The following is a 56,743-nucleotide window of genomic DNA, read 5'->3' as shown; positions in this document are numbered from 1 at the left end:
CTTGGTCGTCGACCTCGGGCTCACCGCCCTCGACGTGCAGCTTGTTGTTCGAGCCGAAGAGCGTCACCTGGTCCGACGAAGCGGCGGTGATGTCGTTGTTGTTGCCCTCGACGACGATGCTCTTCGTCGGACCGAGCGCGATTGCGCTCCCGGAGGAGGCGATCGACACGGCCTTGCATCCCTTCTTGAGCGTGTGCTCGACGCCATCGCCGCTCAGGACGGCCTGCGATCCGTCGCACTTGTTCTCGTAGGCGGGGATCGCGAGGCTGGTCGGGGTCTTCGTGGGCTGCGCGCTCTCCTTGCTGTCCGGGGCGGTTGCGTTCGCGCATCCGGTGAGCAGGACAGCCGCGGTCCCGGCGGTCAGGAGGGCGGAGAGGGTGCTGCGTCTGGTCATGATCGGGCCTTCGGGTCGGTGGCGCGGGGCCGGCATGGTGCCCGGCCCCGCGCCTGGTTGTCACGGGGTGGGGACGAGCCGGACGTCGACGCGGGCGGTCTTGGTGCCGGCGTCGTCAGCGTCCTGCGTGAAGACCATCGGGAACACCTGGTTGCCCAGGGTCCGCTGGATCTCCCACTTGCCGAGGGTGTCCGCCGTGACGGTCATCGCCTTGGTGGGGTACTCGGTACCGAACGGGTAGAGCGTGACCTCGGTGCCCGGCGTGGCGGTGCCGCGGAAGGTCTGCAGGGTGTTGGGGGGGAACGTGCCCTTGTCGCTGTGGCTCGTCACCGTCAGGTCTGCGGGCTGGCCGACCCATCCGTTCGCGGCGATGCTGATGTGCTCGATCTTGTTGACCTTGCCCGCGGCTTCGGGCTCCTGGCGAACGGCCACCTCGCGGTAGATCGTGTTCCCCAGGCCGCGGCGGATCTGCCACTCCCCGGTGGTCTCGTCGGCCGTGGTCGACATCGAGTACGAGGCGTAGCGCGGGTCGAAGCCGAACGGGTTGAGCACGACGGTCGCGCCGGGAGTGGCCTTGCCCGCGAAGACCTGGTCGCCCGGGTTGAAGAAGTCACCCGACGCGAAGTTCGTCAGCTGCAGGTCGCCCGGCTGGCCGAGATCGCGGTAGGGCTTGAGGCCGTAGTTCACGACCTCGTTCGTCACGCCGGTCTGGGCGGTCTGCTTGAACGAGAACATCGCGTACGGGGTGTCGCTCAGCCCGCGGTCGATGGCCCATTCGCCGAACTGGTCCACCCGGGCGGTCAGGTTGTAGCCCGCGTACTTCGGGTCGAAGCCGAAGGGGTTGAGCGTGATGGTCGCGCCGACCGTGCCGCGGCCGACGAAGTGCTGCTGGCCGGGCACGAAGGTGCCGTTCTTGACGTGCGAGGAGAGCTGCACGGACTCTGCGGTGACCGGCGCGGTCGAGGAGGCCGTGGTCTCGGTCGTCAGGGCGCCCTTCGACTTCGCGGTGGCGCGCAGCTCGATCTTCCCGGAGCCGAGGCCGGTGAGGTCACGACGGAACGACCCGTCCGCGCCGGTCACGATGAACGAGTCGACCTGCTTGCCGCCGGTGACGATGGCGACCTGCGCGCCCTGGGACGACTTGCCGGTGACGGTCATCTTGCCGCCGGTGAAGCTCGTCGGGGCGTTCAGGGAGATGGCCTCACCGAAGTCGGCGGTCGTCTGCGTGGTCTGGACGCCGTCGATGCCGGTCTGCTCGACGGTCAGGGTGTGCTGGCCGGGGCCGACCGGGTCGATCGGGAGCGACCACGCGCCGTTCTTCACATCGGTCGTCCCGAGCGTCTTCGAACCGTTCTTGACCGTGATCGTCGCGCCCTCAGCGCCCGTACCGGAAGCGACCGCCTTCTTCGTCACGTCCGGGTCGAACTGCACCGCGGCCGTCGGCTGCTCAACGGTGGACTTGCCCGGGTTGATCGTGCGCTCGGTGGTCGTGACGTTGTAGCCCTTCGAGGTGGTCGCGACGACGAGCTCGTACTCGCGATCCTCGAGGTCGTCGATGGCGATCGACCAACTGCCGTCGTCGCTGTCGGCTTTCGTGGAACCGAGGATCGTCCCGGGCTTGCCCTTCTCGTAGACGCGCAGCAGGGAGTTCTGCTGGGAGACACCGCGCATCACCAGGGTGCTGCCGGGAGCGAGATCGAAGTCCTCGTCCGGGGACGTGATGGTGGTGCCCAGGCCGTAGTCGACGGGAAGCTCGATCGAGCCGTTGTCCTGGCCGCGGACGACCTGGACGAACTCGAGCGTGTCGACCCCGGTCATGTTCGGCGGGTTCACCGTTGCGGTCCACTGATGGTCGGCGCCGACGGTCCCGACGCTGATCGTCTTCATGCCTCGACGGATCTCGACCTTCGCACCCGGTGTACCGGCGCCCTCGACCTGAACGGTCTTCTCAACGTCCTCGAGGTCGAAGGTCGCCTTCGCGGTGATGTCTTCGACCTTCAGCTCGACGTCCAGCGTGAAGGTTCCGAGTTCTACGCCACCCTTGTACGCGGTGATCTCGACTGGGTTCGAGCCGAGGTCGAGCTTGTCGAGGGTGTACTGGAAGGTACCCTCGGCGGTCGGCGCGACTGCCTTCGTGGTGGAGCCCCACTTGATCTGGACGAGGTTCGTGCCGTCCGGTACGAAACCCTCGAGGTTCGCGGTGCCCCTCTCGACGTCGACAGCGGTGGCGTTCGCGCTGAGGGTCAGCGGCAGGTTGACCTCGGTCCGCTTGCCCCGGTCGCCACTCCAGATCGTCGCCGTCTTCGCGGTGCCCGGCACCTGGTCCAGGTCGATGTTGCGCACCCAGCCGTCACCGCCGGCCTTGACGACCTGGTAGTCGTCGGTAGCGACGTCGGACTTCGACACGTGGATCTCGGCGTACGCACTCGTCTTGGCGGTCAGGGTCCGCTTGTTGCCGTTCTTGCCGAGGGAAACCTCGGTCAGGGCGGCGGTGTGGGTCGAGATCGACCAGCCGCTTCCGGAGCTGCCCTCGCGAACGCGGATGGTCGTCCCGCTCGTGTACTTCCGGTCTACCTGTAGGTCGTACCTGTAGCTCGATGCGTTGCCGACTGCATGCCAGGTGCTCCCGCCGTCGTCACTGACCTGGATCGACGAGGTCGAGTTGACCGTCTTGCCCGAGATCGAGAACGAGTCCCCGGCCTTGTCGTACGACGACGACGCGGCGAACGTCCGCGGGCGGGTCACCCTGACCGTCCTGTACGCGGAGGAGTTGTTCCAGTGCGTGACGTTGTCGAAGTGCCCGTTGTGCACGTACAGCGTGGTCGATTCACCTTCGGCGAGACCGAGCGTGCTCCAGGAGACGGTGAACGATGACTGGACGACTGCGTTGCCGCCACCAGTGATCAGCGGCGTGTATCCCACGCTGTCCTTCAGATAGTCCGATCCCGGTCGGTTGAACCCGGGGTGGGGGGATCGGTACGCGTACCCTCTGGTGTACCCAGCGCCTTCGATCGGGAGTCGGACGTCGATCTTCGCGTCGGAGGTGTCCGCGGAAGTGAACGACGCGGACTCCGGACCGGCCGGCTGCAGGAGGCTTCGAGCCTCGCCGTTCACCGACGCGATCTTGGATGGTTCTGTGGCTGCCGTTGCTGCTGGGCCGAAGCTCAGCCCCGTGGCGATGGTGGCCGCGGCGACGCCGGTCGCGGCCGCGGCTCGAAGGAATGACTTCATCTGGAGAGGTGTCTTTCGGGATCGGGCCGCACCACAGCGCGGCAACCTGCTGGTGTAAGAAATATCACATGCAAGCGCTGAGAACATCCCGGGTGCAATGCCTACCGCCGACCTTGCGCCCACTCGACGCAACTTCTCCGACCTGGACTTGACGCGCCCCCCGTCCGGAGTAAACTTGAGCCCAGCGGACGCAAGTCCGCGTAGGCTTCAGCAAGACCAGCACCCCGACCGAAGGAGCATCACCAATGGGACGTGCAGTAGGAATCGACCTCGGAACCACGAACTCCGTCGTCAGCGTGCTCGAGGGCGGCGAGCCCACCGTCATCGCCAACGCCGAGGGCCTCCGGACCACCCCGTCGATCGTCGCGTTCACGAAGGACGGTGAGGTGCTCGTCGGCGAGACCGCCAAGCGCCAGGCCGTGACGAACGTCGACCGCACCATCGCCTCCGTCAAGCGCCACATCGGCACCGACTGGAAGGTCGACATCGACGGCAAGAGCTACACGCCGCAGGAGATCTCAGCCCGCACCCTCGGCAAGCTCAAGCGCGACGCCGAGCAGTACCTCGGCGAGGACGTCACCGACGCGGTCATCACCGTCCCGGCGTACTTCAACGACGCCGAGCGCCAGGCCACGAAGGACGCCGGTGAGATCGCCGGCCTCAACGTCCTCCGCATCATCAACGAGCCGACCGCCGCCGCGCTGGCGTACGGCCTCGACAAGGGCAAGGAAGACGAGCTCATCCTGGTCTTCGACCTCGGCGGTGGCACGTTCGACGTCTCCCTGCTCGAGGTGGGCAAGGACGACGACTTCTCGACCATCCAGGTCCGTGCGACCTCCGGCGACAACCGCCTCGGCGGCGACGACTGGGACCAGCGCATCGTCGACCACCTGGTCAAGAAGTTCAAGGCCGACCACGGCGTCGACCTGTCCACGGACAAGATCGCGAAGCAGCGCCTGAAGGAAGCTGCCGAGCAGGCGAAGAAGGAGCTCTCGAGCCAGCTCAGCGCCAACATCCAGCTGCCCTACCTCACGCTCACCAGCGAAGGCCCGCTGAACCTCGACGAGACCATCTCGCGCGCGCAGTTCGAGCAGATGACCTCCGACCTGCTCGACCGCACCAAGAAGCCCTTCAACGACGTCATCAAGGAAGCGGGCGTGTCGGTCAACGACATCGCGCACGTCGTCCTCGTCGGCGGCTCGACCCGCATGCCCGCCGTGGCCGAGGTCGTCAAGTCGCTCACCGGCGGCAAGTCGCCGAACCAGGGCGTCAACCCGGACGAGGTCGTCGCCGTCGGCGCCGCGCTCCAGGCCGGCGTCCTCAAGGGCGAGCGCAAGGACGTCCTGCTCATCGACGTCACCCCGCTCTCGCTCGGCATCGAGACCAAGGGCGGCCTGATGACGAAGCTCATCGACCGCAACACCGCGATCCCGACCAAGCGCAGCGAGACCTTCACCACCGCCGACTCGAACCAGCCGTCGGTCGCGATCCAGGTCTTCCAGGGCGAGCGCGAGTTCACCCGCGACAACAAGCCGCTCGGCACCTTCGAGCTGACCGGCATCGCCCCGGCTCCGGCGGGCATCCCGCAGATCGAGGTCACGTTCGACATCGACGCCAATGGCATCGTGCACGTGTCCGCGAAGGACAAGGGCACCGGCAAGGAGCAGTCGATGGTCATCTCCGGTGGCTCGTCGCTGCCGAAGGAGGACATCGAGCGCATGGTCCGCGAAGCCGAGGAGCACGCGGCCGAGGACAAGGCCCGTCGTGAGGCCAGCGAGCGTCGCAACCAGGCCGAGCAGCTCGCCTACTCGATCGAGAAGCTCATCAAGGAGAACGACGAGAAGCTCCCCGCGGACGTCAAGTCCGAGGTGCAGGCCGACGTCGACGCGCTGAAGTCCGCCCTCGCGGGTGACGACGACGACGCGGTCAAGACCGCCTTCGACAAGCTCAACGAGTCGCAGGGCAAGCTCGGCCAGGCCATCTACGCCCAGGACCAGGCGGCCGACACCGCCGGTGCCCAGGGCGCCGGTGCGGGTGCCGAGGGTCAGGCCACCGGCGACGACGAGGACATCGTCGACGCCGAGGTCGTGGACGACGACGACAACGACAAGAAGTAGGGCGCATGACGAGCAGCAACGAGAACCCGCAGGACCCGGGTCGGCACGACGCCGACCTGCCCGGAGGCTCGGCTGACGGCACGCAGACCGGTCCCGGCTCGGCGGGCACCCCCGCCGGGCCGGCCGGCGCCGCCGGCACGGCTCCCGAGGGCAACCCCGCCGAGGGCTCCGAGGACGGCGCGACCGCCGACGTCGACGGCACCGAGGACCTCATCGAGGCCGAGGGCCCGGACGTCGAGGTGTCGACCGACGCCGCGGCCGGCGGTGACCTCAGCCCCGAGGACGAGGCCCTCCTCGCCGACGCCGCCAGCGGCATCGCCGAGGACCGGCTGTCCCCGTCGGACCGTGACCTGGTGGCGGAGATGCGCACCGACATGCTCCGCGCGCAGGCCGAGCTGGTGAACTTCCGGAAGCGTGTCGAACGCGACCGCGACGCCAACCGCGAGGTCGTCATCGCCGAGGTCGTCCGGGCACTGCTCCCGGCGCTCGACGACCTGAACCGGGCCGAGTCGCACGGCGACCTCGCCGAGGGCCCGATGCAGGTCATCGCACAGAAGCTCCGCGGCGGGTTCGACAAGTTCCACCTCGTGCGCATCGGCGAGAAGGGCGAGGTCTTCGACCCCAACGTCCACGAGGCCATCGTCCAGCTGCCCACGCCGGGTGCCACCGACCAGACCGTGGCGGACGTCGTGGAGCCGGGCTACAAGCTCGGCGACCGCGTGCTCCGTGCGGCCAAGGTCGCCGTGGCGGTCCCGGCCTGAGCGCCGACGACGGTGGACGGGAGGTGAGCCGTGGCCAGTCAGGACTGGTTCGACAAGGACTTCTACGCAGTGCTCGGGGTGTCGAAGGACGCCTCGGACGCTGACCTGAAGAAGACCTACCGGAAGCTCGCGCGGCAGTACCACCCGGACTCCAACCCGGGTGACGCTGCAGCCGAGTCGAAGTTCAAGGAGATCAGCGAGGCGTACTCGGTGCTCTCCGACAAGGAGCAGCGCCAGGAGTACGACCAGGTGCGCGCGATGGGCTCCGGCGCCCGCTTCACCGCAGGCGGCGCCGGGGGTCAGGGCGGCTTCGAGGACGTCTTCGGTGGCATGTTCGGCGGCGGCCAGGGCGGCGGGCAGCGTGTCCGCTTCGGCCAGGGCGGCGGCGGAGCAGGTGGGTTCGAGGACATCCTCGGCGGGATGTTCGGCGGAGGCGGCTTCGGCCAGAACTCCGGCGGATTCCGCGGCTTCGGCGGTCCGACGAAGGGGCGCGACGTCACCGCGACGACGACCCTCGACTTCGCGACCGCCATCGCCGGCGACACCGTCAAGCTCGCGCAGGGCAACGGCCGTCCGGTCAACGTGCGGATCCCCGCCGGTGTCGCGGACGGGCAGAAGATCCGCCTCCGCGGCCGGGGCGAACCGAGCCCGGACGGCGGTGAGGCGGGTGACCTCGTGGTCGCCGTCACCGTCCGGAAGCACCCGGTGTTCGAGCGCGACGGGCAGAACCTGCGGATCGACGTCCCCGTGACGTTCGTCGAGGCGGCGCTCGGTGCGACGATCCAGGTGCCCACCCTCGGCGGCGAGCCCGTCAAGCTCAAGGTCGCGCCCGGCACGCCGTCGGGTCGCGTCCTCCGCGTGAAGGGCCGGGGCGTCACGACCAAGAACGGGACGGGCGACCTGCTCGCCACCGTGCAGGTCGCGGTCCCGTCGCACCTCTCCGACAAGGCCCGCGAGGCGCTCGACGCCCTCGCCCAGGCCCTGCCGGACGAGGACCCCCGCGAGGACCTCCTCGCCAAGGCGCGCGGCTAGCGCCACGCACCACGGTGCGTGACCGCGTCACGCACCACCCGCGCACGACGCGCGTCGTGCACCACCCGCGCACGACGCGCGTCGTGCACCACCGGCCGGGAGGCGCGGTGCGGCTCCGTCACGGACCCGCACCGCGCCTCCCGGCCGCCCCACCCCACCTGCGCGACGGAAGGACGTCCCATGGCCGACATGGACGAGAACTCGCCCGTGTTCGCGATCGCGGTCGCGGCGGAGCTGGCGGAGATGCACCCGCAGACGCTCCGGCAGTACGACCGGCTCGGTCTCGTCGTGCCCGGGCGCACCCGTGGCGGGTCGCGGCGGTACTCGATGCGTGACATCACGCAGCTGCGGGAGATCGCCCGGCTCGGGTCCGAGGGGGTGTCGCTCGAGGGCATCCGTCGGGTGCTCGACCTCGAGAACGAGAACGCGCTGCTCCGGACGCGGGTCCGCGACCTCGAGCGTGCGCTCGCCGACCAGCTCATCAGCCGTCCCGGGGCCCGGGTCTTCGCAGCCACGGCGACCGGCGCTGCGGTGTCCCTCCGTGCCGGTGCGCGACCGCAGCGCAACAACGCCGTCGTGCTCTACCGCCCCCAGCGCTGAGCCGCGCGCTCCGGTCGGGCGCCCCACCGCCCGCGCCGGTGTCACCCGTGCCGCCGGTCGGACCGTGCCGCCGGTCGGACCGTGCCGCCGGTCCGGCTGTGTCAGGGGTACCCGTCGTCGAACAGGGCGTCGAACCCGCTCCCGGCCGAGCTGCACGTGGCGCCGTCGTCCGGGCGCTCCGCGTGCCCCGTCCCGCGGGCCGGCGGCGCCGGGCAGTGCCGGGCCCGCTGCTGCCGCAGGTGCCTGAGCACGGCACCGTGGCACGACGAACACACGCTCAGGCCTCGTTCCCGTCCGGATCCGGCAGCAGGTGCGCAGACCACGTCGCACGCTCCGCCAGCCGACCGTCCCGGACGTCGACGGCGACCCGCAGCGCGACCACACCGGTCCGGATGTCCTGCCACGGAAGCGCCGACTCCAGGGCGCGGTGGCGGAGCCGGAACGTCAGTCCGTCGAGCGACCCCCGGAGCGCGGCCGTGAGCATCGGGTTCCGGCACTCGTCGATGAACGTCCGGTAGATCGGCGTCGCCGCGTCTGCCGACGGCTGCAACGAGGGCGCCTCGAGGCAGTCGAGCAGCACGCCCAGCCGTCGGAACACCGCGCTGCGGCTGCGGTCCCCGAGCCGCGGGACGGTCACCCGCACGACACCGCCGAACAGCAGACCGAGGGCCTGGAGTGCCGGGACCACGTCCTCCCGCGCGGGCACGGCGACCCGCGTGTACCGGTTCGCCCGGAGCTCGACGAGTCCGAGGTGGGCCAGGTCGGCGAGTGCCTCGCGCACCGGCGTGCGGGAGCACCCGAGTCGTGCGGCCAGCTCCTCGTCGTCCAAGCGGTCGCCGGGGCACAGCGAGCCGCGCATGATCTCGCTCCGGAGGCGGTCCCGCGCGATGTCGCGCAGCAGTGTCCTGGTGTCGGAAGGCGGTGCGAACATCGGCCCCTCTCGCTGCTCATCACGACCCGGACGCCCCGGGGCGGTCCCGAGCGTAGGGTCCACGCGCCCCGCTGTCGCGTGTGACATACCACCGGCCCACGGTGGCGCACCTGCCAGCACGGCGCGGCTACCCTCGGACCGTGCCGTCCTTCGACTTCGCGGACCACTTCCGCCGTTCCCCCGCCGACCGCGGTCCGGACTTCATGACCATCGACGGCACGGACCGGTTCCTGCTCGACGAGGCCCCGCACGTGCACGGGGACGCGCTCCGGCAGCCGGGGGAGGTGGCCGTGGTCGACGACCGGTACGGTGTGCTGACGCTCGGCCTGCTCGCGCTGCACGGTGCCGACCAGGTGCGGGTCGTGCAGGACTCCCTCGTCAGTGAGCGTGCTCTCGGTGCCGCGGCCGGGACGTTCGGCCGGCGCGGGTTCCACCACCCCGACACCCTCGAGGGTGCCTTCCGCGACGTGCGGCTCGTGCTGCTGCGGCTGTCGAAGTCGAACGACCGGCTCGACGAGGTCGCCCGGGCGGTCGCACGGTTCGCCGCGCCGGACGTGGTGCTGCTCTGCGGCGGGGTGAACAAGCACATGACGCTGTCCCAGAACGACGTCCTCCGTCGGTACTTCGGCGACGTGACGGCCTCGCGGGGTCGGGGGAAGAGCCGCCTCCTCGTCGCGCAGGACCCCCTCGCAGCGCAGGCGTCCCGCGCCGACCTCACGGCACCCTGGCCCCGACGAGTGCACCTCGACGAACTCGGCATGACGGTCGCGGCGCACGGCGGCGTGTTCGCCGGTGCATCGCTCGACCTCGGCACCCGCGTGCTGCTCGAGGCGATGGACGGCGCGGTCCCCACGGCCAGGACGGCGGTGGACCTGGGCAGCGGCAACGGCGTCATCGCGGTCGAGCTCGCGCGGCGCCGTCCGGCCGTCCGGGTGGTCGCGACCGACGTCTCGACGACGGCCGTCGCCTCCACGGCGGCCACGGCGGCGGCGAACGGCGTGGCCGACCGCATCACGGTGCTCCGGAGTGACGCCGGCGACGAGATCGACGCGGGCAGTGCGCAGCTCGTCCTCTGCAACCCGCCGTTCCACGAGGGCACCACGGTGAGCACGGACGCGGCCGAGGCGATGTTCCGGAACGCGGCCACGATCCTCCAGGCCGGTGGTGAGTTCTGGTGCGTCTGGAACTCGCACCTGCGCTACCGCCCCGTGCTCGAGCGGGCGATCGGTCCGACCCGGCAGGTCGTGCGCACGGCGAAGTTCACGGTGACCGCCTCGGTCGCCACCGGCTGAGGGAACAACGACGCCCCCGGCACCGAACGGTGCGGGGGCGTCGTCGTGTCGGCCGGACTACGCCGGGACGTAGTCGAACGTGTCCGGGTCCGGGCCGGTGCGGTGGCCCTTGTCGAGCGTCGAGATGTCGGTCATGTCCTCGTCGGAGAGCTCGAAGTCGAAGATCGCGAAGTTCTCCTCGACGCGCGAGCGGGTGACCGACTTCGGGAAGACGACGTCGCCGCGCTGGATGTGCCAGCGGAGGACGACCTGCGCCGGGGTCTTGCCCGTGGCGCCGGCGATGCGGGTGATGGTCTCGTCGTCGAGCACGAGGCCCTGCGCGATCGGCGACCAGGCCTCGGTCACGATGCCGTGTTCGCGGCCGTAGGCGCGGAGCTCCTCCTGCACGAGGTACGGGTGCACCTCGATCTGGTTGACGGCCGGGGTGACGGTCGTCTCGGCGGCGAGGCGGTTGAGGTGGTGCGCCTGGAAGTTGCTCACACCGATCGAGCGCGCCGTGCCTGCGTGGTAGAGCTCCTCGAGGGCCTTCCACGTCGGGACGAAGTCGCTCACGGTCGGGAGCGGCCAGTGGATGAGGAACAGGTCGGTGTACCCGCCGAGCAGGTCGGCCGACTTCTTGCCGTTCTCCGCGGCCAGGGCCGGGTCGTGAAAGCCGTTGTTGAGCTTCGAGGTGACGAAGATCTCGGAGCGGTCGATGCCGGACTCCGCGATGGCCTCGCCGACCTCCTTCTCGTTGCCGTACATCTCGGCGGTGTCGATGTGGCGGTAGCCGACCTCGAGCGCCGTCAGGGTCGCGGCCTTCGTCTCGGAGGGGTCGATCTGGAAGACGCCGAAGCCGAGCTGGGGGATCGTGCGTCCGTCGTTGAGCGTGATGTTCGGAACGGTCATGACCCCAGTCAACTCCCGGGGGCTCAGCGCACTCGTCGGGGACGTCCAGGAAGCGCGCGGGCGGCGGCCTACGCCAGGGCCGCCGCGATGTACGCGGCCAGCGCCTCGCCGTAGGCCGTCGCGGCGTCGGCCGCCGCGAACGTCCGCTCGGCGCCGCCGATCCGGGCCGTCACGGTGTGCATGACCCGGCCGGCCGGCGACTCGGTCCGGGTCAGCCCGACGAAGGAGCGCCCGAGGAGCTCCCGCAGCTGGTCCTCGCGCGGCAGCCACAGCGACTCCGAGGCCGCCACGGAGTCGAGCGCCCACTCGGTCGTCCCGTTGAAGCCGAGCTCGGTGCCGGACGGGTAGTCGTGCCGTTCGACGGTCATCTCCGACACGGTGAAGACGTCCTCGTCCACCCCGGGCTTGTCGATCACGAAGCGGTCCCCGGTCTCCGGGTGCCAGCGCAGTCCGGCGTCCCGGAGCGTGCGGGCGAGTTCGACGCTGATCATGCGGCCAGCCTGGCACCCCGAGCCGTCCGACGGCCGGGAGGCCCGTGGCACGTCCCACGGGACGGCCCACCGTCCCGGCCGGCGTGCGCGGGCAGCCCGCGACCTCCGGACCCCGCCGCCGTGTTCCCGGGCTGGACGCCGGACAGTCGTACTAACATCGCCGAGCATCCTCACGCACGGTCGCTCGTCGATCCGCGTGCGCGACGTGACGACGCCCGGGCGACCGGTGCCGTGCCTCCCTGCCGTGGCCGCAGGGGGCGGGGGACCCGTGGCCGGGCTCCGGACCGCGGTCGACGCGGACCGGCCCGCCAGCAGAGAAGGACCCGCATGACCCTCGACCGCGAGGAACTCCGCGAGAACTGGACCGTCACCCTCGGCGACGAGGACGGACGCAGCGGCGCGCCGGACGCCGTCCGCGGTGCCGTGCTCCCGGCGACGGTGCCGGGGCAGGTGCACACCGACCTCGAACGCGAGGGGTTGCTCCCCGACCCCGCGTACGACCGCAACGAGCCGACGACGGCGTGGGTGGGCCGGGCGGACTGGGTGTACCGGCGGACGGTCGACATCGACCCGCGCGGGGCGGAGCGCGTCGACCTGGTGTGCGACGGCCTCGACACCGTCGCCACGCTGACGCTCGACGGCGTGCAGGTGGGCACGACGCGCAACATGCACCGGCGCTACCGGTTCGACCTGCGGGACATGACCGACGGGACGAACGCGAGCACCGACCGCGAGCTCGAGATCCTGTTCGAGTCGCCCTACCGCGAGGCCGAGCGGGTCGCCGCCCGCGCCGGCACCATGCCGGGGCCGTACGACGAGCCCTTCCCGTACGTGCGGAAGTCGGCCTCGAACTTCGGGTGGGACTGGGGGCTGACGGCGGTCACGAGCGGACCCTGGCGCCCCGTCGCGATCGAACGCTGGTCGACCGCGCGCCTGCGCGACGTCCGACCGCTCGTCGACGTCGAGGCGGGCGAGGGCGTGCTCGACGCGCACATCGCCTTCGAGCGCTCCGGCATGAACGACCTCGACCAGGACGGCGAGGACGACGACCTGGTGCTCGTGGTCACGGTGTCCGGCCACGGGACGAAGCAGCGCTCACGCGTCAACGTCACGCCGAAGGAGGACGAGGCCGTCGTCACCGTCCGCATCCCGGACGCCGAGCTGTGGTGGCCGCGTGGCTACGGGCCGCAGCCGCTGTACGACGTCGAGGTCCACCTGCAGACGGTCGACGGCGACGTCCTCGACCGGTCGTCGTTCCGCACCGGCTTCCGGTCCGTGGTCGTCGACACCGCAGAGGACTCGATCGGCCGCCCGTTCGCGATCCGGGTGAACAGCACGCTCGTCGACGTCCGCGGCGTGAACTGGATCCCCGACGACGTCGTCGTCTCGCGCGTGACGCCCGAGCGGTACGCCGACCGGCTCGACGCGGCGGCGGCCCTCAACGCGAACCTCGTGCGGGTCTGGGGCGGCGGCGTGTACGAGTCGCACGACTTCTACGAGCGCTGCGACGAGCTCGGGCTGCTCGTCTGGCAGGACTTCCTGTTCGCGTGTGCGTCGTACCCGGAGATCGAGCCGATCCGGAGCGAGGTCATCGCCGAGGCGCGGGACAACGTTGCCCGCCTGGCCCGGCACCCGTCCCTGGTGGTGTGGAACGGCAACAACGAGAACATCTGGCTGCACGACGTCGACGGGTGGGGCGAGGAGCTCGGCGACCGCGGGTGGGGGCTCGACTACTACCTCGACCTGCTGCCGACGATCGTCGACGCGGTCGACCCGTCGCGGTTCTACACGGTGGCGTCGCCCTGGTCGGGTGACGAGGCGCTGGCACCGAACGACGTCGACCACGAGACGCACCACTCGTGGGACGTCTGGAACCGGGTGTCCGACGAGCACTACCGCGACTCGGTCCCGCGCTTCGTCTCGGAGTTCGGCTGGCAGGCACCGCCGACCTGGCGCACCCTGCGCGACGCGGTCGCCGACGAGCCGATGACCCCGACCTCGCCCGGCGTGGTGCACCACCAGAAGGCCGACGACGGCATGGGCAAGCTCGCCCGTGGGCTCGAGCCGCGGTTCGGCGACGGCTGGGACGCCGACCTGGACCGCTGGCACTGGCTGACCCAGCTGCAGCAGGCCCGAGCGATCGCGACCGGTGTCGAGCACTGGCGGACGCACTGGCCGCGCAACACCGGCGTCGTCGTGTGGCAGCTGAACGACCTGTGGCCGGTGTCGTCGTGGTCCGCGATCGACTCGGCCGGCCGTTGGAAGCCCCTCGCGCACGAGCTCCGGCGCCTGTACGACGACGTCCTGCTGACGCTGCGCCCCGTCTCGCACACCGACACGACGGTCGGGCCCGCCCCGACGGTCGCGCCGGACGGGACCGACGACCGGACGGGAGGCGCGCACCCGCGGACCGCGTCACTGCCGGTCCCCGACGTGGCCGGTCCCCCGGACGCGGTGTCCCCGGTCGAGGTCGCGGTGCGCTCGGCGCGCAACGGCATCGACACGGTGGTCCGTGTCCGCCGCGTCGACCTGGCGGGCGGCATCCTGGCGGAGGAGTACCTGCCGGTGGTCCTCGACCGACCCGGGGTCGCCGTCGTGCGGCTGCCGCCGTCGGTGGGCGTGGTCGACGACGCCCGCGACGAGCTCATCGTGGCGGACATGGACTGGCGTCGCGCGGTGTGGACGCCGTCGCCCGACCAGGACATGCGCTGGCGCCCGGCCCACTACCGGGTCAGCGTGACGGACGACCCGGCCGGCGGCGTGCGGATGGTCGTCGAGGCCGACTCCCTGGTGCGGGACCTGCTCGTGCAGCCCGACCGCGTCGGTCCGGAGGGGCGGGTCGATCGCGGCTTCATGACCCTGCTGCCGGGGGAGCGGGTGGAGTACCGCGTCACGGGTGTGAGCGAGCGCGACGCCGCAGCCCTCACCGCGGCGCCGGTGCTCTGGACGCTCGACCGGGTCCTCGACGACGGGCAGCCGTCCGACGGGTGAGCGGCGGGGTCCTCCCTGGACGAACGGTGTCCGTTGCCCGGCCCGCCTGGGCTTCTCGGGCATCGGGAGTTAGCATGGACGGACAGCGGAGCACCGCCGGACCGGTCGACGATGACCGGGCGAGACGACCAGACGCCCTGGTCGGACGGCGACCGGTTCCAGTACCGAAGGAGTCATCATGTTGCAAGGCCTCACCGGACTACACCTGGTGATCATCCTGGGCATCGTGCTGCTGTTGTTCGGTGCGACCAAGCTCCCGGCGCTCGCGAAGGGCCTCGGCCAGTCCATCAACATCTTCAAGAAGGAGATGGACACCGACGACCGCAAGAAGTCCGGGACCGTCGCGTCGGACGGCACCGTCCACACGGCCGCCCCCGCCCAGGACGCCACCCAGTACCCGAGCAGCACCGCTCCGCAGCAGCCGGTCGTGAACCCCGCGCCGTCCGCGCAGCCGAACAGCGACACGCACTCCCGCTAGACAGCCGACCCATCGGCATCCCGGCCCCGGGACCGACCGCAGCCCTCGTGCACCAGCACGGGGCTGCGGCCGTTCCGGGGTGGGCGCATGATGGCCCCATGACGTCCACGCCGCCCGCCGCCCGGCCGGGAGGCCCGGCGCCCCTCCACGACGACCGTCGCCTCGTGCTCGTCGTCGCGATCCTGGCCTCGTTCGTCGTCGGCCTCGACTCGAGCGTCGTGAACGTCGCCCTGCCCGCGGTCCGGACGGAGCTCGGTGGTGGCCTCGTCGTGCAGCAGTGGGTCGTCGACGCGTACCTCGTCACGCTCGGCTCGCTCGTGCTGGTCGCCGGGTCGCTGTCGGACCTGTTCGGGCGCGTCCGGGTCGTCACGTGGGGGCTGGTGGTCTTCGGGGTCGCGTCGGTCGCGTGCGCCGTCGCCCCGACCGGCGAGGTGCTCATCGGTGCCCGGGCGCTGCAGGGCGTCGGGGGCGCGCTCGTCACCCCGAGCTCCCTGGCGCTCATCGTCGCGGCGTTCCGCGGTGGGGCGCAGGCGAAGGCGATCGGGTCGTGGACGGCCTGGTCGAGCGCGGCGGTCATCGTCGGCCCGGTGGTCGGCGGGCTGATCGTCGACGGCATCGGGTGGCGGTGGATCTTCGTGCTCACCGCGGTGCCGATCGCGGTGACGATCGTGCTCGTGCGGCGCGTCACCGGCGACGTCGCGGCGGACCGACACGTGCACGTCGACGTCGTCGGGGCCGTGCTCGCGGTGGTCGGTGTCGGCGGCGTGGTGCTCGCGCTCATCGAGCAGCAGCGCCTGGGGTGGGGATCGCCCGCCGTGGTCGCCGCGCTCGTGCTCGGGGTGGCGGCGCTCGGCGGCTTCGTGCCGTGGGAGCGACGCGTCACCCGGTCGGGCGGGGCGCCGATCGTCCCGCTCCGGCTGTTCCGCGCGCGGAACTTCTCGGTCGGCAACGTCGCCACGCTGTCGATCTACGGCGCGCTCGGCATGGTCGGCTTCGTGGTGACGCTGTTCCTGCAGGAGGTCTGGGGCTTCCCGGCGTGGGTGGCCGGTCTCGCCACGCTGCCGCCGACCGTGGTCCTGCTGGCGCTGTCGACCACCGTCGGGACGCTGGCCGGCCGGTACGGACCGCGGCGGTTCATGGCCGCGGGACCCGCGGTCGCGGCGGTCGGTGCGCTGCTCATGCTCCTGGCCGGCGACAGCCCGGGGGCCATCGGGTACTGGACCTCGGTGTTCCCCGGGCTCGTGCTCGTCGGCGTGGGCATCGCACTCATGGTCACCCCGTTGACCAGCGCCGTCCTCGGGTCGGTGCCCGAGGCGGAGGCCGGTGCCGGGTCCGCCGTGAACAACGCGGTCGCGCGGATCGCCGGACTGGTGATGGTGGCACTCGCGGGTGTGGTCCTCGGCGGGGAGATGAGCGTCGGCGGGCTGCACCGGGCCGTCGTGGTGATGGCGGTGCTGCTCGTGGCGGGGTCGGTCGTCAGCGCGGTCGGGATCGTGGACCCGGGCCGTCGAGGGTCCGCGACAGACGCCTGACCACGGCCACGAGCGGGCCGGACCCGACGAACCGCCGCCACGGCACCGCGACCACGACCGCGCCGACCGCGGTGGCGGCGGGTGGGTCATCAGCGTCAGCGAGATCCCGGCGCACAGGGCGAAGAGGACCGCGGAGCGACCGTCGACGAGGACAACCACGTCGACGGGTCACCGAGGTCGAGGTCGGCGTGCGGCGGCCCGAGGTGCGCCGCGATCATCCCGAGGACGGCGAGTCCGCGGGCGGCGTCCAGGCCGATGAGGCGCTGTGCGGTTCGTGTCATGGCCCCATGACAGCGAGCAGGGTGTTTCGTCACTGTTACGGGTGGCGGGAACACCGGGCGCGACGTAAAGTTGAGTCATCAGGACTCAAGAAGAGTCCGACAGGCCACCCGGCCACGAGCCGGACGCAACGGAAGGACGACGACGCATGGCGAACCTCCAGGGCGCACCTGATTCGCAGGAGAAGCAGAAGACCGCCCTCGAGCAGTACGGCGTCGACCTCACCGCGGTCGCCAGGAGCGGCAAGCTCGACCCGGTGATCGGTCGCGACGCCGAGATCCGACGGGTGTCCCAGGTGCTTACCCGGCGCACGAAGAACAACCCGGTCCTCATCGGCGAGCCCGGCGTCGGCAAGACCGCGGTCGTCGAGGGGCTCGCGCAGCGCATCGTCGCGGGGGACGTCGCCGACTCGCTCAAGGACAAGCGGCTCGTCTCGCTCGACATGTCCGCCCTCATCGCCGGCGCGAAGTACCGCGGTGAGTTCGAGGAGCGGCTGAAGGCGGTGCTCAAGGAGATCGACGACTCCGACGGCCAGGTCATCACGTTCATCGACGAGCTGCACACCCTGATGGGTGCCGGCGGCGGCGAGGGCTCCGTCGCGGCGTCGAACATGCTCAAGCCGATGCTCGCGCGCGGCGAGCTCCGGCTCATCGGCGCGACGACGCTCGACGAGTACCGCGAGTACATCGAGAAGGACGCCGCCCTCGAGCGCCGCTTCCAACAGGTCTACGTGGGGGAGCCGAGCGTCGAGGACACCGTCGCCATCCTCCGCGGGCTGAAGGAGCGCTACGAGGCGCACCACAAGGTGACGATCAACGACTCCGCACTCGTCGCCGCGTCGGCGCTCTCCGACCGGTACATCTCCGGTCGACAGCTGCCGGACAAGGCCATCGACCTGATCGACGAGGCCGCCAGCCGACTGCGGATGGAGATCGACTCGAGCCCGGTGGAGATCGACGAGCTGAAGCGCACCGTCGACCGCCTCCGGGTCGAGGAGTTCGCCCTGAAGCAGGAGAAGGACGACGCGTCGAAGGCCCGGCTCGAGACGCTCCGCACCGAGCTGCGCGTCCGGGAGGAGCGGCTCGGCGACCTCGAGGAGCGGTGGCAGGCCGAGCGCGCCTCGCTCAACCGCATCGGTGAGCTCAAGCAGCAGCTCGACGACCTCAACATGCGGTCGCAGCGCGCCCAGCGCGAGGCCGACTACGAGACCGTCTCGCGGCTGGAGTACGGCGAGAAGCCCCGCATCGAGGCCGAGCTTGCCGCCGCCGAGCAGGCCGGCTCGGGCGACCGGATGGTGAACGACAGCGTCACCGACGAGGACATCGCCGCCGTGATCGCGCAGTGGACCGGCATCCCCGTCGGGCGGCTGCTGCAGGGCGAGACCGAGAAGCTCCTGCACCTCGAGAGCGAGCTCGGGCGTCGGATCATCGGACAGCGGGCGGCCGTCGCGACCGTCTCCGAGGCCGTCCGGCGCACCCGTGCGGGCATCTCCGACCCGGACCGTCCGACCGGCTCGTTCCTGTTCCTCGGCCCGACCGGCGTCGGCAAGACCGAGCTGGCCAAGGCGCTCGCCGAGTTCCTGTTCGACGACGAGAAGGCCCTCGTCCGCATCGACATGAGCGAGTACGGCGAGAAGCACTCCGTCGCGCGACTCATCGGCGCCCCGCCCGGGTACGTCGGCTACGAGTCCGGCGGGCAGCTGACCGAGGCCGTCCGGCGTCGCCCGTACTCGGTGGTCCTCCTCGACGAGATCGAGAAGGCGCACCCCGAGGTGTTCGACGTCCTGCTGCAGGTCCTCGACGACGGGCGGCTCACCGACGGGCAGGGGCGGACGGTCGACTTCCGCAACACGATCCTGGTGCTCACGTCGAACCTCGGCTCCCAGTTCCTCACCGACCCCGCGCTGTCCGGGGAGCAGCGGGAGGCCGCGGTCCGGGAACTCGTGCAGCAGGCCTTCCGTCCCGAGTTCCTGAACCGGCTCGACGACATGGTCGTGTTCCAGGCGCTCACCCCGGACGACCTCGGGCAGATCGTCTCGCTCTACGTCGACCGGCTCGCTCGTCGGCTGTCCGGGCGCCGCCTCGAGCTCGCGGTCACGCCGGACGCCCGGGCGTGGCTCGCCGACGCCGGCTACGACCCGGTGTACGGAGCACGACCGCTCCGGCGCCTCATGCAGCGGCAGATCGACGACCAGCTCGCGCGGGCGATCCTCGCGGGCGACGTGCGCGACGGGGACACGGTGCGGGTCGACGTCGCCGCGGACCGCGAGGGCCTCACGGTGGAGCCGTTCGAGGTCGGCGAGATCGTCGAGGAGTGACCGGGGGAGGCCCGGTGCCGGTTCCTGGGACCGGCACCGGGGCTCCCGTCTAGCGTCAGCGGCATGCCGGAGATTGCAGCACTGCGACGCGTGACCGATTCGATCGAGCAGGCCAGCGTGCTCGACAAGGCCGTCGACCTCGACCGCAAGGTCGTCAACGCCCTCATCCGCCCGCGGGCACTCCGGCAGATCCTGCACGGGGTCCCGTTCGGGCACCCGATCCACCCGCTCATGGTGCAGGTCCCGCTCGGTGCCTGGATCTCGGCCGCCGTCCTCGACCTCATCGGCGGGAAGGGCAACGAGAAGGCCGCGACGACCCTCGTCGGCGTCGGCGTGGCGTCCGCCGGGGGTGCGAGCATCGCCGGCTACACCGACTGGTCCGAGCTCGACCGCGAGCAGCTCCGCACCGGGTGGGTGCACCAGGCCGTCAACTGGGTCGGCATCACGTTCTACGGGCTGTCGTGGTGGCAGCGGAAGCGCGGCAACCACGCGGCCGGCCGTGCGCTCGGATACGTCGGGCTCGCCACGGTGTCGGTCGGTGGGTACCTCGGCGGGCACCTGTCCTACCGGCAGCGCGCCGGCGTGAGCGCGACCGGTTCGGGTGAGGTGCCGTTCGACGCCTGATCCGGTCCGAGGGCGTCCCCCGCGCCGCTGGCGCGCTCGACGTCTGGCCCGGTCAGAGGTCGCCTCCCGCGCCGCTGGCTCCTCGGCGTGACCGGCTGACGCAACGTCGGCGAAACCGGCGTTCGTCGAGGCTCGTGTCCATGGACGCACGCCTCATGCCCTCCCTGCTGACCGCCGCCTCCCCGACCGCCACGGTCTCCTTCGTCGTCGACGTTGGCCCGGACGGCTGCGTCGTGCTCCGCTCAGGAGACGCCGAGGAGCGTGATGTGTGATGTTCCGGTGCGCGTACTGGTGGTGGACGACGAGAGCTCCCTGGCCGACCTGATCGCCCGCGGGCTCCGCCGGCAGGACATGGCCGTCGACGTGGCGTACCGGGGCGACGACGCCGACGAACTCCTCGCGGTCAATGACTACGACGTCGTCGTGCTCGACCGCGACGTCCCGGGGGTGCACGGCGACGAGGTCGCACGACGCCTCGCGGCACGTGGATCGGTGACGCGGGTCCTCATGCTCACCGCGGCGACGGCGCTGCACGACCGGGTGACCGGCCTCGAGCTCGGCGCGGACGACTACCTGACGAAGCCGTTCGAGTACCCAGAACTCGTCGCACGTGTCCGTGCGCTCGGACGCCGTGCCGTGCCGCCCGTGCCGCCGGTCCTCGCCCGGGGTGACCTCTCGCTCGACCCCGCCCGGCGGGTGGCGACGCGGGCCGGCCGGCCGCTCGACCTGACGAGCAAGGAGTTCGGCGTCCTCGAGGTGCTCCTGCGCGCCGACGGCGGGATCGTGTCCGCCGAGGACCTGCTCGAGAAGGTCTGGGACGTCAACGTCGACCCCTTCACGACCGCCGTCCGCGTCACGATGTCGAAGCTCCGCCGCAAGCTCGGCGACCCGGACCCGATCCGGACGGTGCCCGGCCAGGGGTACGCGGTGTGAGACGGACCTGGAGCATCGGGGTCCGCACGGCGATCGTGTTCGCCCTTACCTCGATGGCGGTGACCGGGTCGACCGTCGCGCTGGTGAACCTCGGGTCGCAGGCGTCGCTCGGATCGGTCGTCACCGACGTCGCTGACAGCTCGGACGGGGACGGAGCGCACCGGTACCAGGTCGAGCGGCCCCGGCTCCGCCCGGACCCCCGTTCCTCTGCTCGGGTGCCGGGGGCGGCCGAACGCAGCGGGGACGTCGAGCTGCCGGTGCTCACGGTCGTCGCGACGCTCCAGTGGCAGTGGTCGGTCCTCGGGATCGGTGCGGCCGGGGTCCTCTCCGGCGGCGTCGGGTGGGTCGTCAGTCGCCGGATGCTCGCACCGATCGACCGGATCACCGCGGCTGCCACGCGCATCTCCGCGTCGACGCTCCACGAACGCATCGGCCTCGACGGCCCCGACGACGAACTCCGCCGGCTGTCCCGGACCGTCGACGACCTCCTCGACCGGCTGGAGTCGGCGTTCGAGAGCCAGCGCCGGTTCGTCGCGCAGGCATCACACGAACTGCGGACGCCCCTCGCGGTCCAGCGTGCGGCCGTGCAGATCGGCCTGCACGAGGACGCAACGGCCGACGAGGTGGCGTGCGCGAAGACCGAGCTGCTCGAGCAGAACCGACGGACCGAACACCTCGTCGAGTCGCTCCTGGTCCTCGCCGAGGCCGAGCGGGGTCTCGACGGACGGCAGGGACCGGTCGACCTCGGCCAGGTCGTGGACGACGTCGTCGACGAGCTGCGCCGGACGGGCGCGCGGGCGGACGTGACAGTGCGCTGCCGACGCGACCCCGCGCCTCCCGGCTCGACGTGTGCCGGACCGGTCGTGACGGCCGAGCCCGTGCTGCTGCGCCAGCTCGTCCGCAACCTGATCGACAACGCCGTCGAGTACAGCGCCCCGGACGGCGTGGTGGACGTCGTGCTGCGCGTCGACCTGTTGCGGGTGACGAACCCGGGCGCGGTACTCGCTCCGGACGTGGTGGCGACGCTGCGCGAGCCCTTCCGTCGTGCCGTGGCCGAGCCGCGTGCCGGTTCCGTACCCGCCGACTGCGAGGCGACGGGCAGACGGCACAGCGGGCTGGGGCTGTCGATCGTGGAGGCCGTGGCGGTCGCGCACGGGTGGCGGGTCGACCCCGCACCACGCCCCGGGGGCGGCCTCGTCGTCGACGTCCACCTTTCGCCGATGTGACCTGGTGGGACCCGCTCGCGAAACGCCGCGCGCGCTGTCATGGAGGCATGAACGACACCACGACACCACGAACCACCAGGACCGCACGAACCACCGCCGGCGCGGCCGCCGCCCGCGGGACCGCTGCCCGCGGGACCATCGCCAGCGTGGCCGGCGCACTCGTCCTCGTCGTCGCCCTCGCCGGGTGCTCCGAGGCTCCCGACTCGTCGTCCCCGGCCGCCGCGGCCGGTACGGGCATCGGCGCGAAGTGGGGCGCCTGCATGCGCGCCGCCGGGTTCGACGTCGAGGACCCGAGCGACGCGCTCGTCGAGAGCGGCGCGGCGCAGTTCCCCTCCGGCGTCGACGAGGAGAAGGCGACCGAAGCGGGATCGAAGTGCGCCGAGGAAATCGGTGTCGAGCGCACCGACTCGGCCGAGCAGGACAAGTGGACGCGGCAGTACGAGCAAGTCGCGTCCTGCATCCGCGAGGAGTACGAGGACTACCCGGAGCAGTCCCCCGGCATGCTCATGCTGTCCCCGGACCAGTACCCCCGCGCATCCGAGCAGGGCTTCGTGGACCGTTCGCAGGAATGCCTGCAGGAGTTCGCCCCCGACACGAAGACGATGAGCCGATGACCCGGCGCACGAGGGCGAGCGCGGCGATCGTCTGCGCACTCACGGTGCCGATGGTGCTCACGGCCTGCGGCGGCGGCGAGCCCACCTCGACGACCACCACCTCCTCGAGGGACGGTCGACCGGCGCCGGGCGAGGTCGGCACCTGCATGCGCGAGAAGGGGTACGACTTCGACGACTCCGACGCCGTCAGTGACGACTTCGCCGCGCCGGCCGGCGTCGACGGGACGCAGTGGGCGCAGGACCTCCTGGCGTGCTCCGGTGCCGAGGACCCGGCGGGTGACCCGAGTGCTGACCCCAGCGGGGATCGCGTGTCCGACGGTCGGGGTGGCGAACGATGACGCGCGCGACGAAGACCAGGATCGGTGTGGCGGCGACTTCCCTCGTCGTGGTCCTCTGCGCCGGCGCCGCGACCTGGGCGGTCACGAACGTCCCGGAGCCGAGCAACGCCGCGGCGACGCCCGCCCGGTCCACGGCGACCGCCGCGGTCGAACGGGGCGACCTCCGCGACTCGACGACCGTCGCCGGCACCCTGGGCTACGGTGCACCGGTCGGTGTCCCGGGCTCCGGTACCGGCACGCTGACCTGGCTGCCGAAGCCGGGGCAGGTCGTGCACCGCGACGAACCGCTGTACGCCGTCGACGAGGTCCCGGTCCGCGCGATGCGCGGCTCCACCCCCCTCTGGCGGTCGCTCGAGTCCGGCCTGCGCGGTGCGGACGTCCGGCAGCTGAACGAGAACCTCGCGGCGCTCGGGTACGACGTGGTGCAGGACGACGTCTTCGGCCGGCGGACGCTGGCCGCGGTCCTCCGGTGGCAGGCCGATCGCCACCTCCCGCGGACGGGCAGCCTCGACGCGACGCAGGTCGCGTTCGTCGACGGCGACGTCCGGGTGGCGTCGGTTCCGGCGACGCTCGGGCAGCCCCCGAGCGGCGACGTGCTGCAGGTGACGAGCCCGCAGCAGGTCGTCACCGCGGACCTTCCGCAGCGCGACGCCGATGTGCTCGCGGTCGGGACGTCGGTCCGGGTCGGGGTGAACGGGTCGGCGGCGGACATCCCCGGGAAGGTCGTCGACTCAGCACCGACGCAGACCGACGACGGCAAGCAGACCGTGACGGTGACGATCGAGCTCGACGCCGGTGGTCACCGACTCCCCGCCGCGGCGTCGGCACAGGTCGTCGCCGAGGGGCGCACCGAACGCGGCGTCCTGTCCGTGCCGGTCTCCGCGCTCGTCGCATCCCGTCACGCCGGCTTCGCGGTCGACGTCGTCGGGAAGGCAGGCGCGACGCGTCGGGTGGAGGTCGAGGTCGGGTTCGTCGCGGACGGTCGAGCCGAGGTGCGCGGTGACCTCCGTGCGGGTGACCGCGTCGTGGTGCCGTCGTGACCGCGGTCCTCGAGCTCCACGACGTCACCCGGGTGTACGGCGACGTCCAGGCGCTGCGCGGTGTCACGCTGTCGGTGGAGGCGGGGGAGCTCGTGGCGGTGGTGGGGCCGTCCGGGTCCGGGAAGTCGACGATGCTCAACGTCATCGGGACGCTCGACCGGCCGTCGAGCGGGACGGTGACGATCACCGGTCACGATGTCAGCACCTTGTCCGACGATGCCCTGTCGGCGCTGCGGGCACAGCACGTCGGCTTCGTGTTCCAGCACTTCCACCTGCAGGCCGGCGCCACGGCGACCGAGAACGTGGCAGACGGGCTCCTCTACACGGGAGTGTCGCGGCGCGCGCGACGGGAGCGGGCCGTCGCGGCGCTCGAGCGGGTCGGGCTGGCGCACCGCGTCGACCACCGTCCGCACCAGCTGTCCGGCGGGGAGAAGCAGCGCGTGGCGATCGCCCGCGCGGTCGTCGGCGAACCGACCCTGCTGCTGGCGGACGAACCGACCGGAGCGCTGGACACCGCCGCGGGTGCCGCGGTCCTGGAACTGCTCTGCGAGCTCAACGACGCGGGGACGACCGTGCTCGTCATCACCCACGACCTCGAGCTCGCTGCTTCCCTGCCCCGTCAGGTGCGGATGCGTGACGGCGCCGTCGAGGAGGACTCCACCTCGGACGCCACGGCCCTCGCGGCGTCGATCCGTGCCTGCGCGACGAGGAGCCCGCGGTGATCGCGCGGCGGACCGTCGGCGCGGCCGACCTCGTCCGGCTCGGGGTCTTCGGACTCCGGACCCGCCCGACCCGCGTCGTCCTGTCGGCCCTCGGCATCGCGATCGGCATCGCCGCGATGATCGCCGTGGTCGGGATCTCGTCCTCGAGCAAGGCCGCCCTCGACCGCGTGCTCGACACCCTCGGGACGAACGTCCTCACGGTGACGAAGGCCGAGGGCTTCCGCGAGGCCCCGCCGCTCCCGACGACGGCGCTCGACTCGGTGCTCCGCCAGGACCACGTCGAGGGAGCGGCTGCGATCGGGAAGGTCCCGGAGGGCCGCGTCTACCGCAACCCGTTCGTGCCGGCGGCCGAGACGAAGGGCATCGGGGTGCTCGCGACCTCGGGTGACCTGCCCGGCGTACTGCACGGTGCGGTCGCGTCCGGACGCTGGCTCGACACCCGCGCGGACGCCCCTCCGCAGGTCGTCCTCGGTGCCGCTGCGGCGAGGGCGCTCGGCCTCGAGACCGTCGACGCGGACACGCGTCTGTGGACCGGAGGTCGCTGGGTGCAGGTCGTCGGCGTCCTGGAACCGCTCGCCCTCGCTCCGGACCTCGACAACCAGGCGTTCGTGCCCCGCGGCCTCGCGACCGAGCTCGGGTACGACGGACACCCTACGTCCGTCTCCGCACGGGTCGACGACGCGCTCGTGCCCGACGTGCGGGCACTCCTGCCGGCGGCGATCGAGCCGACGACCCCGGACGACGTCGCCGTCACCCGACCCTCCGACGCGCTCGCCGCGAAGAACGCCACCGACGACTCCTTCACCGGGCTCCTGGTCGGCATCGGCGGCGTCGCGCTGCTCGTCGGAGGCATCGGCGTCGCGAACACGATGGTCATCACCGTGCTCGAACGTCGGGCCGAGGTCGGTGTCCGCCGCGCGCTCGGTGCCCGGCGACGGAACATCCGCGACCAGTTCCTCGTCGAGTCGCTGCTCCTGTCCTTCCTCGGCGGGATCGCAGGGGTCGTGGTCGGCCTCGGCGTGACGATCGCCTTCGCCCTCGCGCAGGGCTGGCCGGTCGCCGTGCCGCTGTGGGCCGTGGCGGGCGGCCTCGGTGCGACCGTGGTGATCGGCGGCGTGTCCGGGCTCTACCCGGCGGCGCGGGCCGCGCGCATCCCGCCGACGTCGGCACTCGCCGCCGTGTGAGCGGCGGGCACGCGCGCGGTCTGCGGGAGCGCCCCGACCGCTGGTGCCTGCCTGCGGTGACCGCCTGGAGGCGCGGGGCCGGTCCGTCGACCGGCCCCGCGCCTCCAGGCATTCCAGCCTGCGTTCGTGTTGGTTCCCCGGCGGAACGGTTGCGAACGTGTGGCTTTGCGACGTACAGTGCTCGAACCCAACGGGAACGAAGGAGTTCGCCACATGTACGCAACCGAGCGGCACGACGCCATCGCCGCTGCGCTGCAGTCGGCCGGCCGGGTCTCCGTCGCCGGCCTGGCCGAGCACTTCGACGTCACGACCGAGACCGTGCGCCGTGACCTCGACACGCTCGAGTCCGCCGGCGTCCTCCGCCGCGTGCACGGGGGAGCGGTGCCCGTCGGCCGGTCGAGCGTCGTCGAGCTCACCGTCGCCGAGCGCGAGGGGCAGCACGGCACCGCCAAGTCCGCCATCGCCCGCGCCGCGATGCGCCTGGTCCCGCCGACCTTCACCGGCTCGATCGCCCTCGACGCGGGCACGACCTGCGCCGCGGTCGCCGCCGAACTCGCACGGTGGGAGCCCGCCACGGCGGGGGCGACGATCACCGTCGTCACGAACTCGGTGCCGATCGCCGCGACCCTGCAGCACAGCCAGCACGTCGAACTGCACCTCCTCGGCGGTCGCGTCCGCGGGGTCACGAGCGCCGCCGTCGGGACCGCCACGGTCGAGCAGATCGGCGCCCTCCGCCCCGACATCGCCTTCGTCGGCACGAACGGGGTGTCCGCCGGCTTCGGCCTGAGCACGCCCGACGAGTACGAGGCCGCCGTGAAGGGCGCCTACGTGCTCGCGGCCCGGCGCAGCGTGGTCCTCGCCGACGCGGCGAAGCACGGCGTCGAGGCACTCATGCGGTTCGCCCGGCTCGACGAGGTCGACACCGTCGTGACCGACCAGGCACCGCCGGCCGACCTGGCCCAGGCGTTCACCGACGCCGACGTCGAGGTGGTCGTCGCATGAGCGAGCGCAGCACCCGCATCGTCACCGTCACCCCGAACCCGAGCCTCGACCGCACGATCGAGCTCTCCGGCGAACTGCAGCGCGGCGCCGTGCAGCGTGCCGTCCGCACCACGGCCGAGCCCGGCGGCAAGGGCGTCAACGTCTCCCGGGTCGTCGTCGCGAGCGGTGGTGACACCGTGGCCGTGTTGCCCGGCGATGCGTCCGACCCGGTGCTCGCGGGCCTGGCGACGCGGGGCATCCCGACCGCGGCGCTGCCGATCGGTGCCCCGCTCCGCTCGAACGTCACCGTCACCGAGCCGACCGGGACCACCACGAAGCTCAACGAGCCGGGCCCCTCGCTGGCCGGGCGCCTCGACGACCTCGCCGAGCTCGTCGCCACCACCGCCGGTGCGACCGCGACCGGCCCGGCCGCGCGCTGGGTCGTGTTCGCCGGGTCGCTGCCGCCGGGCCTGCCCGACGACGCCTACGCCGTCCTGGTCCGGGCCGTCCGGCAGCGCCACGGCGACACCGTCGGGATCGCGGTCGACTCCTCGGGGCTGCCGTTCACCGCGCTGCTGCAGTCCGGTGAGCGGATCGACCTGGTCAAGCCGAACGCCGAGGAGCTCGCCGAGGTCGTCGGGGGCGACCCGGACGAGTACGAGCGGGACCTCGAGGCAGCGGTGGCGGCTGCCCAGCGCCTCCGGGAGCGGAACGTCGGTGCGGTCCTGCTGACGCTCGGCAGCGCCGGTGCCGTCCTCGTCACGGACGAGGGCAGCCACGTCGCCGCGGCTCCCCGGATCACGGCCCGCTCGACCGTCGGTGCGGGGGACTCGGCGCTCGCCGGCTACCTGCTCGCCGAGGTCGCCGGAGCGAGCCCCGGACGACGCCTCGCCCAGGCCGTCGCGACGGGTGCGGCCGCCGCGGCCCTTCCCGGCAGCGACGTGCCCGCCCTCGACCACACCGACCCCGACGCCGTCTCCGTCCGGACGCTGGCACCGCACGCGGCGCCGGAACACGTCTGACCCCCCTCCCCGAACACCGCACGACCCGCGCCCCCGGCGCCCTTGCAAAGGAGCAACCATGTCCGACACCACGAGCCCACGCCTCATCAGCGTCCAGCTCGTCGGCCTCGACGAGGACCTCGGTGCCACGTCGAGCGACGTCATCCGCGTCCTCGCCGACCGCGTCGCCGTGACCGGCCGTGCCGCCGACGGTGCGGCCCTCGCCGAGGACGCCATCGCCCGCGAGGCGAGCGTCGGCACCGGCGTCCCCGGCGGCATCGCCATCCCGCACGCCCGCTCCGCCTCGGTCGCCGAGCCGACCCTGGCGTTCTCGCGGCTCGCCCGTACGGTGCCCTTCGGCGCCCCGGACGGCGACGCCGACATCGTCTTCATGATCGCGGTGCCCGAGGGGGCGGACAAGGACCACCTCACGGTGCTCTCGACCCTGGCCCGTGCGCTCATCCGTGACGACTTCACCGCCGCGCTCCGCTCGGCGGCGACGCCGCAGGACGTCGTCGACCTGGTCGACTGTGAGGTCGGTGGCGAGGTGTCCGCAGCCGGCGTCGGGTCCGCGAGCCGAGCCTCCGGTCCGGCCACCGGCCAGGAGGCCCGACCCGGCGCCGCAGCGCACGCCGCGACCGGCGACGCGTCCGGTCCGGCGACCGGCGCCCGCAAGGTCATCGTCGGGGTGACGGCCTGCCCGACCGGCATCGCGCACACCTACATGGCGGCCGACGCACTCGTCGCCGCGGCCCAGCGCGCCGGTGCCGAGATGCACGTCGAGACGCAGGGCTCCTCGCAGGTCGAGCCCCTCGACCCGGACCTCATCGCCCGCGCCGACGCCGTCGTGTTCGCGGTCGACGTCGACGTCCGTGACCGCGGCCGGTTCGCCGGCAAGCCACTCGTGTCGGGGCCGGTCAAGCGCGGTGTCGACGAACCGGACGCCATGATCGCCGAGGCCATCCGCGCCGCCGACGACCCGCGTGCCGCCCGCGTCTCCGGCTCCGCCGCCGAGGCGGGTACGAGCACCGCGAAGGACGAGCACTTCGGCCAGGCCCTCAAGCGCTGGCTGCTCACGGGCGTCTCCTACATGATCCCGTTCGTCGCGGGCGGCGGCCTGCTCATCGCGCTCGGCTTCCTGCTGTCGGGCTACGGCATCGCGCTGACGCACGGGGACTCCGGGCAGAACAACGCGGTCTGGACGCTGACGAACCACACGCTGCTGAACCTGCCGCCGGAGGGTCTGGCGTACTACCTCGGTGCGGCCGCGTTCCAGATCGGTGGCGTGTCCCTCGGGTTCCTCGTCGCAGCCCTGGCCGGGTACATCGCCTACGCCATGGCCGACCGGCCGGGCATCGCGCCGGGCTTCGTCGCCGGGTCGATCGCCGTCTTCATGAACGCCGGGTTCCTCGGCGGCCTGGTCGGCGGCCTGATCGCCGGTGCGGCGGCGTACTGGATCGGGCGCATCCCGACCTGGCGCTGGCTGCGCGGCCTGATGCCGGTCGTGATCATCCCGCTGTTCGCCTCGATCATCGCCTCGGGCCTGATGCTCCTCGTGCTCGGCGGGCCGATCGCCTGGCTGATGACGCAGCTCACCGCCTGGCTGAACTCGCTCAACGGCACCTCGGTGGTCCTGCTCGGCATCATCCTCGGCCTGATGATGGCGTTCGACCTCGGTGGCCCGGTGAACAAGGTGGCGTACGCCTTCGCCGTCGCCGGGCTCGGCGCCGGGTCGGCCACGAACGTGGTGCCCTACGAGATCATGGCCGCCGTGATGGCCGCCGGCATGGTGCCGCCGCTGGCCCTCGCCCTCGCCTCGACCGTCCTGTACCGCAAGGGGTTCACGAAGCCCGAGCGCGAGAACGGCAAGGCCGCGTGGCTGCTCGGTGCCTCGTTCATCTCCGAGGGGGCGATCCCGTTCGCCGCCGCCGACCCGCTGCGCGTCATCCCGGCGTCGATGGTCGGTGCCGCGGTCACCGGTGCGATCTCGATGGCCGCGGGCGTCACCTCGCGGGCGCCGCACGGCGGGGTGTTCGTGTTCTTCGCGATCGACTCGTTCCTGGTCTGGGTGCTCGCGATCCTCGCCGGCACGGTGATCTCCGCGCTCGTGCTCGTGGCGCTGAAGAAGTGGGTGCGCCGGTCGCCGGCCGCGACGGATGCCGCGGCGGCCGAGGCGGCGACCGCCGGCGACACGGTCGGGCAGCGCTCGCCCGTCGCCGCGTGACGGGGCGTCCGCGCGACGCGGACGTGACCACCTGACGGACGGGAGGCCCGGTACCAGCTGGTACCGGGCCTCCCGTCCGTCGTCGTGGCGGTCCGCGGATCGTCGCGACGGTCGGCCGGTGCCGCGCCGAGGGGGCCGGTGCGGCGTCGCCGCGGTCGGGGTGCGTGCCCCGGACCGGGGGCAACGCGGGGTGGAGCGGTCGGTTAGGCTCGTCCGGCTGCCCGCCCGCCACGCCTGGAGTCCATCCGTGACGTCTCCGTCCCCCGTCGTCCCCCGCGCCGTCCGACCCAGTCGCCGCAACGTCCTCGTCCTCGCGGCGGGCGGCGCGGTCGGTGCGCTGACGGCCCTCGCCGGTCGACCGGACACCGCCGTCGCCGTCGACGTCGACGCCGACGAGTTGACGGTGACGCCCGCGACGAGCACCGCGACGATCAACGCCTGGCTGGCCCGCCGCGACCCGACGACCGGTGTCCGCCGGCTGCGGGGCACCGCCGTGCTGACCGCGCCGCTGGTCGTGCTCGGCGGGACGGTCCTCGACGCCACCGGCGCCTCGGTGACCGGTCCGGCGCGCGACAACGTGCTCCGGAACGCGGCGGCGACCCCGGCGGTGACGACCACCGCGACCGTGTCGGCCGGGTCGACGACCGTCACGACCGCCCGCGGTGTCTTCACGGCGGCGATGGTCGGGCGACGGGTGCAGGTGCTCGGTGCGGGGCCGCGCGGCGGTCGGGTGGCGGCGCCGGGGTCGATGTACGGGCGGATCACCGCGGTGCGGTCCTCGACGACGGTCACGCTGAGCGTCCCGGCCACGACGAGCCTGACGGGTGCGACGACGTACGTGTTCCCGCCGAACGACGCCGGCATCACCATCACGGGCGGGACCTGGACGAACCGGGGCAAGAACGCGCTCTCGCAGCGCACGACCTCGCACGGGATGCTCCTCCGCCGGGTGTCGGGCGTCACCCTGTCCGGCTTCACCGTGCGGTCGGACGGCGCGCGACAGGTGGGCGGGCAGTACGCGGTGTCGCTCGGTGACGTGACCGACGTCCGCGCGACCGACCTGACCTTCGTGCGCACCGCCTCCGACGGCATCCACTTCCAGGGACCGGCCGCGCGGATCACCCTGCAGCGCATCACGGGCGACCACACCGGTGACGACCTCGTCGCGTTCACGACGGTCGACGGGCAGTCCAAGGACGGCTCGCTGCTCGGCGACTGCGAGGGCGACATCTCCGACGTCGTTGTCGAGGGCGTCGACGGCACCGCCTGCCACACGCACCTCAAGCTGACGTCGGGCACCGGCGCGGCGGGGGTCCAGCGGCGGCTGCAGCGCTTCACGGCGTCCGGCATCAGCGGCACCGCCACGGGTGGGTCGCCGGTGAACGTCGTGGACTACGCCGGGCCGACCTGGTTCTCCGGCACCATCGCCGACGTCACCGCGACGAAGGACAACAGCCCGATGGTGAACTGCAACGCGGTGACCCTGGGCACGGTCGTCGTCCGCGACGTGACCTGGCCGGCGGCGTCCCCCGCACCGGTGCGCGGCATCGTCCGGTTCGCGGGGAGGACGGCGACCTCGCTGACGGTCGACGGTGTGACGAACCGGTCCGTCCGGCCGACGTCCGACGGGGGCTCGGTCGCCGCGGTGACCGTCGCCGTGAAGACCATCGGCTCGCTCACGGTCTCGCGGGTGGCCTGCCCGGTCCTCGCGCCGTCCTTCGACTCCGTCCAGCTCGTGACGTCCGACGTCGGCATCACCACGCTGCGGGTGTCCGACGACAGCTCCGCCGCCCGCGCCGGGAACGTGTTCTCGATGCCCGCCGCTGCGGCGCGGTACCGCGTCAGGAGTGCCACCTTCACGCGCATCTCGCGGAGCACGGGGTCCGTCTGGGCCGCGACCGCGGACGGCACCCGGACGACCACGGACCTCGTCGTCGACGGGATGACCGGCGGTCGCGCCGTCGCCCTGCTGCGGAGCCCCGCGCGCGTGGTCGTCCGGAACGCGAAGCAGTCGTCGGCGGCGAAGGCGGCGGTGCGGCTCGACTCCGCGAACGCCTCGCCGGTCCGGGTCACGACGTCGGCGTTCACCCGGGCGTCGCCGCTCGTGTCGCGGACGGCCCGGCAGTCGGTGTCGGCGTCGAGCACCACCGTCGGGGTCGACGCCGCACTGCTGGCGCCCCGGAACGGGGACGTCGTGCGGAACACCGGGTCGCGGTGGCCGTCGGGCCTCGTGCGCTGGGACGCGGCGGCGCGGCGCTGGGTCCGGACGACCGCGCCGACGTCGCCCGCGCCGGAGCCCACGCCGAAGCCCACGCCGACACCGACACCGACCCGGCCGGGCACGCCGAGTCCGACGCCCACGAGCCGACCGGTGGGCCCGACTCCCGCCCCGACACCGACCTCGGCGCCCGTCCCGACCGGGACCCCGACGCCCACCGCGACGCCCGTCCCGACCGGGACGCCGTCGCCGAGCGTCGGGGCACCGACCGGCTGATCCGCGTCAGACGGCGATGTTCGCCGTGACCGCGTCGATGGAGGCGGCCCGTTCCTCGCGCGTGCTGGGTCGACCGGGGACGCCGGGGCGCTCCTCCCACGGCCGCGGTCCGGACTCGTGGCGGTACTCCACCCCGAGCGCGTCGAGCCGGGCGAGGTGCTCGGTCAGGCAGCCCCGGAACTCCTCGACGTCCCGCGGTCCGGCGTCGGCCGACCAGAGCGCCTCGGCGAGGGCCACGACCCGCGGGAACAGCTGGTGGTCGAGACGGCTGACCGTGTCCACGTGCTCGGTCCACGTGTTCGCCTGGCCGCCGACGACGTGGGTGCGCTCGGCCTCGGTCAGGGACCCGGGCACCGGGTCGAACGCGTACACCGTGTCCACGTCGAGGACGATCGAGACCGGGATCGGCTCGGCCGCTCGGCGGCGTCCGCGTTGCACACCGGAGTCTGTCAGCCCGCTCAGGCAGGGTGACGGGATGACGACCGCCGTGCCCTCGACCGTCGCCCACGTCGGCGCCACCTCCGCCTCCTCCGGTCCCGGCGGTGGCCCGGACCCCGACATCGGCGGGCTGACCGGGCTCGTGCTGCAGGTGATCGACACCATGGGGGAGTGGGGCGTCGCCATGATGCTCTTCATCGAGACGGTGTTCCCGCCGATCCCGTCCGAGGTCATCCTGCCGCTGGCCGGCTTCCTCGGTGGTGCCGGTCGGATGGACCTGACACTCGTGCTCGTCCTGGCGACGGTCGGCTCGTACGCCGGCGCGCTCGTGCTCTACTGGCTCGGCGCGGTGATCGGCTTCGAGCGGACCGTCCGGTGGTTCGGGAAGCTGCCGCTCGTCGACGAGGACGACTTCCGCAAGGCGGCGTCGTGGTTCCACCGGCACGGCAGGAGCGCGGTGTTCTTCGGGCGACTGGTACCCGTCGTCCGCAGCCTCATCTCGCTGCCCGCGGGGGCCGACCGGATGCACCTGGCCACGTTCTCGGTGTTCACGATCCTGGGCAGCGGGCTGTGGAACTCGCTCCTGGTGCTCGGCGGCGCGGCCCTCGGCACCCAGTACGAGCGGGTCGAGGCCTACACGGAGTGGATCGACCGGGCCGTGTACCTGGCGGTCGCCGTCATCGTCGTCGCCTTCGTCGTCCGGCGGGTCCGACGGGGTCGGGCCGCGGCGCGGGACGGCGGCGAGGGCCGGGACCGGTCCGCGAGCGGTCGGCGCCGCGCGTCGTCCGACGGCGCCTGACCACCGCGTCCAACCGCAGCGCCTGATCGCGCCGCGCCGCGCCGCGCCGACCCGTCGCGTCCCGCCCCGTCGCCGGCTGCGCTCCCGCCGCTCGTGCTGCGGGCGGCGCTCCTGCCGCTACTTCGCGGTGAGCGCGGACTCCTTGTGCGCGGCCTGCTTGCCGGACTTCTCCGACTCGATGATCCAGTACGGGTCGTCATCGGTCGGCTTGAACGACTGACCGTCGAACTCGAAGTCCTTCGTCTTCTTCTCGACGAGCTTGCCGGTCGTCTTCCCCTGGGAGGTGTTCCACGTGACCTCGTCACCCTTGCGCATGTCGGCCTCCTGCCGTTCCCCGGCGGACCGTCCACCCGGGAGGCCGGACGCTACCCGCGACCGCTGCATCATCCCTGGTGCGCACTCCCGGCCCTGTCCCCCATCACATTCGGGTAACCGCCGCTCCGATCGCCCGGGCCGCGGGTACCATTGCCGGGGAGCCACACCGCGAACACCCGACGCGGATCCGGGCTCCCAAGGGATCGACGTGCACCATGAGCCTGGCAACCGACAGCGCGAGGGCGGAGACCGTCCTGGCCGGACGGTACCGACTCGTCCGACTGATCGGCACCGGCGGCATGGGGTCCGTGTACGAGGCCCGCGACGAGCACACCTACCGTGCCGTCGCCGTGAAGATGTTCGCGACGCCCGAGCGGATGACCACCGCGGACCGCGTGCGCCAGGAGCGTGAGATCCGGCTGCTCAGCATGCTCTCGCACCCCGGCCTCATCCCGCTCTACGACGCCGGCACGCACGACTTCGAGGACGGCCCGCACCGCTACATCGTGATGGAGCTCATCGCCGACGCGACGCTCCTCCGCCGCCTGGCCGAGGGGCCGCTGCACAACTACGAGGTCGCGGACCTCGGTGCGCAGCTCGCCGACGCCCTGGCGTACGTGCACTCCCGCGGGATCGTGCACCGCGACGTCAAGCCCGCCAACATCCTGCTGAGCGACGAGGGCGCCTCCGGGTTCGTCCGCACCGTCAAGCTCACCGACTTCGGCGTCGCGCACTTCGTCGACGGCTCCCGGCTGACGAACGACGGCACGATCATCGGCACCGCCGCGTACCTGTCGCCGGAGCAGGTCGCCGGGGAGCCGATCAGCTTCGCGACCGACGTCTACTCGCTCGGGCTGGTGCTCCTCGAGGCGCTCACCGGCGACCAGGAGTACTCCGGCACCGTCATCGAGGCCGCCCTCGCGCGCCTCCGTCGTGACCCGCAGGTGCCGGACTCGGTCGCCTCGGAGTGGCGCGACCTGCTCACGAAGATGACCTCGCGCGACCCGTCGAAGCGGCCGACCGCGGTCGCCGTCGCACGCGCCCTGCGCGGTGGGTCGACGCAGGTGACCGGCCCGGTGCCGCTCGGCCCGGGGCGCGAGGTCCACCGCCGCGAGCACAAGATGCACCGTGCCGCGCACCGGCACGCCAAGCGCGGCACCTTCGAGGCCGTCCGGCGCTGGCGGCGCAGGAACGTCATCGCCGTGTCGATCACCGCGGTCGCGGTCGCCGCGGCGTGCGTCGGCTCGTACGTCGTCGGCGCCCTGCACTAGACGACGCGCCCAGCTCGAGCCCCAGCCCGAGCCCGAGCCCGACCCGGTCCGCCCCGTCCCGGCACGGCCCGGTCCAGCTCCGTCCCGTCGGCGTCCGACGGCGCCCCCTGCCCCGCCGCCCTGCCCGGGCGGCGGACCGATCAGGCAGGATGGGAGCATGAGCGACCAGCGCTGGATCAAGATCTGTGGCCTCTCCACGCCGGAGACCGTGGACGCCGCCGTCGACGCCGGTGCGGACGCGGTCGGCTTCGTCTTCGCCGCGGGCAGCCCCCGCACCGTGACGGCCGACACCGCCAAGCAGCTCGTCGAGCGCCTGCCGGACGGCATCGACGCCGTCGGGGTGTTCCGCGACCAGCCGATCGACGAGGTGGTCGGCATCGCCTCCGAGGTCGGGCTCACCACCCTGCAGCTGCACGGCGGCGAGTCCGCGTCCGACTTCGCCCGTGCCCGCGACGCCGGCTTCTTCACGATCCGCGCCGTCGCCGCGCAGGACTACCTCGGTGAGACGCCCGAGCAGCGCGCCGCGTCGGACCACGACCTGCTGCTGCTCGACGCAGCCGTCCCCGGCAGCGGCCACCTCGTCGACCCCGCCACGCTGACCGGTACCGTCGACGAGGCCTGGATCCTCGCCGGCGGCCTGACGCCGGCCAACGTCGCCGACCTGGTGCAGCGGCTCGACCCGGACGGCGTCGACGTCTCCAGCGGTGTGGAGTCGTCCCGGGGCGTCAAGGACGTTGCGCGGATCCGCGCCTTCGTCGAAGCGGTCCGCAGCATCCCCTGACCGGTCGCGTCCGACGCGGGGTGCACGGACGGGAGGCCCGTCACCATCTGGTGACGGGCCTCCCGTCCGGTGGTCGGACCGCCGTCAGGCGGTGCGGAGCGTGGGGACGAGCGCGCGGAGGAACACGTCGGTGTCCTCCCACCCCTCGACCGCGTGGGTGGGGACGCCGAGCGCCTTCACCGGGTAGTCGTTGCCCTCGGGGTCGAGCCGGTCGCCGACGAACAGCACGTCGTCGAGCGCGATCCCGGTGATCTCCGCCAGGCGCTGCATGCCGTACGCCTTGTCGATCCCCTTGCGGGTGATGTCGATGCTCGTGGACCCGCCGGAGCGCACCTCGAGGTCGGGCAGCTCGGCCTGCACCCGGCGGCGGAGGTCGTCCTTCTTCGCGCCCGTGGGGTCCCACTGCTTCTTTACGTCCACCGGAGCCGTCTGGCCCAGTGCGGAGAACGTGATCTGCGAGCCGCGGTCCTCGAGGATGTCGCCCCAGGGCTCGGCCTCCCAGTAGCCGGCGGCCTTCGCCTGCGCCTCGACCGTGGCGAGGGCGCGGGCCTTCTCGTCGTCGGTGAGGTCCTCGGCGTACTGCAGGACCCAGTCGCCGGCCTCCCAGCGGTAGTAGCGGGTGCCGCAGGTCGGCATGAGGTGCAGCTCGTCGAGGAGCAGCCCGTCGCGCTTCCGGAGCGGGGTGACGAGCTGCTGCTCGAACTGTTGGAAGTTGCCGCCGCTGATGACGGCCACGGGGACGACCTCGAGCAGGGACGCGAAGGTCTCGAGCATGCGGGGGTCGAGCGGCGACTTCGACGGGGCGAGCGTGTCGTCGAGGTCGAAGGCGACGAGGCGAGGTGCGGACATGCCCTCGATCATGCCAGGGCCGGGTGTCCACCTCGTGTCGCGCCGGGTCCGGCGTGGTGCGACCCGGGTCCGGCCTGCTGCCGGACCGGAGGCGCTGACCGGTCCGGCCTGCTGTCGGACCGGGGCGCCGACCGGTCCGGCCTGCTGCCGGACCGGTGTCGCGGGTCACTCCTTGACGAGCACGACCTCGTCGAGCGGCATGCGGGTGCGCGGGGCGACCTCACGCGCGGCGGCCTTCTCGTCGAGGACCGACGGGTCCGCCACGGTGCCGATGGCGGTGACGGTGAACGGCACGAACCGCTCGGGCAGGTCGAACGCGGCGGACAGCCCCGCGGCGTCGATGCCGGCCATCTGGTGCACGTGCAGGCCCTCGGCGTGCGCCTGCACGGTCAGGAACGCGAGCGACTGGCCGAGGTCGTACTCGGCGAAGCGGAGCGGCTCGCCGTCCTCGTTCGTCGTCTCGAGGATGCCGACCACGAGGGCGCTGGCGCGGAAGGCCCACGCGGCGTTGAAGCCGAGCAGGTTCGCGGTCACCGCGTCGAACGCCGCCGTGCCACGACGGGCGGCGACGAAGCGGCGGGGCTGCAGGTTCATCGCGGACGGAGCCCAGCGCGCGGCCTCGAGCACGGCGTCGAGCTGCTCGTCGGAGATGGTAGCGGTCTCGTCGTAGGACCGCGGGCTCCACCGCTCCTCGAGCAGGGGCACGAGGGGCTGGCTGGAGTCGGTGGACCGGGAGAGCGTCTGCGTCGTCATGCTCACCAGAACGACCGGCAGCGCATCCGTATTTCCACGGAGGTCTGCGAGGATGGTCAGGATGAGTGGCGTCCTGGTCGGCTTCGCGATCATCGGCGTCGTCATCGCGGTCGGCTACGGCGTCGGCCGGGCCGGACTGCTCGGGCCGCACGCCCAGTTCGTGATGAATCGGCTGGCGTTCTTCGTGCTCATGCCGTGTCTGCTGTTCCACACGATCGCGACCGCCGACGTGCGCACGCTCTTCTCGCCGATGCTGGCCGTGTCCGCGATCACCGCCCTGTCCGTCGCGGCCGGCACCGCGCTCGTGTTCGGGCTCGTGCTGCGTCGACCGCTCACCACGACGACCGTCGGTGCCCTGGCCGCCTCGTACTCGAACGCGAACAACATCGGGCTGCCCGTCGCCGTCTACGTGCTCGGGCAGGCCACCGCGGTCGTGCCGGTGATCATGCTGCAGCTGGTCGTGATGGCCCCGATCGCCCTGACCGTCCTCGACGCGGCGACGGCGTCCGGCGGCGGCTGGCGACGGCGTGTGCTCGGTCCGGTGTCGAACCCGCTCATCATCGCGTCGCTGCTCGGGCTGGTCTGCTCCGTGACCGGGGTGACCCTGCCGGACCCCGTGCTCGAGCCGTTCGTGCTCGTCGGGGGAGCGGCGGTCCCCGTCGTGCTGCTGTCGTTCGGGATGAGCCTGCACGGTGCCGCCCCGCTGCGGGACGCGGCCACCCGGGTCGACGTGCTGCTCGCGAGCGGGATCAAGCTCCTGGTCATGCCGGCGGTCGCGTTCGCGCTCGCCCGGTACGCGTTCGTCCTGGACGCCGAGCACGTGTTCGTCCTGACCGTCCTGGGTGGGTTGCCCGCGGCGCAGAACGTCTTCAACTACGCGCAGCGGTACGGGGCGGCGGTGCCGGTGGCGCGGGACGTCGTGCTGCTGACGACGATCGGGTCCGTGCCGGTGCTCGTCGTCGTCGCGGCGCTGCTGCACCCGTAGGCGCGGCCCCGCGTCGTGCCGGTGGACGGGAGGCGCGGGGCGGGCCGGACACGCGCCTCCCGTCCGACGGTGGGCCGGGCGGGCGCCGCCCGTCGCGTCAGAAGATCATCGGACGGTCGTCGTCGAGGACCGTGTCGAGGTCCAGGTCGACGGACACCGGCACGTGGTCGCTCGGGGCGTCGCCCTTGCGCTCGTCGCGGTGGATCGTCGCCCCGACCGTGACGTCGGCGAACGCCTGGGACCCCATCACGAAGTCGATGCGCATGCCCTCGTTGCGGGGGAACCGCAGCTGCTTGTAGTCCCAGTACGTGTACCCGGTGGGCACGAGGGGACGGACGACGTCCTGCAGCCCCCGCTCCTCGAACGCCCGGAAGGCCGCGCGCTCCGGCTCGCTGACGTGCGTCGACCCCTCGAACACCCGCAGGTCCCAGACGTCCTCGTCGAGCGGTGCGACGTTCCAGTCGCCCATCAGCGCCAGCGGCAGGTCGGGCTCGGCGGCCAGCCACTCGGTCGTGCGGTCGGCGAGCTGCGCCAGCCAGTCGAGCTTGTACGTGTAGTGCGGGTCGCCGAGCTCGCGGCCGTTGGGGACGTAGAGGCTCCAGAGACGGACGCCCTCGACCGTGACGCCGATCGCGCGGGCCTCGACCGGCAGGTCCGGCCCCTCCTGGCCCTTGAGGAAGCCGGGCTGACCGGGGAAGTCGCGCGTGACGTCCTCCATCGGCAGGCGGCTGGCGAAGGCGACACCGTTCCACTGGTTGAGGCCGTGCGCCTCGACCGTGTAGCCGGCGGCTTCGAACGCCTCGACCGGGAACTGCTCGGGCTTGCACTTGATCTCCTGCATGCCGAGGACGTCCACGTCCTCGCGCACGAGCCAGTCGACGACCCGACCGACTCGGGTGCGGACGGAGTTGACGTTCCAGGTCGCGACGCGCATGGGATCGAACCTACCGGGCGCGACCGACCGCCTGCCCGGGGCGGGGGTCCTGCTGCCCGACGCGGGTCGGCCCTGTGGTGGGGGCCGTGGCGGTGGCGGTGGCGGCGGCGGCCCTGGCCCGACCGGTGCTCCGGTGACAGGGTGGAGCCAGCACCCACGCCGCGACCAGCCCGGAGGCACGCATGACACCGACGCCCGCTCCGCCGGTCCCGCCGGTCCCGCAGCTCCCGGCGGGACCTGCCGGCGCTGCCGGCACCGTCGTCGCCGGGTCGGGCCGGGAGCGCTGACCGGTGACCGACGACCTGGCGGGGCGGGGCGGGCGTCCGGACGGACCGGTGGGCGTGCCGGACGCCGTGCTGCGACTGGCGGCCGGTCGCGTCCTCGAACCGGTGTGGGTCAACTCGGCAGGCGGCCGGACCTTCCGGCTCGGCCCGTCTCCCGATGTGGACCGGCACCGGGCACCCGCAGCAGCACCGACTGTCGGTGTTGACGACGCCACCGGGTACGTGAAGTGGGTGTCGCCCCGGTACGCGACGTGGGTCGCCGACGAGGTGGCGCGACTCCGCTGGGCCGGCCGGTGGCTGAGCGTCCCCGAGGTTGTCGAGCACGGCGCCGACCGGTCCGGTGCCTGGATGGTGACGCGGCCGCTGCCTGGCTGGAGTGCGATCGACGACCGGTGGCGGGGCGACCCGCGGGCGGCGGTGATCGCCGTCGGCGAGGGGCTGCGGGCGGTGCACGAGACGCTGCCGGTGTCGACGTGCCCGTTCGTGTGGTCGACGGACGACCGCCTGGACCGTGCGCGGGCGGCCGGCGTGGACGTCGAGGCAATCGGCCCGGCTCCCGAGGTGGACCGGCTGGTCGTCTGCCACGGGGACGCCTGCACGCCGAACACCCTGATGGGTGACGACGGCCGGTGGCTCGGGCACGTGGACCTGGGAGCGCTCGGCGTCGCGGACCGCTGGGCCGACCTCGCGGTGGCGTCGATGAGCCTCGGGTGGAACCACGGCCCGGGGTGGGACGCCCTGTTCCACGAGGCGTACGGCATCGCCCAGGACCACGAGCGGACCGCCTGGTACCGCGCGCTCTGGGAGCTCGACGTCGACGACGTGGACGACCCGCGCCGCGCTGCAGGCGACGCGGGCGGGACGGACTAGAAGCCGACGCCCCGTGCGCCCATGAAGGACACCGGGTCGACGGTCCCGCCGCCGACGTGGGTCTCGAAGTGCAGGTGGCAGCCCGTCGAGTTGCCGGTCGACCCGACGAGGGCGATGAGCGTGCCCGCGGCAACCTGCTGGCCGGGCGAGACCCGGAACCCGCCGTTGACGATGTGGCCGTAGGCGGTCTTCACGCCGTTGCCGTGGTCGATGCGGACGTAGTTGCCGTACCCGCCGTAGGGGCCGACGTAGTCGACCGTGCCCGAGGACGCGGCGACGATTGCCGTCGAGCACCCGCTGCCGAGGTCGATGCCGTCGTGCATCCGGACCACGCCGGACACCGGGTTGACGCGGACGCCGTAGCCGCTGGTGATCCACCCGCCCGCCGGACGGACCCAGCCGGAGCCGGACCCGGCCCCCGGGGCGGATCCACCGGTGCTGGGCGCCGCCGGGGCGCTCCCGCCGCCGCCACCGCCCTGGTTCGCGGCTGCGGCTGCGGCTGCGGCCTCCCGCTGCTGCTGCGCCTGCCGTGCCAGTTCGGCCTCGAGCGCCCGTCGTCGGCGTTCCTCCTCGGCCTTGCGGATCCGCTCGCCCATCTCGTACTGGGCCTCGGTCGTCGCGCGGCCCGACACCAGCGAGGCGAGCTGCGCCTCGAGTCGGGACTTGTTGGTCTCCTGCTCGTCGTACGCGGCCTGCGCGCGGTCGGACGCGGCCTGCGCCTCGCCCATCCGGTCCTGGGCGGCCTGCGCGAGGTCCTTCAGCTCGAGTGCCGCGCGGTCCGCCTGGTTCGTGAGCGACCGGGCGACGGAGGCGTCGGTCGTGGCCGCCGTCTCGACGCGCTCGGCCTGCTCGGACAGCTTGCTCAGGGCACCGAGGTCGTAGAGCAGGTCACGGGCGTCCTCGCCGCCGGTGATCACGCTCGTGGTGACGTCGGCGCCGCCGGAGCGGGCCATCTGCGCGGCGAACCGGCCGGCCTGGGCCGCGCTCGCCTCGGCCACCTCGGCGTGGTCCTCGGCGTCCTTGCGCAGGGCCTGTTCCTTCTCGGCGGCACGCAGGGCACGGCGCTGCGCGGCCTCGAACTCGGCGCCGAGACGTTCGGCCTCGGCCCGGGCGGCCTCGGCGTCGTCGGCCAGGCCGGAGATGAGCCCGCGGATCTCGACGATCTGCGACTGCTTGGCGGACTCCTTGCCGCGCGCCGCGACCACGTCGTCCCACGAGGGGTACGTGGCGGCCTGGGCGGCGGGCGCGTCGAGGACGAGCGTGCCGATCAGACCGGCGATCGCCAGCCCGGTGGCGAGCATGCGACGTCGGGCCGTCGACGCGGAGCGGGGACGGGGAGCGGTGACCACGGAGCGAGACATCGGAACGGAGCCTATACATCCGCACAGGCAGTTCGCTGCGGCGACGCTCCGATGTGGACCGATCAGGCGGATCCGGGGGCTGTGGAGGAGTCGTCCCCGAGCGGCGGTCAGAACCCGCGCTGCCGCAGGACCGCGAGCGCCGAACCGACCACGCGCTCCCGCAGCACGTCGGCGCCGCGGGTGCCCGCGTAGTCGTAGACGTCGTAGCCGGTGCAGTGCGTGATCGTCGCCGGGCGGCCGAGCGAGTCCTCGACCGGGGTCGTCCAGACGTCGCCCGAGCCGATCACCACGTAGTCCGGCCGGGCCTGCCGGTAGGCGCCGAGGTCCACGAGCCACGGGTACGTGTCGAAGGTGTCGCGGACCTGCAGCAGCCGGACGTCCTGCTCGGCGTAGGCGGCCAGCGGGCGGATCGTCCAGAACTGGCCGACGCCGACCGGGTCGCGGCCCGCGCTCCGGTGCGCGTCCACCCAGCGGTCGAGGCAGTCGACGGGCGTGTACCGCGCCTCCACGACGGCCCGCGCCGTCCCGGGCGTGACGGCGACCCCCGCGACCAGCACCGTGGCCGCGCCGACGGCGAGCAGGGTGCGCAGCGCCCGGACCGGCCGGTGCAGACGCGTCTGCCGGACCGCGGTCCGCGTCAGCTCGCACACCGCGACGAGCGCGAGCAGGGGCATCGCGACCACCGGCTCGAGGTACCGGGGCGTCTCCGACCCGGCGACGACGACGCCGACGGACACGGCGGCGATCGTGACGAGCGGCAGCGCGCACGCGACGAGCACGGTCCGCGAGGCCCGGGCCCGCAGCGCCCACACCGTCCCGCCCGCGCTGAGCAGCACCCCGAGCAGCATGAGCAGCAGCCCCGCGTCGCCGGACGCCGAGGCGGCACGGTCGTCGGTGAGCGCCGCGAAGAACGCCGCGGTGGCCCCGGCCCGCTCCGGGTGCACGTAGGTCGAGGGGTCGAGTGAGACGAACGGGCGCAGCGGGATCCGCACGAGGTACCCGACGACCGCGCCCACCGTCAGCGTCGCCGCGACGAGCGCCGCGGGACGCCAGGGCAGCCGCCGCGCCGCGACCAGCAGCCCGAGCGTCACGACGACCGGCCCCGCCGACCACGGGACGTACAGCGGGTTGGAGGCGGTGGTGAGCGCCGCCACGAGCCCGAGCGTGACGAGCACCGGGACCGACGCCCGACCGGTGCGCACCGTCCGGAGCACGAGCACCCCGGTGCCGAGCATCGCGAGCACGGCGCCGTAGTAGTAGGTCGTCGTGAGCAGCAGGGACGCGAGCTCGAGCGAGGTGGCCGTCGCGGAGGACTCGGTCAGGACGAGCATCGTCAGCAGCACGACCGCCAGGACGGACACGGCGATCCGGGCCGGCCGGGTCGCCGCCGTCATGAGCTCGTTGGCCGCCGCCCGGACGATCGCGTACACGGCGAGCAGCACGAGGACGCCGTTCAGCGCGAGTGCCTGCTGCGGTGTGGCGGTCACCGCCGAGACGCCCAGGTACACCGGCAGCTCGGGGAAGAAGAACAGCGCGGGGGACATCGCCCACTCGAACGGCTGCCCGAGCGCGACGGACCGTGTGACGAGCGGCAGGAGCACCGAGTCACCGTCGTACCAGAGCAGCGCGACCCGCTCCGTCGCGAGCACGTGCCGGAGCGCGAGGACCGCCAGCGCCAGCGCGAGCACGGCCCCGAGCGCCTCGTGCGCGAGCGTCCGCACGAGGGCGGAGCGAGGACGACGGACGCCGGCCTCGAGCGGTCGGACACCGTCCCGCTGACGGGCGAGGGGCATGACCGGAGCGTACCGGCGGCGGCATCCCAGCAGCCGTACAGAGCGCTCGGGGGAGCGCGGACGGCCGGTCGCCGCTAATCTTGAGCACCGTGACCCACGCGCGCGAGCAGTTGATCGAGCACATCAAGGCCGATGCGGTCTTCCACGGCGACTTCACGCTGACCAGCGGGAAGCAGGCGTCGTACTACATCGACCTCCGCAAGGTGAGCCTCGACCACCGCGTCGCGCCCCTCATCGGGCAGGTCATGACCGACCTCATCGCGGACGTCCCGGACGTCGCCGCGGTCGGTGGCCTGACGATGGGCGCCGACCCGATCGCCAGCGCCGTGCTCCACCAGTCCGCTGCCCGCGGCGGCACGTACGACGCGTTCGTCGTCCGCAAGCAGCCCAAGGACCACGGCCGCGGTCGCCAGGTCGAGGGCCCGGACGTCCGCGGCAAGCGCGTGGTCGTGCTCGAGGACACCTCCACCACCGGCGGGTCGCCGCTCGCCGCCGCCGAGGCGCTCGAGCGCGAGGGCGCCGTGATCGCCGCCGTCGCGGTCGTCGTCGACCGGGACACCGGCGCGAAGGAACGGATCGAGGCGGCGGGCTACCCGTACCTCGCGGCGATCGGGTTGGCCGACCTGGGGCTGTCCGCGTGACCGAGGAGCGTCCGGAGGGGCGCGACGAGTCCGACCGGTCCGTCACCCCCGACCGTGGGGACGACGGCCTGGAGGCTCCGCGCGGCTCCGACACGGACGCTCCGTTCCGTGGGCTCCGCAGCGCCGCCGACATCTTCGGTGCGCCCCTGACCGAGGACGAGTGGCCGTCGCGTCGGGAACGCCGCGAGGCCGAACGCGCCGCACGGCAGGCCGGCCAGCCGGAGCCCGAGCCCTTCACCGCCCCGGCGTCGCTGCCGGCACCGGCCTCCGCAGCCGCTCCCGGCTCGGTGCCCGACGCCGACGCTGACGCTGACCAGCGTGGCGAACCGGACCCCGGTGCGACCCAGGCGATCTCGATGCCCGAGGAGCTCGCGCTGCCGGGCGGCGTCGCCGGACGTGTCCCGCCGCCGGCCACCGTGCCGCCGGTGTCGAACGCGCCGGACCCCCGCGCGATCTCGCTGCCCACCGCCCGCTCCGACCGGGACGCCCGTGCTGCCGAGTCACGGGCGATCGAGGACGAGCGCCGCCGTACCGACCCGGACGGGCTCGGCCGCTCCGACGTGGACTGGCTCGGTCGAGTGCGGCCCGCAGCGACCTCCCCGGCCGACCGCGCTGCCGTGCCGCCCGCGTTCGCCGGCGGACCCGAGGCGCAGCCGGTCGGCGTCGAGGACGTCCTGCCCACGACCACCGAGCCGCCGACGTTCACCGAGCTCCTGCGCCTGCACGACGACGACGGTGCCCCGCAGGCCGACCGCCCCTTCGACTGGTCCGTCCTCGACGACGAGACCGGCGAGGTGCCCACGGCCCTGACGCGCGACGACTACGACACGAACCTGGTCGCCGCCGGGTCGTGGGCGACCGGTGACGACCGCCGCGCCGCCGACGTGGTCCCGCCCGCCGTGGTGCCGCCCGTCGCGGTGCCGGGCGACGACGCGGCCGACGAGCGGACCACCCCCTCCGGGTCGAGCTGGTCGCTGAGCGACGAGGCCGCCCGCACCGGCGAGGTGTTCCCGGGCGACGTGACCGACGACCGCACGGCCGTGCTCGGCACGACGCCCGGCCCGGACGACACGAGCGGACCGTCCGCCCCGCGTGCCGCCGAGGACCCCGAGGACCACGACGACGACCTCGACGACCACGCTCCCACCGCCGTCTTCGCACCGCGGTCGGCAGCGGCGACCCCGCCGCCGTCGGTGCTCCCCGCGGCGCCGGCAGCCACACCGGACCGGTGGTGGGAGGACGAGTCCGCCGGGGTGCCGCCGCTCGTCGAGCCGGAGCAGCGTCCCGCCCGCCCGGGGTCGGACACCCCTCGCTCGGCGTCGACCACGCCGTGGCAGGACGGCACCGACCGGGGCGACCGCGCGCCTGCCCGCGGCGGCCGCGCCCCTGCTCGCGGGTCCTCGGACGACGTCGACGAGCCCGCCGCACGCGGATCCCTCGCGCCCGAGGACATCGACCAGTCCGAGTGGCAGGGTCGTGAGACGAGCGACACCGGCGTGATCAAGGACCTGTTCGGCACCGAGGCGATCGACCAGATCCGTGGCCTGCCCGAGGACACCAGTACCCGGATGATGCCCGCCGTCCCGGGCGGTGCCCGCGACGCAGCACCCGGCGTCGGCGGGACCGGTGCACCCGCCGACCGCGACAACTTCATCAACGAGGGCTTCGCGCGGCTGCAGAGCGAGGGCCGGCGCGGCAAGCAGCTGCTCGTCTACGGGTCGATCGCGATCATCGTGGTGCTGCTCGTGCTCGTCTTCGTGCTCACCCGGTGGATCCTCGGGAACACGATCGACGAGCACCCGGCGGCTCCGTCGAGCAGCCCGGCCGCAGCGGCCGCCGTCGTTCCCGCGCATGAGGCCGTCCCCGCGCACGAGGCCGTCCCCGCCGACTGACCGGGCACCGACTGACCGGGCACCGGGCCGGCGACGTGCCGGACGGGAGGCGCCCCGCCCGCTGGTGGCGCGCCTCCCGTTCGGCAGCCGGTGTCGTCGGTCGACCGGGACGGTCCGTCAGCCGGTGACGGCCGCCGGTCGGCCCCCGGCGTCGGCCCTCAGGAGGCCGGTACCGCGGCCGACACGTCGGTGAGCGTCTGCAGTTCGTCCGCGTGCAGCTCGAGGTCGGCCGAGGCGAGCAGGGCGGGGAGCTGCTCGGTGTTGCGGGCGGAGGCGATCGGGGCGACCACGTCGGGCTGTGCCTGCAGCCAGGCGAGGGCGACCGTGGCGATCTCGACCGAGTGCGCCGACGCGATCTCGGCGAGGGCGTCGACGACGGCGAGACCCTGGTCGGAGAAGTAGCCGGACACCTGGCCCTCGCGGTCCTTGCCCGCGAAGTCCTCGGCCGAGCGGTACTTGCCGGTCAGGAAGCCCGCCGCGAGCGCGAAGTACGGCACGACGCCGAGGTGCTCCCGTGCGGCGAGGGGCGCGATCGACGACTCGTAGGGCTCGCGCGTGACGAGGTTGTAGTGCGGCTGGATCGCGACCGGCACCGCGAGGTCGTGCTCGCGGGCGATCCGGATCCACTCCGCCGCACGCTCCGCCGAGTAGTTCGAGATCGCGGTGTGGCGGACGAGCCCCTCGCGGACGAGCTGGTCGAACGCGCGGACGGTCTCCTCGAGCGGGGTGTCCTGGTCGTCGAAGTGGGCGTAGTACAGGTCGATCCGGTCGGTGCCCAGGCGCTGCAGGCTCGCCCGTGCCGCGGCGGCCACGGTCTCGGCGGAGAGGCCGGAGAACTCCGGGTGCTGCGAGACCTTCGTCGCGATGGTGACGTCGTCGCGCTTGCCGGAGGCGCGGAACCACGAACCGATGACCGTCTCGGACTCGCCACCCGAGTTGCCGAGCGCCCAGGCGGAGTAGACGTCGGCCGAGTCGATGAAGTCGCCGCCGGCGCCGGTGTAGGCGTCGAGGACGCGGAACGAGGTGCTCTCGTCGGCCGTCCACCCGAAGACGTTGCCGCCGAGGGCGAGGGGGAACACGGTGAGGTCGCTGGTGCCGATGCGGGGCATGTGCAGTCCTTTCGGGTCGGTACGAACGTCGTCCACGCTATGCCCGGCGCCGGGCTGTCACTCAGGTGCGCGGGGTGAGGTGGAGGGCCATGCCGACGCTCGCCTCGTACCTGACCGATCCCCGTCCCGCCGTGCGGCTCCGAGCCGTGATGGCCGCCGGGACCACCCCCTCCGTCGACGACCTCGAACTCCTCGTCGAGCAGTGCGCCGTCGAGCCGGACCTGCAGGTCCGGGAGGTGCTCACCTGGGCGCTCGTCCGCCTGCCGGCCGAGGTCGTCGTGCCCCGCTTGGTCGGCGAACTCGAGCGTCCGGAGCCGCAGGCCCGCAGCCAGGCGCTGCACACCCTGTCGAAGATCCGCGACGGCTCGGTGTACCCGCAGGTCGCCGGACGGCTGTCCGACGTCGACCCCGGTGTCGCCCGCACGGCCTGGCGCGCCGCCGTCCTGCTGGCCCCGGAGTCGGCACACCCGGAGCTCGCCCGGACGCTCGCCGTGCAGCTCGGCCAGGGCGACCCGGAGACACGGTTGGCGCTGAGCCGTGCGATCGCCGGTCTCGGCGCCGAGGTGGCCGGCCCGGTCCTCGCCGCCGCTGCCGAGCACCGCAACGACGCCGTGCGGGAGCACGCGGCCGAGACCCTCCGGCTGCTCGACGACCCGGACGCGGGGTCGGCGCTCGCCGTCGCGCGGGCTCGGCGTGAGGTCGCGCTCGGGCGGACGCGGGCCGCGAAGGGCTGACCGGGGCGGCGGTCCGCTCAGTGCGGGTCGTCGGGCGTCAGCCAGATCGCCGTCGCGGCCGCGGCCGGCAGGTCCAGCAGCGCCTCCGCCCCGCCCGCGTCCCGCCGCGACACCGCGAGGACCCCCGCGTAGTCCCGCACCCGCTCGACCCGCAGGTGCGTGCCGAGACCGACCCCGAGCTCGTCGAAGTACCGGAGGAGCGCCGGGTCGTCGTCGGACACCCGACCGACCGTGCCGCACACGCCGGGGTCGATCGTGCAGAGCAGAGCACCGGGGGAGTCCGGCACGACGCCGTCCGCGCCGGGGATCGGGTCGCCGTGCGGGTCGTGCGTGGGGTGCCCGAGGTCCGCGTCGACCCGGTCGAGGAACGTCTCGGACACCGCGTGCTCGAGGGCCTCGGCCTCGGCGTGCACCTCGTCCCACGAGTACCCGAGCCGCTCGACCAGGAACGTCTCGATCAGCCGGTGCCGTCGGACCATCGCCACGGCCGCCTGCTGCCCGAGCGGGGTCAGGACGACACCGCGGTACAGGGTGTGCTCGATGAGGCCGTCGCGGTCGAGCTTCCGGAGGTTCCCGGACACCGTCGACGCCGACACGTGCAGGGCAGCCGCGATGTCCCGCGTGGCCATGCCCCGCGAGCCCGGGCCGTCGGCGTCGCGCTCCCCGGCCTTCCAGACGAGCTTGACGTAGTCCTCCGCCATGGTGCTGAGCGAGGGCAGGCGCATGGGCCCATGGTACGGCCGGCACTGGTACAACCGTGAGGTGACCGTCGACCAGCCCACCGCCTCCCGTCGTCGTCGGTGGTGGCCGGTCCCGCCGTCGCTGCTCGTCGGCATCGCCCCGCTGGTCGTGTTCGCGGTCGTGAGCATCGTGCGCTCCAGGCCGAGCGACGACTACCCGTCCCTCGGCCGCACGGTCGACAGCGTCGTGCACGACCTCGTCGTGCCCGAGGCGATCGTCGCCGGCGTCCTGGCCCTCGTCGTCACCGGACTGGGCTGGTGGCGGATCGCGACCGTCGACCCGTCCCGCGGCCGACCGCGCTGGACGATGGTCGCGCCGCTGCTCGTCGTCGGCATCTGCATCGCACGGCTGCCGCTCGTGGACTGGGGCGGCAAGAGCGTGCGGTACTTCCTGCTGCTCACCGTGGGGGTGCTGCTGGTCGGCGTCTTCGAGGAGCTCATGACCCGCGGCGTGCTGCTCGTCGGACTCCGTCGGCGCCTGTCCGAGACCTGGGTGTGGGCGCTCTCCTGCGTGCTCTTCGGCCTGCTGCACTTCGTCAACGTCCTGGCCGGCGCCCCGGTCGCCACGACCGTGGTGCAGGTGGTGTTCGCCGCGTCGTTCGGGTCGACGCTGTACCTGGCCCGACGCCTGACCGGCAACCTGCTCGCCCCCGTGCTGCTGCACGCCTTCTGGGACTTCGGGGCGATCGCCGTCAGCGCCTCCGGCCCGGGGTCGGTCGACTTCTTCCTGGTCGGGCTGCTCGGGCTCGCCTCGTTCGCGGTGCTCCTGCTCGGCATCGTCGCCGGCGGCCTGGTCGCCTGGCGGGACGACCGGCCACGGCGCCTGCGCCGCCGGTGGCGGGCGGTACCGCCCCTGGAGCCGGTCGCGGCGCGCGGTGTGGAGGCGGGCCTCCCGGCCGGGGTGGCCTAGATCTCCACCTCGTACGGCTCCGTGTGCAGGAGCTCGTGCACGCCGGCGATGACCTCGCTCGGGCGGAACGGGTACTTGTCGATCTCGGCCTGGTCGCTGATGCCCGTCATCACCAGGACGGTGTGCAGGCCCGCCTCGATGCCCGCCTGCACGTCGGTGTCCATGCGGTCGCCGATCATGCCGGTGTTCTCGGAGTGGGCGCCGATGCGGTTCATCGCCGAGCGGAACATCATCGGGTTCGGCTTGCCGACCACGTAGGGCTGCTTGCCCGTGGCCTTCTCGATCATCGCCGCGATGGCGCCGGTCGCGGGCAGGACGCCCTCGGCGCTCGGGCCGGTCGCGTCGGGGTTCGTGACGATGAAGCGTGCGCCGTCGCGGATCAGCCGGACGGCCTTGGTGATCGCCTCGAACGAGTAGTTCCGGGTCTCGCCGACGACGACGTAGTCCGGCGCGGTCTCGGTCATGATGAAGCCGGCCTCGTGCAGCGCCGTGGTCATGCCGGCCTCGCCGATCACGAACGCGGAGCCGTCGGGCATCTGCGACGCGCAGAAGTCGGCGGTCGCGAGGGCCGAGGTCCAGATGCGCTCTTCCGGCACCTCGAGGCCCGACCAGCGGAGCCGCGCGCTGAGGTCACGCGGTGTGAAGATCGAGTTGTTCGTCAGCACGAGGAACTCGGTGCCCTGGTCCTGCCACTGCCGGATCAGCTCCGGCGCGCCCGGGAGCGCCTGGTTCTCGTGGACGAGCACGCCGTCCATGTCCGTGAGCCAGCACTCGACCTCGTCGCGGGATGCCATGGGGTCAGCGTAGTGGGCGGACCCGGGCGACGTGCGGACGTGCCCTAGGCTCGGAGGACGCATTCCCGTACGCGTACCGGAACCACCAGGAGGACGCCCCGTGCTCGTCGACCAGGACGCCCAGACCACACCCGACGGCAGCGCTCCCGCAGCGCCGGCGCGACGCCGGGGACGGCCGCGGGCGCTCTCCCGCGAGCAGGTCGTCGACGCCGCGACGGTCATCGCGAACGAGGAGGGCCTCGACCGGCTGTCCTTCCGTGCCCTCGGCGCCGCGCTCGGCGTCGCCCCGATGACGGTCCACCGGACGATCGGCGGGCTCGACGACCTGCACGCCGAGCTCGTTCGCCGCACCGTCGACGAGTTCACCGCCACGTTCATCTGGCCCGAGGACTGGCGCGAGGTCGTCCGGGTCTTCGCCACGACCCTGCGCGACCTGCTGGTCCGGCACCCGCTCGTCCTCGAGTCGCACAGCAGCCGGGCGCCGCTCGCCTCGTCCGAGTCCGACGCGGTCGTCGCCACCGTCGTCGGTGCACTCCGCGAGGCCGGGCTGTCCCCGGACGAGGCGATGTACGCGTTCTTCGTGGTCTACGACTTCGTCGTCGGGCACACGGCGGTGCTGGTCGGTCGCGGGGACTCGGAGGCCGGGCGTCCCGAGCGGCACCGGCTGGTGGGGGAGGTCCTCGGCGAGCACTCGTACGAGGTGCGGTTCGCGCTTGGGCTCGACGTGCTGCTCGGGGGGATCGAGGCGCGGGTCGGCCGCGGCGGGGCGGCCGCGGGAGCCTGACGGGCGGGCGTCGGGTGTGCGTCGGTCGCGGGGCGGCCGGCCGGGTGTGCGTCGGTTGCTGGGCGTCCGGCCGGGTGTGCGTCGGTCGCTGGGCGTCCGACCGGGTGTCCGTCGGTCGTCCGACCGGGTGCGCGTCGGTCGCGGTGCCGGACGGGAGGCGCGGTTCGCGCGCCGTACGCTGGTCGGGTGACCCAGGGCCTCCCGTCCGGCGACCTGCCGGAGCTGCCGCCGGCGCTCCCGCCCAGCCACGAGGCGACGACGCACGGCGTCGGACCGCACCCGCGGCCGTGGCCCGAGGGCCCGCAGTACGACCCGGAACTGCTCGAGCACGGCGACACCCGCAACGTCGTCGACCGCTTCCGGTACTGGACGATGGAGGCGATCGTCGCCGACCTCGACACCCGTCGGCACACGTTCGACGTCGCGATCGAGAACTGGCAGCACGACCTGAACATCGGCTCGATCGTCCGGAGCGCCAACGCGTTCCTGGCCGGGACCGTGCACATCATCGGTCGACGCCGGTGGAACCGCCGCGGGGCGATGGTCACCGACCGGTACCAGCACGTGCGGCACCACGAGGACGTGGCCGCGTTCCTCGAGGCCATGCGTGCCGAGGGACGCCCGGTGGTGGCGATCGACAACACGCTCGGTGCCTCGCGGATCGAGGTCGCGGACATCCCGGCGCGTTGCGTGTTCCTGTTCGGGCAGGAGGGGCCGGGCCTGACGGACGAGGCGGTCGCGGGCGCGGACGGGCACCTCGAGATCACGCAGTTCGGGTCGACGCGGAGCATCAACGCCTCGGCGGCGGCGGCGATCGTGATGCACAGCTGGGTCGTCCGGCACGCGGTGCTGCCGGGCTGATCCGAGGCGCGCGGGGCGCGCGGGGGGCGCCGAGGGTGGTGCGGGGGCCGAGGTCGGTGCGGGGCTGATGGTCGGGCCGGGCCGGGTGCGGGGGCCGAGGTCGCACGACGCGCCGTCGGCGTATCGCCGAGGTCGCACGACCTGCTGCCGGAACGCGTCTCGGGCGTCCGATCGTGCGACCTCGGCGGGCTGCCCCGCGCGTGCCGGGGCAGCGCGAGGAGGGGCCGGTTCGGGCCGAGCGGGCACCGAGGTCGCACGACGTGCCGTGGGCGTTTCGCCGGGGTCGCACGAACTGCCGCGCGGAAGCGTCTCGGGCGGCCGATCGTGCGACCTCGGCGGGCACCCCGGGCGTGCCGGGCATGGCGGGCGTGCCGAGCCGGCCGATCGTGCGACCTCGGCGGGCTGCCCCGCGCGTGCCGGGGCAGCGCGAGGAGGGGCCGGTTCGGGCCGAGCGGGCACCGAGGTCGCACGACGTGCCGTGGGCGTTTCGCCGGGGTCGCACGAACTGCCGCGCGGAAGCGTCTCGGGCGGCCGATCGTGCGACCTCGGCGGGCACCCCGCGCGTGTCCGAACCGCGCCGCCCGGCCCCGCCGCGCAGGCCGCGCCGCCCGGCCCCGCCGCGCAGGCCCCCGCCGCGCCGGCCCCGGCCCCGCGGGCCCCCGCCGCGCAGCCCAGCCGCGCCCGCCCCGCGCGCCCCTACCGCTGCGCGGTCGTCCGCCGGGCGACGAGCCGCGGCTCGACCAGCACCTCGGTGGCGGTGAGCCCGGGGTCCGCGATCCGCTCGAGCAACCGCGCGCCGGCCCCGCGGCCGATGTCGATGCTGCGGTCGTCGATGCTCGTCAGCCCCACGTACCGGGTCGCCGCGATCGGGGTGTCGTCGTAGCCGATCACCGAGACGTCCTCGGGCACGCGCAGGCCCCGGTCGGCGATCGCGGACATCGCCCCGAGGGCGGTGACGTCGTTCGCGGCGAACACGGCGGTGACGTCGGGGTGTTCGTCGAGCAGCCGGTTGGTCCCGACGACGCCGGTCTCCTCGGTGACGTCGGCGGCGAGGACGACGGCGGTCCCGCTGACGTCGGCGCCGGTCCGTGCAGCGGCGGCGATGCCGGCGCGCCAGCCCTCGAGCCGGGCGTCGCTCGCCGCGGATCGACCACCGACGAAGCCGAGCCGCACGTGACCGAGGCCGACGAGGTGCTCCGCCGCCATCCGTCCACCCGCCAGGTCGTCGTTCGCCACCGTGTCCGCCCGTGGCAGGAGCGCCCGACCGCCCGCCACCACGACCGGCGTGCTGGCGGGGATCGCCATGCCGGAGTCGGGTTCTCCCGCGATGACGAGACCCTCGACCCGCATCGACAGGAAGCCCTCGACGGGGGAGACGTCGAGCCCGGTGTTGAGGAACCGGTCCGCCACGACGAGCCGGTGCCCCTGGTCCTGCAGTGACTCGCGCAGACCGGTGAGCAGGTCGACGAACCACTGGTTCCGGAAGTCGTCGAGCACGACGCCGATCGTGCGGGAGCGGGTGCCGGCGAGCGACACCGCCGCGGTCGAGGGCCGGTAGTCGAGCTCCTGGATCGCCGCCAGGACGGCCGCCCGACGCTGCTCGCTCACCCGCGGCGACCGCTGCAGCACGAGGGACACGAGCGACTTCGACACCCCCGCGCGAGCGGCGACGTCGTAGATCGTCGCGGGCTTGGTGTTCCCCATCGTCATCCTCGACCTCCGGCTGCGCACCCGCCGGGTGCGTCCCGTCGATCGTAGCGCTGTCGCGCTCCACGCCCGCGGGGCCGCCGGGGGACGGACGGGAGGCCCGTGCCGGCGCCGCCTCGCGCCTCCCGTCCGCCCCGTCCCCGTCGAGCAGATCCAGCCGGCGCGAGGCCGGCCAGCCGTCGCCGGTGCCGGCCCGACCGGTGCCAGGCCAGCGGACCGGCGCCGGCCCGACCGGCCGCACCCCCGCGGCGACCCGCCGCGCTACCCGATCAAGCTCGGCCGCAGGTCCCGCAGCGTCCGTGTCCGGGTCTGCCGCGCGGTCACGAGGTACGACACGAGCAGCGCGCCGAGCAGCCAGCAGAGCAGGACGCCCGCGTCGCTCCAGGCCGTGCCGAGCGACCCGCCGTACATCGTCTGCCGGATCGCGTCGACCGAGTACGTCATCGGCAACGCGAAGTGCAGCGCGGCGAGCGGCCCCGGCAGGGTCTGCCACGGGAAGGTGCCGCCCGCGGTGACGAGCTGGATGAGCATGAGCACCAGCCCGAGGAACTGTCCGACCGACCCGAGCAGCACGTTGAGCGTCATGATGATCGCCGCGAAGGTCGCCGAGGCCAGGATCATGATGCCGACCGTCCCGCCGGCGTGGACGACGTCGAGGTCCAGGGCGTACCGCACGATGAGGAACAGCGCCGCCATCTGCACGACCCCGAGGAGCGCCGGGGTCAGCCAGCCACCGAACACCACGCGCAGGGGCCGACGGACGGCGGTGATGGCGCGCTTCGAGATCGGCTTGAGGATGAGGAACAGCGCGTACATACCGATCCAGGCCGCGAGCGAGATGAAGAACGGCGCGAGGCCGGCTCCGTAGTTCGAGGCTGCGGCGATGTTGTCGTCGCCGACCTTCACCGGGTCGGAGATCACGGACGCCTGCGATGCACGCTGTGAGGCGTCCGACGCGGGGATCTCGGTGCGCCCCTTGTCGAGCTGCGAGGCGAGCTTCGACGACCCGGACTCGAGGGAGTGCAGCCCCTTCGCCAGGGACGCCGCACCGTCGTCGGCCGAGGCCGCTCCGGTGGCGAGCTGCGACGCTCCCGAGGACAGCTGCGGGGCCGCGGCGGCGAGCTTCGACGTCCCACCGGCGACCTGCGCCGCACCGGTCGACAGCGTGGACGCCCCGTCGGCGGCCGTGGCGATGCCGGACGCCAGCTGGGGGGCGGCGTCGGCGAGGGCCGAGGCGCCCGCGGACACCTGCTGGGCCCCGGCGCTCAGCGTGTCGATCTGCTGCGTCGTGGCACCGAGCTGCTGCTTGGCGTCCGCGCCGGCACTGTTCGCCCGCTGGACGGCCGAGGTGACGGTGGCGGTCAGGGCCTGCTGCTGCTCGGGCGTGAGGGTGACGCCCTCGGGCAGGTTCGACGTGATGTCCTGCAGGACGGCGTCCGCGTCGACCGGTTCGACGGCCTGCACGGTCCGGTTCGCCTCGTCCACGCGGGCGGCGAGCTCGGCGTCACCGGCTGCGACCTGCGCGGCACCGTCGGCGAGCTGCCGGGTCTGTGCGGGCAGCGCGGCGGTCTGCTGCTGCGCGGACCGGAGGCCCGTGGCCAGGGACGCCGCCCCGGTCGCGACCTGCTGCGCCCCGGAGTCCAGCTGCGCGGTCTGCGACGGCAGCGCGGCCGTGCTCGACGCCAGGGTCCCGGCGCCGTCGGACAGCTTCGTGGTGCCGTCGTGCAGGGTGTCGGCACCGTCCGCGGCCTTCGTCGCGCCGGAGGCGAGCTTGCCCGCCCCGTCGACCGCGTCGCCCAGGCTGTCCCGGACGTCGGCGAGCCCGACGAGCAGGGTGGTCGCGGCCTCCTTCCCGACGCGTTCGGCGACGGCGGTCCGCATGGTCTTGCCGGCCTGCTCCGCGATGGTCGAGGCGAGGTAGGAGTTCGTGTCCGCCGTGGTCATCACGAGTTCGGCGCGTTCGGGGTCGTCGGACTGCGCGGACGCCAGCGACGCGGAGAAGTCGTGCGGGATCGTCACGACGAAGTCGTACGTGCCGTTGCGCACCCCGGAGCGGGCGTCGGCCGCGGTGGTCTCGGTCCAGTCGAAGTCGCCGCCGTCGATGGCCTCCTTGGCGACGTCCGCGCCGTAGTGCACGCGTTCGCCGTCGAGGGTGGCGCCGGCGTCCTGGTCCACGATCGCCGCCGGGATCTGGTCGAGCTTGGCGTAGGGGTCGCGGTTCGCCCAGAGGTACGCGCCGCCGTAGAGCAGCGGGACGCACATGAGGGCGATGAACGCGAGGCGGGCGAGCGGGGTGGCGGTGAGGCGCGCGAGTTCGGCGCGGACGAGCGAGGGGATGGTCACGAGCGGGTCTCCAGGGGAGCGGTTGCGTCGGTGGTGTCGGTCGGGAGGCCCGTGGCGGGCTCCCCGGTCCGGGTCGCGTC

51 protein-coding genes and 1 pseudogene (2 of these 52 running past the window's edge) are annotated in these 56,743 nt (G+C 73.1%); 33 read left to right on the top strand and 19 right to left on the bottom strand.

Features of this window, described 5'->3' with window-relative positions; genetic code table 11:
• On the bottom strand, window positions 1–394 hold the 5' portion of the coding sequence (locus KM842_RS11060) for a DUF3060 domain-containing protein (RefSeq protein WP_216258366.1). 23 nt of this gene lie to the left of the window's left edge; 394 of the gene's 417 nt are visible here — the first part of the coding sequence; it begins with the start codon at window positions 392–394; its stop codon lies beyond the left edge, outside the window.
• Window positions 395–454: 60 nt separating this feature from the next.
• The gene (locus KM842_RS11055) at window positions 455–3,316 is read right to left on the bottom strand and encodes a hypothetical protein (RefSeq protein ID WP_216258364.1); all 2,862 of its coding nucleotides are present in this window, start codon (window positions 3,314–3,316) and stop codon (window positions 455–457) included.
• Window positions 3,317–3,870: 554 nt separating this feature from the next.
• Here KM842_RS11055 and dnaK point away from each other — a divergent pair.
• The 4 genes from dnaK (at window position 3,871) to KM842_RS11035 (ending at window position 8,135) form a co-directional block, all read left to right on the top strand.
• Window positions 3,871–5,742, top strand: a complete 1,872-nt coding sequence (dnaK, locus tag KM842_RS11050) for a molecular chaperone DnaK (RefSeq protein ID WP_216258363.1) — start codon at window positions 3,871–3,873, stop codon at window positions 5,740–5,742.
• A gap of 5 nt (window positions 5,743–5,747) precedes the next feature.
• Complete coding sequence (locus KM842_RS11045) at window positions 5,748–6,503, top strand: nucleotide exchange factor GrpE (protein ID WP_216258361.1); 756 nt, start codon at window positions 5,748–5,750, stop codon at window positions 6,501–6,503.
• A gap of 30 nt (window positions 6,504–6,533) precedes the next feature.
• Complete coding sequence (locus tag KM842_RS11040; RefSeq protein WP_216258359.1) at window positions 6,534–7,535, top strand: DnaJ C-terminal domain-containing protein; 1,002 nt, start codon at window positions 6,534–6,536, stop codon at window positions 7,533–7,535.
• A gap of 189 nt (window positions 7,536–7,724) precedes the next feature.
• Window positions 7,725–8,135: a heat shock protein transcriptional repressor HspR gene (locus KM842_RS11035; protein ID WP_216262350.1), complete on the top strand. Its 411-nt coding sequence runs from the start codon at window positions 7,725–7,727 to the stop codon at window positions 8,133–8,135.
• A gap of 277 nt (window positions 8,136–8,412) precedes the next feature.
• Here KM842_RS11035 and KM842_RS11030 read toward each other — a convergent pair whose 3' ends face one another.
• Window positions 8,413–9,066 (bottom strand): GntR family transcriptional regulator, encoded by a 654-nt coding sequence (locus KM842_RS11030; protein ID WP_216258356.1) that lies wholly within the window; start codon window positions 9,064–9,066, stop codon window positions 8,413–8,415.
• A gap of 140 nt (window positions 9,067–9,206) precedes the next feature.
• Here KM842_RS11030 and KM842_RS11025 point away from each other — a divergent pair, with 140 nt between their 5' ends.
• Window positions 9,207–10,358, top strand: coding sequence for a class I SAM-dependent methyltransferase (locus KM842_RS11025; RefSeq protein WP_253206103.1), 1,152 nt, complete (start codon window positions 9,207–9,209; stop codon window positions 10,356–10,358).
• A gap of 57 nt (window positions 10,359–10,415) precedes the next feature.
• Here the strand turns inward: KM842_RS11025 and KM842_RS11020 are convergent, their stop codons facing one another.
• Both KM842_RS11020 and KM842_RS11015 read right to left on the bottom strand, forming a co-directional pair.
• The gene (locus KM842_RS11020; protein WP_216258355.1) at window positions 10,416–11,246 is read right to left on the bottom strand and encodes an aldo/keto reductase; all 831 of its coding nucleotides are present in this window, start codon (window positions 11,244–11,246) and stop codon (window positions 10,416–10,418) included.
• 68 nt (window positions 11,247–11,314) lie between these two features.
• Window positions 11,315–11,737 (bottom strand): pilus assembly protein CpaE, encoded by a 423-nt coding sequence (locus KM842_RS11015; protein ID WP_216258354.1) that lies wholly within the window; start codon window positions 11,735–11,737, stop codon window positions 11,315–11,317.
• A gap of 327 nt (window positions 11,738–12,064) precedes the next feature.
• Here KM842_RS11015 and KM842_RS11010 point away from each other — a divergent pair, with 327 nt between their 5' ends.
• The 3 genes from KM842_RS11010 (at window position 12,065) to KM842_RS11000 (ending at window position 16,738) form a co-directional block, all read left to right on the top strand.
• Window positions 12,065–14,728, top strand: coding sequence for a glycoside hydrolase family 2 protein (locus KM842_RS11010; protein WP_216258353.1), 2,664 nt, complete (start codon window positions 12,065–12,067; stop codon window positions 14,726–14,728).
• A gap of 178 nt (window positions 14,729–14,906) precedes the next feature.
• Window positions 14,907–15,206 (top strand): twin-arginine translocase TatA/TatE family subunit, encoded by a 300-nt coding sequence (gene tatA, locus KM842_RS11005; protein WP_216258352.1) that lies wholly within the window; start codon window positions 14,907–14,909, stop codon window positions 15,204–15,206.
• 98 nt (window positions 15,207–15,304) lie between these two features.
• Window positions 15,305–16,738, top strand: coding sequence for an MFS transporter (locus KM842_RS11000; protein WP_216258351.1), 1,434 nt, complete (start codon window positions 15,305–15,307; stop codon window positions 16,736–16,738).
• Between the two features lie 95 nt (window positions 16,739–16,833).
• Here KM842_RS11000 and KM842_RS10995 read toward each other — a convergent pair whose 3' ends face one another.
• The gene (locus tag KM842_RS10995) at window positions 16,834–17,019 is read right to left on the bottom strand and encodes a DUF1624 domain-containing protein (protein ID WP_216258350.1); all 186 of its coding nucleotides are present in this window, start codon (window positions 17,017–17,019) and stop codon (window positions 16,834–16,836) included.
• Between the two features lie 146 nt (window positions 17,020–17,165).
• Here KM842_RS10995 and KM842_RS10990 point away from each other — a divergent pair, with 146 nt between their 5' ends.
• The 14 genes from KM842_RS10990 to KM842_RS10930 all read left to right on the top strand — a co-directional run bounded on the left by KM842_RS10990 (window position 17,166) and on the right by KM842_RS10930 (window position 32,715).
• Window positions 17,166–19,334, top strand: a complete 2,169-nt coding sequence (locus KM842_RS10990) for an ATP-dependent Clp protease ATP-binding subunit (protein WP_216258348.1) — start codon at window positions 17,166–17,168, stop codon at window positions 19,332–19,334.
• Window positions 19,335–19,397: 63 nt separating this feature from the next.
• Window positions 19,398–19,958: a DUF2231 domain-containing protein gene (locus tag KM842_RS10985; protein ID WP_216258347.1), complete on the top strand. Its 561-nt coding sequence runs from the start codon at window positions 19,398–19,400 to the stop codon at window positions 19,956–19,958.
• A gap of 140 nt (window positions 19,959–20,098) precedes the next feature.
• On the top strand, window positions 20,099–20,230 hold the full coding sequence (locus tag KM842_RS15975) for a hypothetical protein (protein WP_301183790.1): 132 nt from the start codon (window positions 20,099–20,101) through the stop codon (window positions 20,228–20,230).
• Window positions 20,231–20,237: 7 nt separating this feature from the next.
• The gene (locus KM842_RS10980) at window positions 20,238–20,891 is read left to right on the top strand and encodes a response regulator transcription factor (protein WP_216262345.1); all 654 of its coding nucleotides are present in this window, start codon (window positions 20,238–20,240) and stop codon (window positions 20,889–20,891) included.
• Window positions 20,888–22,117: a sensor histidine kinase gene (locus KM842_RS10975; protein WP_216258345.1), complete on the top strand. Its 1,230-nt coding sequence runs from the start codon at window positions 20,888–20,890 to the stop codon at window positions 22,115–22,117. Before KM842_RS10980 ends, KM842_RS10975 begins: the two co-directional genes overlap by 4 nt.
• A 47-nt stretch (window positions 22,118–22,164) precedes the next feature.
• A complete protein-coding gene (locus tag KM842_RS10970; RefSeq protein ID WP_216258343.1) occupies window positions 22,165–22,731 on the top strand; it encodes a hypothetical protein in 567 nt (188 codons plus the stop codon).
• Window positions 22,728–23,069: a hypothetical protein gene (locus KM842_RS10965; protein WP_216258341.1), complete on the top strand. Its 342-nt coding sequence runs from the start codon at window positions 22,728–22,730 to the stop codon at window positions 23,067–23,069. Before KM842_RS10970 ends, KM842_RS10965 begins: the two co-directional genes overlap by 4 nt.
• A gap of 26 nt (window positions 23,070–23,095) precedes the next feature.
• A complete protein-coding gene (locus tag KM842_RS10960; RefSeq protein ID WP_216258339.1) occupies window positions 23,096–24,109 on the top strand; it encodes an efflux RND transporter periplasmic adaptor subunit in 1,014 nt (337 codons plus the stop codon).
• Window positions 24,106–24,831, top strand: coding sequence for an ABC transporter ATP-binding protein (locus KM842_RS10955; RefSeq protein WP_216258337.1), 726 nt, complete (start codon window positions 24,106–24,108; stop codon window positions 24,829–24,831). Before KM842_RS10960 ends, KM842_RS10955 begins: the two co-directional genes overlap by 4 nt.
• Entirely contained in the window at window positions 24,828–26,015 is a 1,188-nt protein-coding gene (locus tag KM842_RS10950) for an ABC transporter permease (RefSeq protein ID WP_216258336.1), read from the top strand. Before KM842_RS10955 ends, KM842_RS10950 begins: the two co-directional genes overlap by 4 nt.
• A gap of 213 nt (window positions 26,016–26,228) precedes the next feature.
• Window positions 26,229–27,017, top strand: coding sequence for a DeoR/GlpR family DNA-binding transcription regulator (locus tag KM842_RS10945; RefSeq protein ID WP_216258334.1), 789 nt, complete (start codon window positions 26,229–26,231; stop codon window positions 27,015–27,017).
• Window positions 27,014–28,018, top strand: a complete 1,005-nt coding sequence (locus tag KM842_RS10940; RefSeq protein WP_216258332.1) for a 1-phosphofructokinase family hexose kinase — start codon at window positions 27,014–27,016, stop codon at window positions 28,016–28,018. Before KM842_RS10945 ends, KM842_RS10940 begins: the two co-directional genes overlap by 4 nt.
• A gap of 58 nt (window positions 28,019–28,076) precedes the next feature.
• Entirely contained in the window at window positions 28,077–30,221 is a 2,145-nt protein-coding gene (locus KM842_RS10935; protein ID WP_216258330.1) for a PTS fructose transporter subunit IIABC, read from the top strand.
• A 247-nt stretch (window positions 30,222–30,468) separates the two neighbouring features.
• A complete protein-coding gene (locus KM842_RS10930) occupies window positions 30,469–32,715 on the top strand; it encodes a hypothetical protein (RefSeq protein ID WP_216258327.1) in 2,247 nt (748 codons plus the stop codon).
• A gap of 6 nt (window positions 32,716–32,721) precedes the next feature.
• Here the strand turns inward: KM842_RS10930 and KM842_RS10925 are convergent, their stop codons facing one another.
• Window positions 32,722–33,153, bottom strand: coding sequence for a family 20 glycosylhydrolase (locus tag KM842_RS10925; RefSeq protein ID WP_216258325.1), 432 nt, complete (start codon window positions 33,151–33,153; stop codon window positions 32,722–32,724).
• A gap of 37 nt (window positions 33,154–33,190) precedes the next feature.
• On the opposite strand from KM842_RS10925, the gene KM842_RS10920 reads away from it, so the two are divergent.
• Window positions 33,191–33,952: a DedA family protein gene (locus KM842_RS10920; protein WP_216258323.1), complete on the top strand. Its 762-nt coding sequence runs from the start codon at window positions 33,191–33,193 to the stop codon at window positions 33,950–33,952.
• A gap of 117 nt (window positions 33,953–34,069) precedes the next feature.
• Here the strand turns inward: KM842_RS10920 and KM842_RS10915 are convergent, their stop codons facing one another.
• The gene (locus KM842_RS10915; RefSeq protein WP_216258321.1) at window positions 34,070–34,267 is read right to left on the bottom strand and encodes a hypervirulence associated TUDOR domain-containing protein; all 198 of its coding nucleotides are present in this window, start codon (window positions 34,265–34,267) and stop codon (window positions 34,070–34,072) included.
• 215 nt (window positions 34,268–34,482) lie between these two features.
• On the opposite strand from KM842_RS10915, the gene KM842_RS10910 reads away from it, so the two are divergent.
• Both KM842_RS10910 and KM842_RS10905 read left to right on the top strand, forming a co-directional pair.
• The gene (locus KM842_RS10910; RefSeq protein WP_216258320.1) at window positions 34,483–35,538 is read left to right on the top strand and encodes a serine/threonine-protein kinase; all 1,056 of its coding nucleotides are present in this window, start codon (window positions 34,483–34,485) and stop codon (window positions 35,536–35,538) included.
• 157 nt (window positions 35,539–35,695) lie between these two features.
• Window positions 35,696–36,319, top strand: coding sequence for a phosphoribosylanthranilate isomerase (locus tag KM842_RS10905; protein ID WP_216258318.1), 624 nt, complete (start codon window positions 35,696–35,698; stop codon window positions 36,317–36,319).
• 84 nt (window positions 36,320–36,403) lie between these two features.
• On the opposite strand, the gene KM842_RS10900 is transcribed toward KM842_RS10905, so the two are convergent.
• Window positions 36,404–37,168 (bottom strand): HAD-IIB family hydrolase, encoded by a 765-nt coding sequence (locus tag KM842_RS10900; RefSeq protein WP_216258317.1) that lies wholly within the window; start codon window positions 37,166–37,168, stop codon window positions 36,404–36,406.
• Between the two features lie 165 nt (window positions 37,169–37,333).
• Window positions 37,334–37,921, bottom strand: a complete 588-nt coding sequence (locus tag KM842_RS10895; protein WP_216262343.1) for a nitroreductase family protein — start codon at window positions 37,919–37,921, stop codon at window positions 37,334–37,336.
• A 61-nt stretch (window positions 37,922–37,982) separates the two neighbouring features.
• On the opposite strand from KM842_RS10895, the gene KM842_RS10890 reads away from it, so the two are divergent.
• On the top strand, window positions 37,983–38,906 hold the full coding sequence (locus KM842_RS10890; RefSeq protein ID WP_216258315.1) for an AEC family transporter: 924 nt from the start codon (window positions 37,983–37,985) through the stop codon (window positions 38,904–38,906).
• A gap of 97 nt (window positions 38,907–39,003) precedes the next feature.
• Here the strand turns inward: KM842_RS10890 and KM842_RS10885 are convergent, their stop codons facing one another.
• A complete protein-coding gene (locus KM842_RS10885) occupies window positions 39,004–39,840 on the bottom strand; it encodes an exodeoxyribonuclease III (RefSeq protein WP_216258313.1) in 837 nt (278 codons plus the stop codon).
• A gap of 290 nt (window positions 39,841–40,130) precedes the next feature.
• Here KM842_RS10885 and KM842_RS10880 point away from each other — a divergent pair, with 290 nt between their 5' ends.
• Window positions 40,131–40,994 carry an aminoglycoside 3'-phosphotransferase gene (locus KM842_RS10880; protein ID WP_253206102.1) on the top strand — a complete coding sequence of 288 codons (864 nt, stop codon included), beginning with the start codon at window positions 40,131–40,133 and terminating at the stop codon, window positions 40,992–40,994.
• On the opposite strand, the gene KM842_RS10875 is transcribed toward KM842_RS10880, so the two are convergent.
• Window positions 40,991–42,355, bottom strand: coding sequence for a M23 family metallopeptidase (locus KM842_RS10875; RefSeq protein ID WP_216258311.1), 1,365 nt, complete (start codon window positions 42,353–42,355; stop codon window positions 40,991–40,993). The two genes, KM842_RS10880 and KM842_RS10875, sit on opposite strands and share 4 nt — an antisense overlap.
• 107 nt (window positions 42,356–42,462) lie before the next feature.
• On the bottom strand, window positions 42,463–44,148 hold the full coding sequence (locus KM842_RS10870) for a hypothetical protein (RefSeq protein WP_216258310.1): 1,686 nt from the start codon (window positions 44,146–44,148) through the stop codon (window positions 42,463–42,465).
• A gap of 89 nt (window positions 44,149–44,237) precedes the next feature.
• On the opposite strand from KM842_RS10870, the gene pyrE reads away from it, so the two are divergent.
• Together pyrE and KM842_RS10860 are read left to right on the top strand one after the other, a co-directional pair.
• Entirely contained in the window at window positions 44,238–44,789 is a 552-nt protein-coding gene (gene pyrE, locus KM842_RS10865) for an orotate phosphoribosyltransferase (protein WP_216258308.1), read from the top strand.
• Window positions 44,786–46,681: a hypothetical protein gene (locus KM842_RS10860; protein WP_216258306.1), complete on the top strand. Its 1,896-nt coding sequence runs from the start codon at window positions 44,786–44,788 to the stop codon at window positions 46,679–46,681. Before pyrE ends, KM842_RS10860 begins: the two co-directional genes overlap by 4 nt.
• A 158-nt stretch (window positions 46,682–46,839) precedes the next feature.
• On the opposite strand, the gene KM842_RS10855 is transcribed toward KM842_RS10860, so the two are convergent.
• Window positions 46,840–47,790, bottom strand: coding sequence for an aldo/keto reductase (locus KM842_RS10855; protein WP_216258303.1), 951 nt, complete (start codon window positions 47,788–47,790; stop codon window positions 46,840–46,842).
• Between the two features lie 44 nt (window positions 47,791–47,834).
• Here KM842_RS10855 and KM842_RS10850 point away from each other — a divergent pair.
• A pseudogene (locus tag KM842_RS10850) lies at window positions 47,835–48,524 on the top strand (HEAT repeat domain-containing protein); the annotation flags it as partial.
• A 17-nt stretch (window positions 48,525–48,541) separates the two neighbouring features.
• Here KM842_RS10850 and KM842_RS10845 read toward each other — a convergent pair.
• A complete protein-coding gene (locus KM842_RS10845; protein WP_216258299.1) occupies window positions 48,542–49,249 on the bottom strand; it encodes a metal-dependent transcriptional regulator in 708 nt (235 codons plus the stop codon).
• Between KM842_RS10845 and KM842_RS10840 the strand changes: the two genes are divergently transcribed.
• Complete coding sequence (locus KM842_RS10840; protein WP_216258297.1) at window positions 49,248–50,174, top strand: CPBP family intramembrane glutamic endopeptidase; 927 nt, start codon at window positions 49,248–49,250, stop codon at window positions 50,172–50,174. The two genes, KM842_RS10845 and KM842_RS10840, sit on opposite strands and share 2 nt — an antisense overlap.
• On the opposite strand, the gene KM842_RS10835 is transcribed toward KM842_RS10840, so the two are convergent.
• Window positions 50,171–50,968 (bottom strand): HAD-IIA family hydrolase, encoded by a 798-nt coding sequence (locus tag KM842_RS10835; protein WP_216258295.1) that lies wholly within the window; start codon window positions 50,966–50,968, stop codon window positions 50,171–50,173. The genes KM842_RS10840 and KM842_RS10835 overlap by 4 nt on opposite strands.
• A 100-nt stretch (window positions 50,969–51,068) precedes the next feature.
• On the opposite strand from KM842_RS10835, the gene KM842_RS10830 reads away from it, so the two are divergent.
• A complete protein-coding gene (locus KM842_RS10830; protein WP_216258293.1) occupies window positions 51,069–51,752 on the top strand; it encodes a TetR/AcrR family transcriptional regulator in 684 nt (227 codons plus the stop codon).
• A 186-nt stretch (window positions 51,753–51,938) separates the two neighbouring features.
• Complete coding sequence (locus KM842_RS10825; RefSeq protein WP_437124528.1) at window positions 51,939–52,613, top strand: TrmH family RNA methyltransferase; 675 nt, start codon at window positions 51,939–51,941, stop codon at window positions 52,611–52,613.
• Between the two features lie 696 nt (window positions 52,614–53,309).
• Here the strand turns inward: KM842_RS10825 and KM842_RS10820 are convergent.
• The 3 genes from KM842_RS10820 to KM842_RS10810 all read right to left on the bottom strand — a co-directional run.
• Window positions 53,310–54,317 carry a LacI family DNA-binding transcriptional regulator gene (locus tag KM842_RS10820; RefSeq protein ID WP_216258290.1) on the bottom strand — a complete coding sequence of 336 codons (1,008 nt, stop codon included), beginning with the start codon at window positions 54,315–54,317 and terminating at the stop codon, window positions 53,310–53,312.
• Window positions 54,318–54,581: 264 nt separating this feature from the next.
• On the bottom strand, window positions 54,582–56,663 hold the full coding sequence (locus tag KM842_RS10815) for a YhgE/Pip domain-containing protein (RefSeq protein WP_216258288.1): 2,082 nt from the start codon (window positions 56,661–56,663) through the stop codon (window positions 54,582–54,584).
• Window positions 56,660–56,743 carry the 3' portion of a hypothetical protein gene (locus tag KM842_RS10810; protein ID WP_216258286.1) on the bottom strand. 747 nt of this gene lie beyond the right edge of the window, so only the last 84 of its 831 coding nucleotides appear in the window; its start codon lies beyond the right edge, outside the window; it ends in the stop codon at window positions 56,660–56,662. Before KM842_RS10810 ends, KM842_RS10815 begins: the two co-directional genes overlap by 4 nt.

This window comes from Curtobacterium sp. L6-1 (assembly GCF_018885305.1).
Classification (GTDB): Bacteria; Actinomycetota; Actinomycetes; order Actinomycetales; family Microbacteriaceae; genus Curtobacterium; species Curtobacterium aetherium.
Note: the sequence above shows the minus strand (reverse complement) of the source record. Positions and strands in the feature narration are given on the sequence as shown.

What these genes read in the sequence shown, in the direction of transcription:
- dnaK (WP_216258363.1), top strand. Translation starts at nt 3,871, where the DNA reads ATGGGACGTGCAGTAGGAATCGACCTCGGAACCACGAACTCCGTCGTC.
- KM842_RS11045 (WP_216258361.1), top strand. Translation starts at nt 5,748, where the DNA reads ATGACGAGCAGCAACGAGAACCCGCAGGACCCGGGTCGGCACGACGCC.
- KM842_RS11035 (WP_216262350.1), top strand. Translation starts at nt 7,725, where the DNA reads ATGGACGAGAACTCGCCCGTGTTCGCGATCGCGGTCGCGGCGGAGCTG.
- KM842_RS11030 (WP_216258356.1), bottom strand. Translation starts at nt 9,066, where the DNA reads ATGTTCGCACCGCCTTCCGACACCAGGACACTGCTGCGCGACATCGCG.
- KM842_RS11020 (WP_216258355.1), bottom strand. Translation starts at nt 11,246, where the DNA reads ATGACCGTTCCGAACATCACGCTCAACGACGGACGCACGATCCCCCAG.
- KM842_RS11015 (WP_216258354.1), bottom strand. Translation starts at nt 11,737, where the DNA reads ATGATCAGCGTCGAACTCGCCCGCACGCTCCGGGACGCCGGACTGCGC.
- KM842_RS11010 (WP_216258353.1), top strand. Translation starts at nt 12,065, where the DNA reads ATGACCCTCGACCGCGAGGAACTCCGCGAGAACTGGACCGTCACCCTC.
- tatA (WP_216258352.1), top strand. Translation starts at nt 14,907, where the DNA reads ATGTTGCAAGGCCTCACCGGACTACACCTGGTGATCATCCTGGGCATC.
- KM842_RS11000 (WP_216258351.1), top strand. Translation starts at nt 15,305, where the DNA reads ATGACGTCCACGCCGCCCGCCGCCCGGCCGGGAGGCCCGGCGCCCCTC.
- KM842_RS10995 (WP_216258350.1), bottom strand. Translation starts at nt 17,019, where the DNA reads ATGACACGAACCGCACAGCGCCTCATCGGCCTGGACGCCGCCCGCGGA.
- KM842_RS10990 (WP_216258348.1), top strand. Translation starts at nt 17,166, where the DNA reads ATGGCGAACCTCCAGGGCGCACCTGATTCGCAGGAGAAGCAGAAGACC.
- KM842_RS10985 (WP_216258347.1), top strand. Translation starts at nt 19,398, where the DNA reads ATGCCGGAGATTGCAGCACTGCGACGCGTGACCGATTCGATCGAGCAG.
- KM842_RS15975 (WP_301183790.1), top strand. Translation starts at nt 20,099, where the DNA reads ATGGACGCACGCCTCATGCCCTCCCTGCTGACCGCCGCCTCCCCGACC.
- KM842_RS10970 (WP_216258343.1), top strand. Translation starts at nt 22,165, where the DNA reads ATGAACGACACCACGACACCACGAACCACCAGGACCGCACGAACCACC.
- KM842_RS10965 (WP_216258341.1), top strand. Translation starts at nt 22,728, where the DNA reads ATGACCCGGCGCACGAGGGCGAGCGCGGCGATCGTCTGCGCACTCACG.
- KM842_RS10945 (WP_216258334.1), top strand. Translation starts at nt 26,229, where the DNA reads ATGTACGCAACCGAGCGGCACGACGCCATCGCCGCTGCGCTGCAGTCG.
- KM842_RS10940 (WP_216258332.1), top strand. Translation starts at nt 27,014, where the DNA reads ATGAGCGAGCGCAGCACCCGCATCGTCACCGTCACCCCGAACCCGAGC.
- KM842_RS10935 (WP_216258330.1), top strand. Translation starts at nt 28,077, where the DNA reads ATGTCCGACACCACGAGCCCACGCCTCATCAGCGTCCAGCTCGTCGGC.
- KM842_RS10920 (WP_216258323.1), top strand. Translation starts at nt 33,191, where the DNA reads ATGACGACCGCCGTGCCCTCGACCGTCGCCCACGTCGGCGCCACCTCC.
- KM842_RS10915 (WP_216258321.1), bottom strand. Translation starts at nt 34,267, where the DNA reads ATGCGCAAGGGTGACGAGGTCACGTGGAACACCTCCCAGGGGAAGACG.
- KM842_RS10910 (WP_216258320.1), top strand. Translation starts at nt 34,483, where the DNA reads ATGAGCCTGGCAACCGACAGCGCGAGGGCGGAGACCGTCCTGGCCGGA.
- KM842_RS10905 (WP_216258318.1), top strand. Translation starts at nt 35,696, where the DNA reads ATGAGCGACCAGCGCTGGATCAAGATCTGTGGCCTCTCCACGCCGGAG.
- KM842_RS10900 (WP_216258317.1), bottom strand. Translation starts at nt 37,168, where the DNA reads ATGTCCGCACCTCGCCTCGTCGCCTTCGACCTCGACGACACGCTCGCC.
- KM842_RS10895 (WP_216262343.1), bottom strand. Translation starts at nt 37,921, where the DNA reads ATGACGACGCAGACGCTCTCCCGGTCCACCGACTCCAGCCAGCCCCTC.
- KM842_RS10890 (WP_216258315.1), top strand. Translation starts at nt 37,983, where the DNA reads ATGAGTGGCGTCCTGGTCGGCTTCGCGATCATCGGCGTCGTCATCGCG.
- KM842_RS10885 (WP_216258313.1), bottom strand. Translation starts at nt 39,840, where the DNA reads ATGCGCGTCGCGACCTGGAACGTCAACTCCGTCCGCACCCGAGTCGGT.
- KM842_RS10875 (WP_216258311.1), bottom strand. Translation starts at nt 42,355, where the DNA reads ATGTCTCGCTCCGTGGTCACCGCTCCCCGTCCCCGCTCCGCGTCGACG.
- KM842_RS10870 (WP_216258310.1), bottom strand. Translation starts at nt 44,148, where the DNA reads ATGCCCCTCGCCCGTCAGCGGGACGGTGTCCGACCGCTCGAGGCCGGC.
- KM842_RS10855 (WP_216258303.1), bottom strand. Translation starts at nt 47,790, where the DNA reads ATGCCCCGCATCGGCACCAGCGACCTCACCGTGTTCCCCCTCGCCCTC.
- KM842_RS10840 (WP_216258297.1), top strand. Translation starts at nt 49,248, where the DNA reads ATGGGCCCATGGTACGGCCGGCACTGGTACAACCGTGAGGTGACCGTC.
- KM842_RS10845 (WP_216258299.1), bottom strand. Translation starts at nt 49,249, where the DNA reads ATGCGCCTGCCCTCGCTCAGCACCATGGCGGAGGACTACGTCAAGCTC.
- KM842_RS10835 (WP_216258295.1), bottom strand. Translation starts at nt 50,968, where the DNA reads ATGGCATCCCGCGACGAGGTCGAGTGCTGGCTCACGGACATGGACGGC.
- KM842_RS10820 (WP_216258290.1), bottom strand. Translation starts at nt 54,317, where the DNA reads ATGGGGAACACCAAGCCCGCGACGATCTACGACGTCGCCGCTCGCGCG.